This window comes from Methylobacillus caricis (genome assembly GCF_020532705.1).
GTDB lineage: Bacteria > Pseudomonadota > Gammaproteobacteria > Burkholderiales > Methylophilaceae > Methylobacillus > Methylobacillus caricis.
Genome location: NZ_JAJAVD010000003.1, coordinates 172158 through 228770, shown reverse-complemented (window position 1 = coordinate 228770; position 56613 = coordinate 172158). Strand labels below are relative to the sequence as shown.

Annotated in this window: 62 protein-coding genes (2 of these 62 running past the window's edge); 17 read left to right on the top strand and 45 right to left on the bottom strand. The window is 51.6% G+C overall.

Annotated features, from left to right (window positions below):
- Together LG200_RS10395 and LG200_RS10390 are read right to left on the bottom strand one after the other, a co-directional pair.
- A protein-coding gene (locus tag LG200_RS10395) for a glutathione S-transferase N-terminal domain-containing protein (protein ID WP_226757556.1) crosses the window boundary here: on the bottom strand, positions 1-97 show its start. Its footprint begins 503 nt before the window's first position; only the first 97 of its 600 coding nucleotides appear in the window; its start codon is at positions 95-97; the stop codon falls past the left edge of the window.
- Between the two features lie 226 nt (positions 98-323).
- Complete coding sequence (locus LG200_RS10390) at positions 324-1070, bottom strand: Nif3-like dinuclear metal center hexameric protein (RefSeq protein WP_226757555.1); 747 nt, start codon at positions 1068-1070, stop codon at positions 324-326.
- Between the two features lie 41 nt (positions 1071-1111).
- Between LG200_RS10390 and LG200_RS10385 the strand changes: the two genes are divergently transcribed.
- A complete protein-coding gene (locus LG200_RS10385; RefSeq protein ID WP_226757554.1) occupies positions 1112-2275 on the top strand; it encodes a Do family serine endopeptidase in 1164 nt (387 codons plus the stop codon).
- A 23-nt stretch (positions 2276-2298) separates the two neighbouring features.
- On the opposite strand, the gene tatC is transcribed toward LG200_RS10385, so the two are convergent.
- The 25 genes from tatC to LG200_RS10260 form a co-directional block, all read right to left on the bottom strand.
- The gene (gene tatC, locus LG200_RS10380) at positions 2299-3030 is read right to left on the bottom strand and encodes a twin-arginine translocase subunit TatC (RefSeq protein ID WP_226757553.1); all 732 of its coding nucleotides are present in this window, start codon (positions 3028-3030) and stop codon (positions 2299-2301) included.
- Positions 3027-3398: a Sec-independent protein translocase protein TatB gene (gene tatB / locus LG200_RS10375; RefSeq protein ID WP_226757552.1), complete on the bottom strand. Its 372-nt coding sequence runs from the start codon at positions 3396-3398 to the stop codon at positions 3027-3029. Before tatB ends, tatC begins: the two co-directional genes overlap by 4 nt.
- Before the next feature lie 17 nt (positions 3399-3415).
- The gene (tatA, locus tag LG200_RS10370; RefSeq protein WP_226757551.1) at positions 3416-3631 is read right to left on the bottom strand and encodes a Sec-independent protein translocase subunit TatA; all 216 of its coding nucleotides are present in this window, start codon (positions 3629-3631) and stop codon (positions 3416-3418) included.
- Between the two features lie 18 nt (positions 3632-3649).
- On the bottom strand, positions 3650-3988 hold the full coding sequence (locus LG200_RS10365) for a histidine triad nucleotide-binding protein (protein ID WP_226757550.1): 339 nt from the start codon (positions 3986-3988) through the stop codon (positions 3650-3652).
- A gap of 47 nt (positions 3989-4035) precedes the next feature.
- Complete coding sequence (locus LG200_RS10360) at positions 4036-4356, bottom strand: phosphoribosyl-ATP diphosphatase (RefSeq protein WP_226757549.1); 321 nt, start codon at positions 4354-4356, stop codon at positions 4036-4038.
- A complete protein-coding gene (gene hisI, locus LG200_RS10355; RefSeq protein ID WP_226757548.1) occupies positions 4349-4741 on the bottom strand; it encodes a phosphoribosyl-AMP cyclohydrolase in 393 nt (130 codons plus the stop codon). Before hisI ends, LG200_RS10360 begins: the two co-directional genes overlap by 8 nt.
- Positions 4738-5496: an imidazole glycerol phosphate synthase subunit HisF gene (hisF, locus tag LG200_RS10350; RefSeq protein ID WP_226757547.1), complete on the bottom strand. Its 759-nt coding sequence runs from the start codon at positions 5494-5496 to the stop codon at positions 4738-4740. The genes hisI and hisF overlap by 4 nt, the downstream gene beginning before the upstream one ends.
- Positions 5496-6236, bottom strand: a complete 741-nt coding sequence (gene hisA / locus LG200_RS10345) for a 1-(5-phosphoribosyl)-5-[(5-phosphoribosylamino)methylideneamino]imidazole-4-carboxamide isomerase (protein WP_226757546.1) — start codon at positions 6234-6236, stop codon at positions 5496-5498. The genes hisF and hisA overlap by 1 nt, the downstream gene beginning before the upstream one ends.
- A 17-nt stretch (positions 6237-6253) precedes the next feature.
- Entirely contained in the window at positions 6254-6898 is a 645-nt protein-coding gene (gene hisH / locus LG200_RS10340; RefSeq protein ID WP_226757545.1) for an imidazole glycerol phosphate synthase subunit HisH, read from the bottom strand.
- A 27-nt stretch (positions 6899-6925) separates the two neighbouring features.
- Positions 6926-7513: an imidazoleglycerol-phosphate dehydratase HisB gene (gene hisB, locus LG200_RS10335; protein ID WP_226757544.1), complete on the bottom strand. Its 588-nt coding sequence runs from the start codon at positions 7511-7513 to the stop codon at positions 6926-6928.
- Positions 7514-7637: 124 nt separating this feature from the next.
- Positions 7638-8303 (bottom strand): 3-hexulose-6-phosphate synthase, encoded by a 666-nt coding sequence (gene hxlA, locus LG200_RS10330; protein WP_226757569.1) that lies wholly within the window; start codon positions 8301-8303, stop codon positions 7638-7640.
- A gap of 189 nt (positions 8304-8492) precedes the next feature.
- Positions 8493-9554, bottom strand: coding sequence for a histidinol-phosphate transaminase (gene hisC / locus LG200_RS10325; RefSeq protein ID WP_226757543.1), 1062 nt, complete (start codon positions 9552-9554; stop codon positions 8493-8495).
- A gap of 2 nt (positions 9555-9556) precedes the next feature.
- The gene (gene hisD / locus LG200_RS10320) at positions 9557-10855 is read right to left on the bottom strand and encodes a histidinol dehydrogenase (RefSeq protein WP_226757542.1); all 1299 of its coding nucleotides are present in this window, start codon (positions 10853-10855) and stop codon (positions 9557-9559) included.
- Between the two features lie 14 nt (positions 10856-10869).
- Positions 10870-11514, bottom strand: a complete 645-nt coding sequence (hisG, locus tag LG200_RS10315) for an ATP phosphoribosyltransferase (protein ID WP_226757541.1) — start codon at positions 11512-11514, stop codon at positions 10870-10872.
- Between the two features lie 40 nt (positions 11515-11554).
- The gene (gene murA / locus LG200_RS10310; protein ID WP_226757540.1) at positions 11555-12826 is read right to left on the bottom strand and encodes a UDP-N-acetylglucosamine 1-carboxyvinyltransferase; all 1272 of its coding nucleotides are present in this window, start codon (positions 12824-12826) and stop codon (positions 11555-11557) included.
- A 3-nt stretch (positions 12827-12829) separates the two neighbouring features.
- Positions 12830-13147, bottom strand: coding sequence for a Grx4 family monothiol glutaredoxin (grxD, locus tag LG200_RS10305; protein WP_226757539.1), 318 nt, complete (start codon positions 13145-13147; stop codon positions 12830-12832).
- A gap of 44 nt (positions 13148-13191) precedes the next feature.
- A complete protein-coding gene (locus LG200_RS10300) occupies positions 13192-13443 on the bottom strand; it encodes a BolA family protein (RefSeq protein ID WP_226757538.1) in 252 nt (83 codons plus the stop codon).
- A gap of 2 nt (positions 13444-13445) precedes the next feature.
- Entirely contained in the window at positions 13446-14201 is a 756-nt protein-coding gene (locus LG200_RS10295; protein WP_226757568.1) for an ABC transporter permease, read from the bottom strand.
- Positions 14202-14227: 26 nt separating this feature from the next.
- Entirely contained in the window at positions 14228-15121 is an 894-nt protein-coding gene (locus LG200_RS10290; protein ID WP_226757537.1) for an ABC transporter ATP-binding protein, read from the bottom strand.
- A gap of 31 nt (positions 15122-15152) precedes the next feature.
- Positions 15153-15446, bottom strand: coding sequence for an STAS domain-containing protein (locus LG200_RS10285; protein WP_226757536.1), 294 nt, complete (start codon positions 15444-15446; stop codon positions 15153-15155).
- Positions 15447-15463: 17 nt separating this feature from the next.
- On the bottom strand, positions 15464-16072 hold the full coding sequence (locus tag LG200_RS10280; protein ID WP_226757535.1) for an MlaC/ttg2D family ABC transporter substrate-binding protein: 609 nt from the start codon (positions 16070-16072) through the stop codon (positions 15464-15466).
- A 2-nt stretch (positions 16073-16074) separates the two neighbouring features.
- Positions 16075-16554 (bottom strand): outer membrane lipid asymmetry maintenance protein MlaD, encoded by a 480-nt coding sequence (gene mlaD / locus LG200_RS10275; RefSeq protein WP_226757534.1) that lies wholly within the window; start codon positions 16552-16554, stop codon positions 16075-16077.
- A 21-nt stretch (positions 16555-16575) separates the two neighbouring features.
- The gene (mlaE, locus tag LG200_RS10270; protein WP_226757533.1) at positions 16576-17367 is read right to left on the bottom strand and encodes a lipid asymmetry maintenance ABC transporter permease subunit MlaE; all 792 of its coding nucleotides are present in this window, start codon (positions 17365-17367) and stop codon (positions 16576-16578) included.
- A complete protein-coding gene (locus tag LG200_RS10265) occupies positions 17360-18166 on the bottom strand; it encodes an ABC transporter ATP-binding protein (protein WP_226757532.1) in 807 nt (268 codons plus the stop codon). The genes mlaE and LG200_RS10265 overlap by 8 nt, the downstream gene beginning before the upstream one ends.
- A gap of 109 nt (positions 18167-18275) precedes the next feature.
- Positions 18276-18953 carry a prepilin-type N-terminal cleavage/methylation domain-containing protein gene (locus LG200_RS10260; protein WP_226757531.1) on the bottom strand — a complete coding sequence of 226 codons (678 nt, stop codon included), beginning with the start codon at positions 18951-18953 and terminating at the stop codon, positions 18276-18278.
- A 236-nt stretch (positions 18954-19189) separates the two neighbouring features.
- Here LG200_RS10260 and LG200_RS10255 point away from each other — a divergent pair, with 236 nt between their 5' ends.
- Positions 19190-20896 (top strand): sensor histidine kinase, encoded by a 1707-nt coding sequence (locus tag LG200_RS10255; protein WP_226757530.1) that lies wholly within the window; start codon positions 19190-19192, stop codon positions 20894-20896.
- A 68-nt stretch (positions 20897-20964) separates the two neighbouring features.
- Here the strand turns inward: LG200_RS10255 and ccsB are convergent, their stop codons facing one another.
- The 3 genes from ccsB to LG200_RS10240 form a co-directional block, all read right to left on the bottom strand.
- Positions 20965-22095 (bottom strand): c-type cytochrome biogenesis protein CcsB, encoded by a 1131-nt coding sequence (gene ccsB, locus LG200_RS10250; RefSeq protein ID WP_404809807.1) that lies wholly within the window; start codon positions 22093-22095, stop codon positions 20965-20967.
- A 50-nt stretch (positions 22096-22145) separates the two neighbouring features.
- Positions 22146-24077 carry a cytochrome c biogenesis protein ResB gene (locus LG200_RS10245; RefSeq protein ID WP_226757529.1) on the bottom strand — a complete coding sequence of 644 codons (1932 nt, stop codon included), beginning with the start codon at positions 24075-24077 and terminating at the stop codon, positions 22146-22148.
- A 194-nt stretch (positions 24078-24271) separates the two neighbouring features.
- Entirely contained in the window at positions 24272-24904 is a 633-nt protein-coding gene (locus tag LG200_RS10240; RefSeq protein ID WP_226757528.1) for a c-type cytochrome, read from the bottom strand.
- Positions 24905-25014: 110 nt separating this feature from the next.
- Between LG200_RS10240 and yihA the strand changes: the two genes are divergently transcribed.
- Positions 25015-25638, top strand: coding sequence for a ribosome biogenesis GTP-binding protein YihA/YsxC (gene yihA, locus LG200_RS10235; protein ID WP_226757527.1), 624 nt, complete (start codon positions 25015-25017; stop codon positions 25636-25638).
- On the opposite strand, the gene trmB is transcribed toward yihA, so the two are convergent.
- Together trmB and LG200_RS10225 are read right to left on the bottom strand one after the other, a co-directional pair.
- Positions 25597-26289, bottom strand: a complete 693-nt coding sequence (gene trmB, locus LG200_RS10230) for a tRNA (guanosine(46)-N7)-methyltransferase TrmB (RefSeq protein WP_404809806.1) — start codon at positions 26287-26289, stop codon at positions 25597-25599. The genes yihA and trmB overlap by 42 nt on opposite strands.
- A 77-nt stretch (positions 26290-26366) precedes the next feature.
- Positions 26367-27539: a class I SAM-dependent methyltransferase gene (locus tag LG200_RS10225; protein ID WP_404809805.1), complete on the bottom strand. Its 1173-nt coding sequence runs from the start codon at positions 27537-27539 to the stop codon at positions 26367-26369.
- A gap of 4 nt (positions 27540-27543) precedes the next feature.
- On the opposite strand from LG200_RS10225, the gene LG200_RS10220 reads away from it, so the two are divergent.
- From LG200_RS10220 to topA, 3 genes are all read left to right on the top strand, one after another.
- Positions 27544-28338 (top strand): pteridine reductase, encoded by a 795-nt coding sequence (locus LG200_RS10220; protein WP_264193880.1) that lies wholly within the window; start codon positions 27544-27546, stop codon positions 28336-28338.
- Between the two features lie 13 nt (positions 28339-28351).
- Complete coding sequence (ttcA, locus tag LG200_RS10215) at positions 28352-29263, top strand: tRNA 2-thiocytidine(32) synthetase TtcA (RefSeq protein WP_226757524.1); 912 nt, start codon at positions 28352-28354, stop codon at positions 29261-29263.
- A 191-nt stretch (positions 29264-29454) separates the two neighbouring features.
- On the top strand, positions 29455-32037 hold the full coding sequence (topA, locus tag LG200_RS10210; protein ID WP_226757523.1) for a type I DNA topoisomerase: 2583 nt from the start codon (positions 29455-29457) through the stop codon (positions 32035-32037).
- A gap of 87 nt (positions 32038-32124) precedes the next feature.
- Here topA and pbpG read toward each other — a convergent pair whose 3' ends face one another.
- Positions 32125-33147, bottom strand: coding sequence for a D-alanyl-D-alanine endopeptidase (gene pbpG / locus LG200_RS10205; RefSeq protein WP_226757522.1), 1023 nt, complete (start codon positions 33145-33147; stop codon positions 32125-32127).
- 182 nt (positions 33148-33329) lie between these two features.
- On the opposite strand from pbpG, the gene gcvH reads away from it, so the two are divergent.
- Positions 33330-33701: a glycine cleavage system protein GcvH gene (gcvH, locus tag LG200_RS10200; RefSeq protein WP_226757521.1), complete on the top strand. Its 372-nt coding sequence runs from the start codon at positions 33330-33332 to the stop codon at positions 33699-33701.
- On the opposite strand, the gene LG200_RS10195 is transcribed toward gcvH, so the two are convergent.
- The 3 genes from LG200_RS10195 to LG200_RS10185 are packed head-to-tail and all read right to left on the bottom strand — an operon-like array spanning position 33693 to position 36220.
- A complete protein-coding gene (locus tag LG200_RS10195; protein WP_226757520.1) occupies positions 33693-34277 on the bottom strand; it encodes a hypothetical protein in 585 nt (194 codons plus the stop codon). The genes gcvH and LG200_RS10195 overlap by 9 nt on opposite strands.
- Before the next feature lie 13 nt (positions 34278-34290).
- Positions 34291-34722 carry a DNA polymerase III subunit chi gene (locus tag LG200_RS10190; protein WP_226757519.1) on the bottom strand — a complete coding sequence of 144 codons (432 nt, stop codon included), beginning with the start codon at positions 34720-34722 and terminating at the stop codon, positions 34291-34293.
- A 7-nt stretch (positions 34723-34729) separates the two neighbouring features.
- A complete protein-coding gene (locus tag LG200_RS10185) occupies positions 34730-36220 on the bottom strand; it encodes a leucyl aminopeptidase (RefSeq protein ID WP_226757518.1) in 1491 nt (496 codons plus the stop codon).
- Between the two features lie 106 nt (positions 36221-36326).
- Here LG200_RS10185 and lptF point away from each other — a divergent pair, with 106 nt between their 5' ends.
- The gene (gene lptF, locus LG200_RS10180; protein WP_226757517.1) at positions 36327-37421 is read left to right on the top strand and encodes an LPS export ABC transporter permease LptF; all 1095 of its coding nucleotides are present in this window, start codon (positions 36327-36329) and stop codon (positions 37419-37421) included.
- Entirely contained in the window at positions 37418-38488 is a 1071-nt protein-coding gene (lptG, locus tag LG200_RS10175) for an LPS export ABC transporter permease LptG (protein ID WP_226757516.1), read from the top strand. Before lptF ends, lptG begins: the two co-directional genes overlap by 4 nt.
- Positions 38489-38546: 58 nt before the next feature.
- Here the strand turns inward: lptG and LG200_RS10170 are convergent, their stop codons facing one another.
- The 3 genes from LG200_RS10170 to LG200_RS10160 are packed head-to-tail and all read right to left on the bottom strand — an operon-like array spanning position 38547 to position 39924.
- Complete coding sequence (locus LG200_RS10170; protein WP_226757515.1) at positions 38547-38981, bottom strand: DUF3106 domain-containing protein; 435 nt, start codon at positions 38979-38981, stop codon at positions 38547-38549.
- Positions 38963-39337 (bottom strand): DUF3619 family protein, encoded by a 375-nt coding sequence (locus LG200_RS10165; protein ID WP_226757514.1) that lies wholly within the window; start codon positions 39335-39337, stop codon positions 38963-38965. Before LG200_RS10165 ends, LG200_RS10170 begins: the two co-directional genes overlap by 19 nt.
- Positions 39334-39924: an RNA polymerase sigma factor gene (locus LG200_RS10160; RefSeq protein WP_226757513.1), complete on the bottom strand. Its 591-nt coding sequence runs from the start codon at positions 39922-39924 to the stop codon at positions 39334-39336. The genes LG200_RS10165 and LG200_RS10160 overlap by 4 nt, the downstream gene beginning before the upstream one ends.
- Before the next feature lie 170 nt (positions 39925-40094).
- On the opposite strand from LG200_RS10160, the gene LG200_RS10155 reads away from it, so the two are divergent.
- The 7 genes from LG200_RS10155 to LG200_RS10125 all read left to right on the top strand — a co-directional run bounded on the left by LG200_RS10155 (position 40095) and on the right by LG200_RS10125 (position 49803).
- Positions 40095-40322, top strand: coding sequence for a PP0621 family protein (locus tag LG200_RS10155; protein WP_226757512.1), 228 nt, complete (start codon positions 40095-40097; stop codon positions 40320-40322).
- The gene (locus LG200_RS10150) at positions 40309-41919 is read left to right on the top strand and encodes a sensor histidine kinase (RefSeq protein ID WP_226757511.1); all 1611 of its coding nucleotides are present in this window, start codon (positions 40309-40311) and stop codon (positions 41917-41919) included. Before LG200_RS10155 ends, LG200_RS10150 begins: the two co-directional genes overlap by 14 nt.
- The gene (locus tag LG200_RS10145) at positions 41916-43277 is read left to right on the top strand and encodes a sigma-54-dependent transcriptional regulator (RefSeq protein ID WP_226757510.1); all 1362 of its coding nucleotides are present in this window, start codon (positions 41916-41918) and stop codon (positions 43275-43277) included. Before LG200_RS10150 ends, LG200_RS10145 begins: the two co-directional genes overlap by 4 nt.
- Complete coding sequence (ampD, locus tag LG200_RS10140; protein WP_404809804.1) at positions 43264-43881, top strand: 1,6-anhydro-N-acetylmuramyl-L-alanine amidase AmpD; 618 nt, start codon at positions 43264-43266, stop codon at positions 43879-43881. The genes LG200_RS10145 and ampD overlap by 14 nt, the downstream gene beginning before the upstream one ends.
- Before the next feature lie 102 nt (positions 43882-43983).
- Positions 43984-45075 (top strand): efflux RND transporter periplasmic adaptor subunit, encoded by a 1092-nt coding sequence (locus LG200_RS10135; RefSeq protein WP_226757509.1) that lies wholly within the window; start codon positions 43984-43986, stop codon positions 45073-45075.
- On the top strand, positions 45072-48140 hold the full coding sequence (locus LG200_RS10130; protein ID WP_226757508.1) for an efflux RND transporter permease subunit: 3069 nt from the start codon (positions 45072-45074) through the stop codon (positions 48138-48140). The genes LG200_RS10135 and LG200_RS10130 overlap by 4 nt, the downstream gene beginning before the upstream one ends.
- Before the next feature lie 244 nt (positions 48141-48384).
- Positions 48385-49803, top strand: coding sequence for an OprO/OprP family phosphate-selective porin (locus LG200_RS10125; RefSeq protein WP_226757507.1), 1419 nt, complete (start codon positions 48385-48387; stop codon positions 49801-49803).
- Between the two features lie 89 nt (positions 49804-49892).
- Here the strand turns inward: LG200_RS10125 and azu are convergent, their stop codons facing one another.
- From azu to purM, 6 genes are all read right to left on the bottom strand, one after another.
- The gene (gene azu, locus LG200_RS10120) at positions 49893-50342 is read right to left on the bottom strand and encodes an azurin (protein ID WP_226757506.1); all 450 of its coding nucleotides are present in this window, start codon (positions 50340-50342) and stop codon (positions 49893-49895) included.
- A 256-nt stretch (positions 50343-50598) separates the two neighbouring features.
- Complete coding sequence (locus tag LG200_RS10115; RefSeq protein WP_226757505.1) at positions 50599-51858, bottom strand: dicarboxylate/amino acid:cation symporter; 1260 nt, start codon at positions 51856-51858, stop codon at positions 50599-50601.
- A gap of 11 nt (positions 51859-51869) precedes the next feature.
- A complete protein-coding gene (locus tag LG200_RS10110) occupies positions 51870-53120 on the bottom strand; it encodes an RsmB/NOP family class I SAM-dependent RNA methyltransferase (protein ID WP_226757504.1) in 1251 nt (416 codons plus the stop codon).
- 4 nt (positions 53121-53124) lie between these two features.
- A complete protein-coding gene (locus LG200_RS10105) occupies positions 53125-54174 on the bottom strand; it encodes a DUF3108 domain-containing protein (protein ID WP_226757503.1) in 1050 nt (349 codons plus the stop codon).
- 36 nt (positions 54175-54210) lie between these two features.
- Positions 54211-54912: a DUF3108 domain-containing protein gene (locus LG200_RS10100; RefSeq protein WP_226757502.1), complete on the bottom strand. Its 702-nt coding sequence runs from the start codon at positions 54910-54912 to the stop codon at positions 54211-54213.
- Positions 54913-54992: 80 nt separating this feature from the next.
- Positions 54993-56033 (bottom strand): phosphoribosylformylglycinamidine cyclo-ligase, encoded by a 1041-nt coding sequence (purM, locus tag LG200_RS10095; protein WP_226757501.1) that lies wholly within the window; start codon positions 56031-56033, stop codon positions 54993-54995.
- A 164-nt stretch (positions 56034-56197) separates the two neighbouring features.
- Between purM and LG200_RS10090 the strand changes: the two genes are divergently transcribed.
- On the top strand, positions 56198-56613 hold the 5' portion of the coding sequence (locus tag LG200_RS10090) for an HdaA/DnaA family protein (RefSeq protein WP_226757500.1). 205 nt of this gene lie beyond the right edge of the window; the window shows 416 of its 621 coding nt (coding positions 1-416); its start codon is at positions 56198-56200; its stop codon lies off the right edge, out of view.

The window sequence follows — 56613 nt, the reverse complement described above, 5'->3', positions numbered from 1 at the left end:
CAACATCAATCACCTGAAAGTCCATTCCCTTTTCAAATAGCACGATACGGCAACGGTGGCTATATGGGCAGGTAGTACCCGAATACAAAGTCATCATAATAATTTCAATCCCGGCTGATGAAAAAATTCAGACGAAAATTCCATGCCGGAATTTTCGTCCATATATAAAACTATCAATCCAGATTCGCCAAAAAAATTCTGGCTTACTGCATATCCAGGAAAATTTTCAGGCAAATTCGCAATCTGGCGGGTATTTTACAGACTTTAGATACAGAATAAAAGAAATACCTTAATTTCTACTTTTAAATCATAAAGTTAAATGACTATATTGGATTTTCTATTTCAATAAACTGGTGCTCCAGTTGAAAGCGTTGCGCAAGGTGCCGTCCCAGGGCTTGTATGCCATATCGCTCAGTCGCATGATGACCTGCGGCAATATAGGCAACACCGGTTTCAGCGGCCAGATGATAAACCTGTTCTGAAACCTCGCCGCTAATAAACACATCCACACCCAAAGCAATCGCTTCCTCGAAATAACCCTGAGCACCTCCAGTACACCAGGCCACTCTGCGAACTTTCCTTCTCGGTTCGCCAAAAACTTGGGGCTTCCTGCGCAGGATTGCCCCCATTTCTTGAGCAAATGCGTCCAGACTGCCTGGCTTCACCAAGCTGCCATACGCAATCAGTTTTTGCTCACCCGCCCAGCCTTCTACCTCAAGCCCTAGGATACGACCAAGCTCGGCGTTGTTTCCAAATTCAATATGCGCATCAAGCGGCAAATGATAAGCAAGCAGATTGATATCCTCTTGCAACAGGAATTTCAGGCGCTGTTGCTTGATGCCCGTCACACTTGGATTCTCATTCCGCCAGAAATAGCCATGATGCACCAGTACTGCGTCCGCCCCTGCCTCCTGTGCAGCATGCAAAAAAGCCAGGCTAGCCGTGACACCAGTCACTATCTTCTCAACGTTCTGCCTGCCCTCGACCTGCAAGCCGTTCGGACAATAATCACGGTAACGCTCTACCTGCAAGATTTGTCCGGTATAATCAACCAGCTGTTTCAGCTCCATTGCCAATCTCCATATTTAGATCTACGCAAAATCGAAAAAACATGCGCAAACTCTGGCTTATTTTTGCACAGACAGTCACCATCAGTCTTGCTGCACTTTTCGTAGTACAGCTGTTTTACCCACAACTACTCCCTAGCCACAATAAATCTCTGGTCGTGAAGGAAGCACCCACCAACACGACAGAAAACAGTGCCCAGCCAGGCTCTTACAGTGTAGCCGCAAAAGCCGCGATGCCGAGCGTAGTGAATATTTTCACCTCGAAAAAAGCTGCTCAATCCGCAGAAAACCCATTCATGGATGACCCATTGTTCCGGCATTTTTTTGGTGAGCAACAGGACGAACAGCAGAGCCAGCGCGAAAACAGTCTTGGCTCTGGCGTCATCGTCAACAGCCAGGGGCTGATACTGACCAATCATCATGTGATTGAAGCTGCCGATGAAATTGAAATTGCCCTGGCAGACGGACGAACTGTCCCTGCTCGCGTGGTCGGTACAGACCCGGAGACAGACCTCGCGCTACTCAAGGTTAATGTCCGCAACCTGCCTGCAATCACATTTGCCCAGCAGGAAAACATCAGCGTTGGAGATGTAGTGCTCGCTATCGGGAATCCGTTCGGTGTTGGCCAAACAGTGACTCAAGGCATCATCAGTGCCTTGGGGCGCAATCATTTGGGGATCAATACTTTTGAAAACTTCATCCAAACCGATGCCCCGATCAATCCCGGCAATTCAGGTGGCGCGTTGATTGATACTAATGGCAACTTGGTAGGCATCAATAGTGCCATTTACTCGCGCAGCGGCGGATCAATGGGCATAGGCTTTGCAATCCCCGTCAGCTTGGTAAAACAGGTCATGGAACAAATCATTCGCCAAGGCAGCGTCACGCGCGGATGGATAGGAATAGAAGCACAGGACATTACACCTGAACTGGCAGAATCATTTCACATGAAGCAAATCCGTGGTTCACTGATTGCGGGGGTACTTCGCGGCGGACCTGCAGACAAGGCCGGTTTACGCCCGGGTGACATCCTGCTGGAAATCGACAGCAGAGAAGTCATTGACAGCTCTACCATGCTTAACGTGATTTCCAGCCTGAAACCCGAGAAGAAGGTTACGGTCAAGATCGCGCGCAACCAGAAAGAAATGACAATCCCGATTGTGATCGGAAAACGGCCAAAACCAGAGCTAGCCCGCAATGAAGAATAACTGCCGAAAGCAATACAGCTTGATCAACGCAGTTGAGGGGCTTTCTTTTTCTGCATCAGGCTTGCCACCAATATCCCTGCCTCATATAGCAACCACAAGGGGACAGCCAACATGATTTGCGAAATGACATCAGGCGGCGTGAAGATAGCCCCCAAAACGAAGGCTCCGACTATCACATAAGATCTGGCTTGACGCAGTGCCTGTACATTGACCACGCCAGCACTCACCAGCAATACAACCGCCACTGGCACTTCAAATGCCAAACCAAACGCCATGAATAACGTGATGGCAAAATCCAGGTACTTTCCTATATCCGTCATAACCGCAACACCTGTGGGCGCAGTCGCTGTGATAAATCCAAACACGACAGGAAACACCAGGAAATATGCAAATGCCATACCGCACAGAAATAAAAGCGTGCTAGCAAAGACCAATGGGCCAATCAAGCGACGTTCATGGGTATATAAACCTGGCGCAACAAACGCCCAGATCTGGTAAAGGGTATGCGGCAGTGAAACAATGAAGGCGGTGAGCATCACTACCTTCATAGGGACAAAGAAAGGAGTAGTGACATCGGTGGCAATCATTTGACCACCGGCCGGCAGGCTTTTCAATAAGGGCTGGGCCAGAAAAGTATAAATATCATTAGCAAAAGGAAACAATGCAATAATAATCAGAAGCAGGCCCACAACAATACGCAACAACCGATCACGCAGCTCTACCAGATGCGATATAAAAGTGTCAGAAGGATTCAATCCAGTTTACCAGCTTTATTTTCTTGAATATCTTCGGCCGGAGGCAGGCTTTCTGGAGTTGCATTCACATCCAGAGATTGGTTCAGGCCATGCTCAACCTCCCTGCCTAACTCTCCGATTCGGTCAACTTCCCGGGTCACAGCAGATTCTGCCTGATTGATTCCTTGCCGTACTTCATTTTGCAAGCGTTGCAGCTCTTCGAAATGAAGCTCACGACTGATATCTGACTTTACACCATTTACATAACGCTGAACGCGCCCCAGCAGCAAGCCGACGGTGCGGGCAACCTTTGGTAGCTTTTCCGGGCCGATCACAATCAGGGCCACAACGCCAATTACTACCAGTTCAGAGAAAGCAATATCAAACAATGAAGAATCTCTCTGAGCTACTGCTTCTCTTTGTATCTAACTTCATTCTCTATAGGATTATTTTGTCCCTCGTCACCAAGAGCGGGGGCCGACTTGCCATCATTGACGGCTTCCTTGAAACTCTTAACGGCTCCACCCACATCACTACCAATATTCCGCAACTTCTTGGTGCCAAAAATCAACACGACGATAGCCAGTACAATCAACCAATGCCAGATACTAAATGAACCCATTGCCAGTTCTCCTGATATTTAGGTCTTTGGCAGCGTTTCGCCGCCGCCAAATACATGTATGTGTATATGAAAAACTTCCTGTCCACCTTCACGCCCAGTATTGATCATGGTGCGAAACCCCTTCAGACCTAGCTGGGTAGCAAGTTTGGGCGCTAATAAAAGCATTTTCCCCAGCAGGTTCTGATGCGTTTCATCACAATCCGCCAGGCTCTCGACATGCAACTTGGGCACTATTAAGAAGTGTACCGGTGCAATAGGACGAATGTCATGAAAGACTATGACCTCATCATCCTCGTAAAACTTGTTGGAGGGAATATCATTCGTCACTATCTTACAAAAAATGCAGTCAGTACTCATCAGATATTCCTGTTCACCTCATAAAAACCGATATGCGTTCCCATTGGTCAATCAGCCGGACGGGACGCTTTTTCCTCTATGCCAGACAAGCCTTCACGCCTGGCCAGCTCATTCAGGACATGCTCTGGTCCGAGACCAGCATTAGCCAACATCACCATGCAATGAAACCAGAGGTCTGCAGTCTCATAAACAATTTTGTCAGTATCCCCATCCTTGGCGGCAATAATTGTCTCCGCTGCTTCCTCGCCTATCTTTTTGAGTATAGTGTCCGTCCCTTTGGCATAAAGCTTGGCCACATAGGAAGTTTGAGGATCTGCCTGCTTCCGCTGCTCAAGCAACTCGGCCAGCCTGTTCAACACATCACTCATGATGGTAGATTTCCTCGGGACTTTTCACGACAGGCTGGTCTACTATCCAATCATTGTTTTCCAGCTTCTGGAAAAAACAGTGGTGCCTCCCTGTATGGCAGGCAATGCCACCAACCTGTTCAACCAGAATTAGAACCACATCCTCGTCACAATCGAGCCTGATTTCATGCACTTTCTGCACATGCCCTGACTCTTCACCCTTGTGCCAAAGACGATCACGCGAACGGGACCAATAAACAGCCTGCCCGGTTTCTGCAGTCAGGCGCAATGCTTCACGATTCATCCAGGCAAACATTAATACCTTGTTGGTGCCATACTCCTGGGCAATCACGGGCACCAGGCCGTCTGCAGTCCAACTGACTTTATCCAGCCATTGCGTACTCACAACCGCACCTCTATCCCATGGTCGCGCATATATTCCTTGGCTTGCCGTACAGTGTACTCACCATAATGGAAAATACTGGCAGCCAATACGGCATCTGCACCACCTTCTTTCACTCCCTCGACCAAGTGGACAAGATTGCCCACCCCACCAGATGCAATAATAGGAACATCCACTGCATCACTGATCGCACGATTCAATGGAAGATTGAAGCCTATCTTGGTGCCATCCCTGTCCATGCTGGTCACGAGTAACTCACCGGCACCCAGCTCCACCATCTTGCGAGCCCATTCTACCGCATCAATACCAGTTGCCTGACGACCACCATGGGTGAACACCTCCCAGTGATCCCCAACCTGTTTAGCATCAATCGCCACCACAATACATTGTGAACCAAAACGGGAAGAAGCATCAGCCACCAATTGTGGATTAGTCACGGCAGAAGTGTTGATGCTCACTTTATCAGCGCCCGCATTAAGCAAGCGCCGCACGTCCTCAACCGCTCTTACACCACCACCGACTGTTAGCGGGATGAAAACTTGCGAGGCAACCTCTTCAATGATATGGAGGATAAGGCCGCGGTTATCTGAACTGGCGGTGATATCCAGGAAAGTCAGCTCATCCGCACCCTGCTCGTCGTAACGGCGAGCAATCTCCACTGGATCGCCGGCATCGCGCAATTCAAGGAAATTGACGCCCTTGACCACCCGGCCGTCAGTCACGTCCAAACAGGGAATGATACGTTTTGCTAAGCCCATTAACCCGCCAACTCATCAGCCAGGGCCTGGGCCTGGGAAAAATTCAGGGTACCTTCATAAATAGCACGACCGGTGATTGCACCGATCACGCCCTCGCTCTCCACCTCTGCCAGGCGGCGCACATCGTCCAGATTGGTTACACCCCCACTGGCAATCACAGGAATGGTTAACGCTTGTGCCAATGCCACTGTTGCTTCAATGTTGACGCCAGTCAACATGCCATCGCGACCAATATCAGTATAGACAATAGCTTCCACACCGTAATCTTCAAATTTCTTGGCTAGGTCAATCACGTCATGGCCAGTCAACTTGGACCATCCATCTACCGCTACCTTGCCATCCTTGGCATCAAGACCAACCATGATCTGGCCAGGAAACGCATAACAAGCCTCATGCAGAAAGCCCGGGCTTTTAACGGCAGCAGTGCCAATAATCACGTAGCCGATCCCGTTATCCAGATAACGCTCTATGGTCTCCAGATCACGGATGCCGCCACCAAGCTGGATAGGAATGTCATTACCTACAGCACTGACAATTGCCTTGATAGCCTCCTCATTGACCGGTTTTCCAGCAAATGCACCATTCAAGTCGACCAGATGCAGGCGCTTGCCGCCCTGATCCACCCAATGTTGCGCCATGGCGCCCGGATCTTCGGAAAATACCGTAGCATCTTCCATCAGACCTTGTTTCAAACGTACACAATGACCATCTTTTAGGTCGATAGCAGGAATAATGAGCATGATGTTTAGGTTAAGTTTTAATTACCCCCGTCCCACTGGACGAAGTTTGAAAGGAGCTTAAGCCCAGCATTGTGGCTTTTCTCCGGATGAAATTGCGCTGCAAATATGTTATTGCGTGCGACACAACTGGTAAATCTGGCAGGATATTCACTAAAACCTGCATCCAGGCTCTGATCCTCAGGCGCAACATAGTAACTATGCACATAATAAAAACGCTCGCCATCCTCTATGCCACGCCACAAAGGATGGGATTGGCTCTGATATACCTGGTTCCAACCCATATGAGGTACCTTGAGCTTGGCACCTTCTACATCATGCATGTCAGCAGCAGCGAAGCGCTTTACTTTGCCTGCAAAGACTCCAAGACCAGCGGCATTGCCCTCTTCGCTGTGCTCAAACAGCAATTGCAAACCTATGCAAATGCCTAAAAAAGGTTTTTCAGCTGCCGCTGCAATCACAGCATCACGCAAGCCACGTGCATCAAGCTCGCGCACGCAATCCGGCATCGCTCCCTGACCAGGAAACACCACGCGACTGGCAGCAGCAATTTGTGCTGGATCACTGGTGACAAGCACCTTATGACCTGGGGCAACATGCTCCAAGGCTTTGGACACGGAGCGTAAATTGCCCATGCCATAATCAACAACAGCTATATGTGTCATGGTTGCGTTAAGAAGACTGAGGAAAGTCTATAAACTGCCTTTAGTTGAAGGCATTATACCCACCATCCGGGGGTCGAGTTCAACCGCTGCACGCAAAGCACGGCCAAATGCCTTGAAAATGGTTTCAGCCTGATGGTGCGCATTTTTCCCACGCAAGTTATCAATATGCAGAGTGATGCCTGCATGATTCACGAAACCCTGGAAAAATTCACGTACAAGATCAACATCAAACTCGCCAATGCGGGCACGTGTAAATTCAACATTGAAATCTAGCCCGGGACGACCAGAAATATCCAGTACGACGCGAGAGAGCGCCTCGTCCAAAGGCACATAGGCATGTGCATAGCGGCGTATGCCCTTCTTGTCTCCCAGCGCCTGGCTAAAAGCCTGGCCGAGTGCAATCCCCACATCTTCAACGGTATGGTGCGCATCAATATGCAGGTCGCCCTGGCACTCAACCATGATATCCATCATGCCATGACGTACGATCTGGTCCAGCATATGGTCGAAAAACCCGACTCCGCTGTTTAACCTGGATATGCTGGTACCATCCAGATTGATGGAAACAGCTATCTTGGTTTCCAAGGTATTACGACTTACTTCGGCGTTACGCATGGCAATATTTTAAATCTTCTAGATTAAGAAAATCAAAACCGCTGCAAAACTTTTAACAGGTCTTGCAGCGGTTTGCGAGGTAGATCACGACATCACCGTGTGATGTCGTCAGTGTACAGCCTGTTTAGCTGAACAGTTTTTTCAGCCAGCCGAACACACCACCACTGCTTTGGGTACCCTTGGCTGCGTTGCTGATTTCAGCAGCAGCAGCAGCTGGATCAGCAGCACCGTAGATAGCGGCACCAGCCACAACGATTGTAGCGCCAGCATCAACGACTTGCTTGGCTGTAGTCGCTTTAACACCGCCAGCAACAGAGATATCCACACCCAGGTTCAGACCGGATACCAGACCCAGGTCAGCGAAAGGAGTTTGACCAGCAGCTTGCTGATCCAAACCAGTATGAACACCAATGATGTGCGCGCCCAACTTGGCAACTTCTTGCGTACGCTTAGCCTTGTCAGCTACGTTGATCAGGTCGACTTGAGCTTTCTTGCCATATTTGTTGGCAACGTCAATCACACCCTTGATAGTGCCGATATCAGCAGTACCCAGCACGGTAACGATGTCGGCACCGGCCTTGTAGAATGGTTCAGCTTCATAGAAGCCAGCATCCATGGTCTTCAGATCTACCAGGATTTTGTTGTTCGGGAACTTTGCACGCAGGGTTTCCAGCAGTTTGATACCGTTGTACTTGATGCATGGTGTACCAATCTCAAGAATATCAACGTGTGGTGCAACAGTCGTAGCAAGTGCTACTGTTTGATCGAAATCCAATGAATCTAATGCCATTTGAACTAATGGTTTTGCCACGATGCTTCCTCCGCTTAATTACAGAATTATGATGTACTGACCGCGCTATAATACATTTTTTCCAAGCTTTAAGGGAAGTCATCGCGGACTATTCTCTTAATTTTCTGAAAAATCAATACAGTAGATAGCAGAAATTACCGTCAGATAATCAGTTTTACAGCCTTAAACTTATTTTAGAATCTCTGTCAGGGCCTGAATCAAGGCCATGCTCTGGTCGTCAGTGCCAATGGTGATACGCAGGAACCGTGAAATCCGCTCCGGTTTGCTGAAATGCCTGACAATGATATTGCGCTCGCGCAAACGACTGGACAATTTTGCACCATCGCAAGTAGCGTGGCGTGCAAATATGAAGTTGGCTGCTGAAGGCAACACTTCAAAATTCAATGCCTCCAATGCAAGCACCAACTTTTCGCGCGTGACAATGACCTTGCGGCAGCTTTCCTCAAAATAGGCTTTATCTTCAATCGCCGCTACCGCACCACTGATTGCGAACCTATCGAGTGGATAAGAGTTGAAACTGTCTTTCACCCTATTTAGGGCCTCAATCAAGGCACTATGTCCAATAGCATAACCCACTCGCAATCCAGCCAAGGATCTGGCTTTGGATAAAGTGTGGGTGACCAGCAGATTAGGATACCGCCCTACCAGACCAACCGCAGACTCACCACCAAAATCCACATAGGCTTCATCAACCACCACAACGGATTCAGTATTCGCCTGTAGCAAACGTTCAATTTCACTCAGCGGCAACAGGCGGCCAGTAGGTGCATTGGGATTGGGGAAAATAATACCGCCGTTTGGACGCAGGTAATCATCCACATGGATTTCAAACCCTGCACTCAAAGGAATAGCCTGATAGGCAATTTCATATAGCCTGCAATAAACCGGATAGAAACTATAGGTGATATCAGGGAACAAAATAGGTTGATCATGCTTGAGCAGCGCATTGAACGCATGTGCCAGCACTTCGTCAGAGCCGTTCCCAACAAATACCTGTGCGGTGTCCACGCCATAAAACTCAGCCACTGCATGGCGTAAACGATCAGAACTCGGATCAGGATACAACCGTAAAGTATCCGCTGCCTCTGCCTGCAATGCCTGTAGCACCTTGGGGCTGGGGCCATAAGGGTTTTCGTTGGTATTGAGCTTGATCAGATTGCTGATCTTGGGTTGCTCGCCCGGCACATAGGGTGTCAACTCGTGAACAATAGGACTCCAGAATTTGCTCAAGATCAGCCTTTCAAGCGGAACTCAGCCGAACGGGCGTGAGCTTGCAAGCCCTCGCCATAAGCCAGGGTAGAAGCAATGCGGCCTAATTTCTGCGCACCCTCTGCTGATACCATGATCAGACTGGAACGCTTCTGGAAATCATAGACACCCAAGGGCGAGGAGAAGCGTGCAGTGCGTGAAGTCGGCAGCACATGATTTGGGCCTGCACAGTAATCACCCAAGGCTTCACAAGTATCCCTGCCCATGAAAATGGCACCCGCATGACGGATTTTCTTGCTGAATGCCAATGGGTCTTCCACCGATAATTCCAAATGCTCAGGGGCGATGTAATTGGCAATCTCGGCAGCCTGTTCCAGATCGTTGACCTTGATCAGGGCACCACGGTTTTGCAGCGAAGTTGTGATAATGTCCTTGCGCGGCATTTCTTCCACCAGGCGGTCTATGCTTTCCTTGACTGCGTCCAGGAAAGCGGCATCCGGCGACAATAGAATGGCCTGCGCCAATTCATCATGTTCTGCCTGGGAGAACAGATCCATCGCTACCCAGTCAGGGTTGGTCTTGCCGTCACAAATCACCAGAATCTCGGAAGGGCCAGCCACCATGTCTATACCCACCACGCCAAAGACGCGGCGCTTGGCAGCTGCCACATAGGCATTACCCGGCCCGACTATCTTGTCAACCTGCGGTACGGTCTGTGTACCATATGCAAGTGCGCCAACTGCCTGTGCACCGCCAATGCAAAACACGCGATCAACGCCGCAGACAGCCGCCGCAGCCAATACCAGCTGGTTTTTCTCGCCGCCCGGGGTAGGTACCACCATGATCAGCTCTGCCACACCTGCCACTTTGGCTGGAATTGCATTCATGAGTACTGATGAAGGATAGGCTGCCTTACCGCCAGGTACATACAAACCCACGCGATCCAATGCGGTCACCTGCTGGCCAAGCAATGTCCCATCAGCTTCGGTATAGGTCCATGACGACATCAGTTGCTTTTCGTGATAATCCCGTACGCGCTGCGCAGCCTGCTGTAGTGCCTCACGCTGAACTGCAGGCAGCCCATCAAGTGCTGCCTTGAGTTCGGTATGGCTGATCTCCAACTCAGACAAATCACCAGCTTCAAGGCGGTCAAAGCGCTTCGTATACTCTAATACTGCTTCGTCGCCACGCTGTTTTACATTGCGCAGTATGTCAGCAACGACAGTGTCGATCTTGTCGTCCTGTGCAGTTTCGAATGCCAGCAACCCTTTCAAGTCACTATCGAAACTTGCATCACTTGTAGAAAAACGTCTGATATTCATCATTTCAACCTGGATTAATTATTGGCAGCGACCACTTGTGCAAATGCATCCATGATCGGCTGCAAGCTTTCGCGTTTGAGTTTGAGAGACGCCTGGTTCACCACCAGTCGCGAGCTGATGTCGGTAACTTCTTCCACGGCCTTGAGATTATTGGCCCGCAGGGTTCCGCCAGTACTGACCAAGTCGACAATCGCGTCAGCCAGGCCCACCAAGGGTCCCAGCTCCATGGAGCCGTACAGTTTGATCAGATCCACATGCATTCCCTTGGCAGCAAAGTGCTCACGCGCGGTCTTGACATACTTGGTCACGACCTTGAGGCGCGCACCACGACGGATCGAGCCAAAATAGTCAAAGTCCTCCCGCACAGCCACCATCATGCGGCATCGTGCAATCTTGAGGTCCAGGGGCTGGTACAGGCCTTCGCCACCATGCTCGTCCAATACATCCTTGCCAGCAATGCCAAGATCGGCAGCGCCATATTGCACATAAGTCGGCACGTCAGTAGCCCGAACAATGATCAAGCGCACATCCGGGCGATTGGTCGACAATATCAGTTTACGGGATGCTTCTGGATCTTCAAGTGCAGTAATGCCTGCAGCCGCCAACAGCGGCGTGGTTTCTTCAAAGATGCGACCCTTGGAGAGGGCGATTGTAATCATTGCTGTCTTTCTTGCGATTTAGGGCAGCCTTTGCTGCACATTATTTCACGCGCTGAATGCGCGCGCCCAGCTGGCTCAATTTATCTTCTATGCGCTCATAGCCGCGGTCCAGGTGATAGATTCGCTCAATCACGGTCTCGCCCCTTGCCACCAACGCTGCCAACACCAAGCTTGCCGAAGCCCGCAGGTCCGTCGCCATGACGGTAGCCCCTTCCAGAAATTCAACACCGCGCACAATCGCCGTATTGCCTTCCACTTCGATATTGGCACCCAGACGTTGCATTTCCTGCACATGCATAAAACGATTTTCAAAAATGGTTTCAGTCACCGTAGCCACTGCATCCGCCACGGTATTGAGCGCCATGAACTGTGCCTGCATATCGGTAGGAAAGGCAGGATGAGGTGCAGTCCGCACACTGACGGATTTCAAGTTGCCCTTTCCCTGAAGGACACCAATGCTGTTGAGGGAAATACTTGTGTCATCATGGGCAACTGTTGCACCCGTTTCTCGCAACTTATCAATCACGGCGTCAAGCAGTTCAGCACGTACATGCTGCAACCGTATATTGCCACCTGTCATGGCTGCAGCCACCAAGTAAGTACCCGCTTCTATGCGATCACAGACTACATCATGATACGCTCCGCTGAGGCTAGGAACTCCTTTGATTGTAATGACATCCGACCCAGCCCCTTCAATCTGGGCGCCCATCTTGATTAGGCATTCAGCCAGATCAACCACTTCCGGTTCCTTGGCAGCATTTTCAAGGGTGGTAGTGCCCTCGGCCAGCGCAGCAGCCATCATGAGGTTTTCTGTACCCGTCACGGTCACCATGTCCATGAAGATGCGGGCCCCCTTGAGCTTGTCTACCCTGGCTTCAATATAGCCATGCTCTATGTGAATCTCCGCGCCCATCGCCTGCAAGCCCTTGATATGCAGATCAACTGGGCGAGAACCGATGGCACAGCCACCAGGCAAGGAAACACGCGCATGCCCAAAACGTGCCAGCAAAGGCCCCAATACCAGTATGGAAGCACGCATGGTCTTCACCATGTCATAAGGCGCCTCATGGGTATGGATATCACTGGCATCCAGTGTCAACTGATTCTGCCCCTCACGATTTACCCTGATCCCCATATGCTCAAGCAGCTTGAGCATGGTAGCAATATCGTGCAAATCGGGAACATTACCCAGTTTCAACGGTGCTTCGGTCAAAAGGCCGGCACAAAGTATAGGCAATGCTGCATTCTTTGCCCCGGAAATGCGCACTTCACCATTTAAAGGGATGCCGCCCTGAATGACTAGTGTATCCACGTATCAGGCCACGGCTTCCTGCAGCAGCTTCTGCAATTCGCCCTGCTGGTACAGATCACGCATAATGTCGGCGCCGCCGATAAACTCACCCTTGATATAGAGCTGTGGGATAGTGGGCCAATTGGCATAGATTTTGATGCCATCACGAATGGCTGGATCGGCCAGCACATCAATCGCGGTAAAGTCATTGACGCCGCTAGCCTGCAGAATCTGCACGGCCAGGCCGGAAAAACCGCACTGCGGAAATTTTGGGCTGCCCTTCATATATAAGACAACCGGGTTACTTGTCACTTGGCTCTTGATAAGTTCTTGGGTATCCATAGTTCTATCCTTTGCTATCTGTTAATTCTTTGATTCAGTCTGTACTAAAGCGTGTTATTGAGCTTGCCCCATGCTTCCGGCGTGAAGGTCCGCATGGACAAGGCATGAATCTCCTCGCGCATGCGATCTCCCAGCGCCTGGTAAACCAACTGATGCTGTTGCACCATGTTTTTACCGACAAACAACGGGCTCACCACAATTGCTTCAAAATGCTGGCCATCATCTCCCAGCACCTGCACGTGCTCACAGGCCAAGCCTTGCGTTATATAATTTTTTAAGTCCTGAGCGCTTACCAAGATTAGCCTCGCAATTTATAGCCGAATTTCAGCATTCGTAAAGTCACCAATGATAGGGCAAAAAAGCATGCCAAAACAACGCCAAGGCTGATGAATGGAGAAATATCCCCGGCACCAAAAAAACCGTAGCGGAACCCGTCTATCATGTAAAAAAACGGATTGAGATGTGACACTTGCTGCCAAAAAGGCGGCAGCGAATGTATAGAGTAAAACACGCCAGAAAGGAATGACAGCGGCATAATGACAAAATTCTGGAATGCCGCCATCTGGTCAAACTTCTCCGCCCATATCCCGGCAATAATGCCAAAAGTGCCCATCAAGGCACTCCCCAGCAGTGCAAAGACAAGAATCCAGCCCGGGTGCGCAAGCGGCAAATCAACAAAGAATATCGCCACTAGATAAATACATGCTCCCACCACCATACCGCGAATAATTGATGCAGCAAGGAAAGCCAGGAAAAACTGCAGGTAGGAAATGGGAGTCAACATCACAAAAATAATATTGCCCATCACCTTGGACTGGATCAGGCTGGAGGAGCTATTTGCAAATGAATTCTGCAATAGCGACATCATGATCAACCCGGGAATCAGGAAGGCGGTATAACCCACACCAGGATATACCTGTACCTTATCCTGCAGCACATGCGAGAAGATCAGCAAATAAAGCAGCGCTGTCATCACAGGCGCCGCTACGGTTTGAAATCCCACACGCCAGAAACGGAGCAACTCTTTCTTGAACAGAGTCCAGGGGCCACGCATACGGCTGTTGATCAAATCCACCACCCCTATCCCACCAGATCCACAAAAACATCCTCAAGATCGGCTTCTACTAATTGCAAATCTTCAATAGCCACGCTTGCCAGCCTAAGTTCAGCCAGAATGTACTCAAGCTGGGCAACCTCACTCAATGCCAGGATATAGAAATGGTCATGCTGGTCACGCACCAGGGGTTGCAAGCTGAGAGGCAAAGCATTATCCAGTTTCAACTGCAGCTTTTTGCCTGGAAGACGGTTAAGCAGGTTTCTAGTACTGTCCAATGCCACAATCTGCCCCAGCTTCATCATGGCGATGCGACTGCATAATGTTTCGGCTTCCTCGAGATAATGTGTAGTGAGGATGATCGTGTGGCCTTCACGGTTCAACCTGCGGATAAAGTCCCACATGGTCTGGCGCAACTCGACATCAACACCGGCAGTCGGTTCATCCAGCACGATTACTGGTGGCTTGTGCGCCAGCGCCTGGGCAATCAGCGCACGCCGCTTCATGCCGCCAGATAGCCGACGCATATTGGTATGCGCTTTATCAGTGAGCCCCAGGGATTCAATTACCTCATCCACCCAGGCATCATTCTCCCGGCCACGACCAAAATATCCGGCCTGGAAACGCAGCATTTCCCTGACATTAAAGAAAGGATCGAACACCAACTCTTGTGGCACCACGCCCAAGGCGTGCCGCGCTTGCAAATATTGAGTATTCACGTCAAACCCCATCACTTGCAGATGCCCACTGGTTGGTCGCAACAACCCTGCCAGGAGATTGATCAAGGTAGACTTTCCAGCGCCATTAGGCCCCAGCAATGCAAAGAACTCTCCCTGCTCTATGCGCAGGTCTATTCCTTTCAGCGCATGTAAATCGCCAAAATGCTTGTGGACCTGTTGAATGTCGATTGCGGGGATCATAGAGTGAAGGTTGGGGAAAATCCCCGGAAATTCAATGACTGGCCTGGGGGATCAGGTCAAGCACACCATACATTGTTGCCAGGCTGGCAAGATTGGCAGGCAGATTGACGATGGACAAGGTTGCCTGCCCAGTTTGCGCATGCCTCAACCATTCAAAAATCAGGCTTAGGGCCACGGTATCCACTTCCTGCACATTCGCAAGATCAATTTCCAGCGCGCCAGACATGTTCAATGCCCTGCTTTCTGCAAGCAAGGCATCAACCTGGGCAATTGTCATGTCTCCACTGACTAGCCAGCGGTCACCTTGTTGTTGAATTTGAGCCAAGTTAATCTTCGCTTTACTTATTTGTTGGCATCACGGTTCTTGGCAGCCAACTTCTGGATCAGGCCATCCAAGCCACCCTGGCGGATTTCGTTATTGAACTGGCCACGATAGTTGGTTACCAGGCTGACACCTTCAATCGTAATGTCATAAACTTTCCAGCTATCACCACTCTTTTCAAGGCTGTAGTCAACCGCCACTGGCTGGCCGCCTGGTTGCAGGATCTGCGTCTTCACCTTGACATCCGTTTCATCAGACTGGGCCCTGAACGGCTTGTATTCAATCGTCTGGTTGCGGTATTTGGATAATGCAGTCGCGTAGGTACGAAGCAACAGGCTACGGAATTCTTGCTGGAATGCTTCCTTCTGTTCAGGGCTGGCTTTGGACCAGGCCTTGCCCAACACCAACCGCGAGACGCGGTCAAAATTGAAGTTCGGCAGGATCTTTTCTTCAGCAAGCGCAAAAATTTTGCTCTGGTTACCGGCCTGAATATCCTTATCCTTTTTCACCACTGCCAATACATCTTCTGCAGTACTTTTCACCAGCGCATCCGGTGCAACTTCTGCTGCAGCCACACCAGCAAAAGCCACCAGGGCAAGGGCCAAGAACCATTTACATATTTTGTTCATGCTTATTCTGCCTCTTTAGTATCGTTAGTTTCAGATGCCTTGCTATAGAGGAACTGGCTAATCATTTTCTCCAGAACCACGGCATCCTGTGTCTTGCTGAACTTATCGCCGTCCTGCAACATCTTGTCGTCGCCACCAGCCTCAAGGCCAATGTATTGCTCGCCAAGCAAACCGGCGGTATAGATATTGGCAAACGTATCCTTGGGAAAAGGATAACGCTTATCCACCTTGACAGTCACCAGTGCTTCATAAGTGTTGGTATCGAACTTGATGTTATCTACACGTCCCACAACAACACCCGCACTTTTAACAGGCGCACGTGGCTTCAGACTGCCAATATTCTCAAAAGCTCCCGTCACACTATAAGTTTCACCCAAAGTGGCACTGTTGAAATTCCCGACTTTCAAGGCCAGGCCAAACAATGCAGCCGCACCTGCCGCTGCAAACACGCCTACCCAAAGATCAATTGTTGTGCGTTCCATCTTTTCTCCAGTGTGTTGCGTTTACGCAACAATCATGAACGAAGTCATTACAAAATCCAGGCCCAACACCGCCAGTGAAGAATTCACTACTGTCCGCGTTGTGGCACGACTGACACCCTCCGCAGTTGGCGGGGCATCAAAACCTTCAAACAGGGCAATCAAGGTGCAAGCCACACCAAATACAACACTCTTGATTACCCCATTGAGAATATCTTCCCTGAAATCAACACTAGCCTGCATCTGTGACCAGAAAGCACCAGAATCAACCCCGATCAAGGGCACCGCTACCATATAGCCGCCCAGCACCCCTACCATTGAAAACAAGGCCGCCAGCAGAGGCATGGACAGCACACCAGCCCAGAACCGCGGTGCCACCACGCGGGCAATGGGGCTCACGGCCATCATTTCCATGGCCGACAACTGCTCGGTCGCTTTCATCAAGCCAATTTCGGCAGTAATTGCCGTGCCAGCACGCCCGGCAAAAAGCAAGGCCGTCACGACAGGCCCTAGCTCACGCACCAGGGACAAAGCCACCAGCACGCCAATCGCTTCTGAAGAACCATAACGTTGCAAGGTGTTATAGCCCTGCAATGCCAATACCATCCCCACAAAGAATGCAGAAACCAAAATAATGATCAATGACAATACACCGGTAAAATAAATCTCGCGTATGGTCAAATGCAAACGGCGAAAACTCTCACCGGAGTAAATCAGGATGTAAGCAAAAAAACGGAGGCCGGAGCCAAAACGCCACAAGCGGTCAATAATGCGATGGCCTATCCCACCCAACATCCCAGCCAGCGCACTAAACATTGCCACTCCTCAAGATATCCTGCCTGTAATCAGGGGCTGCATAATGGAATGGCACCGGACCATCTACTTCCCCATGCACAAACTGGTGCACAAACGGCAATTCAGACTTGCGCAAATCATCCGGCGTGCCTTCGGCAGCTACCACGCCATTGGCTACAAAATAAACGTAATCGGCAAACGCAAACACTTCCTCGACATCGTGCGTAACGATGATGGAGGTCGCACCCAGCGCATCATTGAGATTACGGATCAGGTTACAGATCACCGCCATGGAAATCGGATCAAGCCCGGCAAATGGCTCGTCATACATGATAATGGCAGGATCTAATGCCACTGCGCGTGCCAGGGCAACGCGCCGTGCCATCCCGCCGGAAAGCTCCGTGGCCTTCAAGTTGCGCGCACCGCGCAAACCCACTGCATTCAGCTTCATCATCACCAGGTCGCGAATCATGGACTCAGGCAGGTCGGTGTGCTCCCGCATGGGAAAAGCGACATTTTCATATACCGAAAGATCAGTAAACAGTGCACCCTGCTGGAACAGCATGCCCATTTTCCGCCGCAATGCATGCAAGCCTGCACGGTCCTGCTCATGCACTACCTGCCCGGCAACGCGCACTTTGCCCGAGACGGGCTTGAGCTGCCCGCCAATCAGGCGCAACAGCGTGGTCTTGCCACTACCGCTACCGCCCATGATGGCCACCACCTTGCCACGAGGGAACACCATATTGATGCCCTTGTGCAACAGCCGGTTTTTATAGCCAAAGGATAGATTGTCAATTTCGACGATGTTGTCGCTCATAATCACCGCTTTCTGATCAGCGGGCTATTTTAAAGCAAAAGCGCACGAAGGCATAACCTGAAAAGTAAAAGCCCGCAAAGAGCGGGCTTTTAAGCAACACCATTAACACCTAAAATGCCATACAAACATTATATGCATCCGCATCCACAATTACTCCATTGCCAGTGCCAGTACTTGGAACCCATGTGGTATTAGTTGAATATGCGCGTACAGATCCAGTACTTGTATCACCATCATCAAGGGTAAGATCTATTTGCTTGGCAAATCTGCCGAGAATCCCTGCTGAACATATCACATAACCACCATTCATCCGTGTTGGAGTAGTAGGTAAATTTGTAGCACCTGTAACACTTTGTATGCCTATTCTTCCACCGTCTGCATTTTTAGGAACAAACGCTATTACCTCGTCCGCCGTATTGCCTAGGGTAGTAGGACCTGGCGCAAATCCAGCCAGCCTAACATGCTGCCAAAATAATATGGACTCATCAGATGCTGTCGATGAATCCCAATTGCCATTAATTATCCCATTCCCTGCATTCGTCCCAGATGGATTGGTAGCCGTTTCTCCAATGTGATTCCTTGCAGCGGCATCATCCCCTGGCAGAGCACGGAATTTATCCTGATATCCATAGACATACACCTGAACATTTTTAAAATCTGCTGCAAGACTTTTTGCTTTAGCACTATTAATCAGCTCCTGCCCTTTCAGCACACCACCCAACAGCAAGCCGATAATCACTAGGACTATCGCAAGCTCGATCAGCGTAAAGCCGGATTGTTTTTTCATTATGTTATCCTTGCGCGGAAAGACGCTTTATCGCATCTTCACAAAATAGGTTGGTACAAGATATGCAACTCTCATGCCAAGTCAGATCAGCCTGAAATTGTCAGCATAACCAGCAGTAGCGCAGCTTTGTGGCATATTTTCAGCAGTTAAGGCAATTGCCGAGACTTCCTCCCGGTGTTGAGATTTCATCTAAAATGACAAGATTACGACATATCCCTTTGGATTTTTGAGCTTACATGGCCAACCTCAGCAGTCAACTTTTCCATTACCGACCCAGCCAGTCCACTTTGCAGCAATGGATGCTGGGGCTGATGTTGTTGCTATTTCATGGTGTGCTGCTCTGGGGGTTTGACGATCCACTGCAAAAAGCCCTGTTGCTCAGCCATTACGGCGTGTTCCTGATCTGGCAGCCTATTTGGCAGACCAAGGAAAAGCTCTCACCCCAGGCCATCATCCTTTTTGTAGCAGGCGGGCTGCTCCTGACGCTATTCGTCAATTGGTGGCTGATTGCTTTCTGGCTGTCTGCCATGTTTGGGCTGCTGGGAGGACGCATTTTCTCGACTACGGCACGCGCGTCACGCATGAGCTATCTGCTTGCTGCCACCTACTTGCTTTCCGTACTGTTGCTGTGGGTGATCCCGCGCCTGCTCGACGCTTCTGCCGACCTGGTAGTAGCAGAGTTCTTCATGCAATACTTGTTGCCAATATTGCCTTTGTCAATCTTGTTTCTAAGGGTGAAACAAGAAACACACCAGCATGCGCCCATCCTGGATTTTTTCTATACGCTGCTGCTGTTCCTGCTCTCCGTCACCTTGATCCTGGGCATCTTCACCATTGAGCGATCCAGCGAGGTGGAGTATGCAGAAGTGGTTGTCAGGGTCGTGTTCGGCCTGGCCGCTACATTGCTCATTGCCAGCTGGCTGTGGAATCCACGCGCGGGCTTCAGCGGCATAGGCCAGCTATTATCCCGGTATCTACTGAGTGTTGGCCTGCCCTTTGAACGCTGGATCAAGAATATTGCCGAGCTGGCAGAGCGGGAAACCAGCCCCAGGGAATTTATGCAAGCCGCCATGACCGAGGTGGAAACCTTGCCCTGGGTTGCCGGTGGAAAATGGGAAACCGAAGAAGACCAGGGCGAATTCGGCATCCAAGCCGCCTATAAGGCGGATCTGGACTTTCATGACTTTCACCTGACACTGTACAGCCGCTGGCCCTTGACGCCAGCACTGACCATCCATATCAAGCTGCTGACCCAGATACTTGGCGAGTTTCACGAAGCCAAACGACGTGAAGAAGCCTTGCTTCAAAATACATACATGCAAGCCATTTATGAAACTGGCGCACGTCTGACGCATGATATGAAAAATATCGTGCAGTCCATGAGCGCATTGTGCAGCGCGGCAGAGCAAACAAGCGATGAGGATAATGAAAGGCTGGTAGCACTGATACGCCGCCAGCTTCCTCTGCTCAACCAGCGCCTGGCGCTGACACTGGACAAGCTGGGGGCTCCGCGTAATGAAAAAACCCGTATGCTGCCGTTGGCCGAGTGGTGGGAGAATTTACAACAACGCTACGCAGAGACCCGGGTTTCATTCTCATCCAACCCTGATATTGCCGACATTGAGATTGATAGTGAGGTTTGGGATAGTGTAGTGGATAACCTGCTGCAAAACGCCATCGCCAAAGCCCAGCATGAACCAGAGATCATTATCCATGCCCACCTGAAAAACGATCATTTGGCTTGGGTAGAAATATCCGATAACGGCAGCCCAATGCCACAAGAAATTGCGGACAACCTGTTCAGGAAACGCATCAGGTCGGAAGGTGGGCTGGGAATAGGCCTCTACCAGGCAGGACGCCAGGCTCAACAGGCAGGATACCAACTCGGACTAGTGCATAACACCCAGGGCAATGTAAGTTTTCGGCTTGAATGTAAAGAGTAGCTATACTAAAAAACATAAAGGGCGGTGATCAACCGCCCTTTTCTACTTAAGCTTAGCTTCCGCAGCTGTTATAGCTCACCGTAAGAATGTAGGCCCGACAGGAACATATTCACCCCCAGGAAGGCGAAGGTCGTGACAATCAGTCCAATCAAGGCCCACCATGCCAGAACCGGACCTCGCAGGCCTTTCACCAACCTTAAATGCAGCCACGCCGCATAGTTGAGCCAGACAATCAGGGCCCAGGTTTCCTTCGGGTCCCATGACCAGTAGCCGCCCCAAGCCTCAGCCGCCCACATTGCGCCCAGTATGGTGGCAATGGTAAAAAAGGCAAACCCGACAGAAATTGCCTTGTACATCAGGTCATCCAGCACATCCAGGCTGGGCAGGCGGGAAGCCAGGATGCCACGATCAGCCAGCAGGTAGGCTGCCCCTACCATCGCAGCCAGCGAGAATGTGCCATAGCCGATAAAGTTGGCCGGCACATGTATCTTCATCCAGTAGGATTGCAATGCGGGGACCAATGGCTGGATTTCATAGGCCTGACGATCAAAGGTATACCAGAGGATAAACCCAACAGCAGCATTGATCACCAGCAGCACAAACCCGCCAAGCTGCCTGGTTGCATATTTTCCTTCATAGTAAAGGTACGCCAGCGCGGTAATCAGGCAAAACAGGATGAAGACTTCATAAAGATTACTGATAGGAATGTGGCCCACATCGGGCGCAATCAGGTATGACTCATACCAACGTACCATCAGGCCTACAAAGCCCATCACCACGGCAGACCAGACAAAGCTGGAGGCAACCTTGCCTGCGAATATAGAACGCGAAAACAAGGCAAGCCAATAAGTCAGCATGGCCAGTACAAACAATACGTTCATCCACATGACAGCGGACTGGCTGGAAATGAGGTATTTTAGGAGAAACACCTGGTTAACACTGGCCTGATCCCCGCTGTAGAGATTAATGGAAAACAGGCTGATGGCCGCAATCACCAGCAATAAGGCCCGCATAGGCTTCCATTGCCAGCCCAGCCAACTGAACAAGGCGACAGCGCCAAACAGGAAGCCAACCTCATATGCATCCATGAAGCTGCCATATTGCTGGAATGCAAATACAGCTCCAGCAAGCAATACCAACGCATACAACCAGTCCGGCAGGCTCAGGCGCTTTAACAATGGTTCTGGAACATCATCCATATAGGCAATCTTCATCATCGACCTCGATTACTTTGATTAATTACAGTATTTCAAAGATGCTGGTTTTCCAGCAAACGCGCCAGCTTTTCACGATAGCTTGCAAATTCCATCTCGAAATCGCGATTCTTGCGGTTTGCCGACATGGCAAACAACACACGGTGCGTATCAGGCTTGACCAGCAACCAGATACGACGTTCACGGATATAGATCATGGCAAAGATGCCCAGCACCAGTAATACCGAACCTGAGTAAACAAGCGTTTTACCAGGAGAGCGCGTCAATTGCAGCCCGCTGGACTGCCTGTGGTCAAAACCGACAGGCTGCAGGTAGAGCGGGGCACCGTAATAAAAAGTATCGCTCATGGCATGCAGGCTATCCTCAATAAATGGTTGCAGTGCGTCGCTCATGGTCGCTGGCGGCAGCCTGGCACGCTCACGGCTGATGGCATATGCCTCCATGGCTGCGGAAGTCACCACCTTGAGGTAAGCCTGTGCAGCACCGGCTCTCTGGGCTTCTGGCACGGCAGCATCAATCATCTCTGCCACCTTGCCAAAACCGCCCTGGCCAAATGCCCGCAGCAAATGCATGACGCTGTCCGCAAATTTATTGTGCATATCAGCATCCACCTCCCCATGGCCAGACAGGGCAACCTTGGAAACACGGCGCACAATCTCCGGATACAACGACTGGTCAAACATCGCGGCCCTGAAATTCATGTACCCATCAATACTGTCATCTTCATCCGCAGGGATGCGCAGATAACGATAAGTATCCTGCTGCATGGCACGCACGCCAGACATGAAATAACGGCGCCCATCCAGCAACATCGGATTCATGTAATTCACATATTCATGTGCCTGCCCTTGGGCATCCCTCACCTTGAAGGTCACGTTGGGGCCTACATTGCGCGGCTTGCCCTTGCCGTCCGTCGAAAGATTCAGGATATTGAACATCCTGAAATCCATGAGCTCGACACTCAAGGGGCTATCGCCACCGCTGACGGTGTATTTGTTGAAGACATTGCCATTGAAAGGCATGGCATCAGCATGGCTGCCAAGGATATTCCATACCTTGAAATCCAGCCTGGAACCACCATCGCCAAAATCAGACTGGTAAATGGCAACACCCTTGTAAATCAAGGGATGATTCACCTTGATCGTGGCCATGATCGGATCTTTGACATCAGGATCAATGATCATGATGTCGCTTTCAAAAGACTTGGGCTGACCCGTCTCGTAATGCTGGATGCGGAAAGCTTTCAGCGCAACACTGAACGGCAGCTCCTGCACCAGATAACCATCCTTCACCCGCATAAACGCAGCATTGGCCCCTGCGCCTTCCGGCAAGGTCATGTTGGCACGGAATGAAAGGTTGGAAGGCGACAGGCGACTCTCGGCCGGCACGTCCTTTTCTGCAATGTCCCTGGTCTCGATTTTGGTGTATCCGAATAGCTCTTGCAGCTTCAAGGGGACATTGCCGTCAATAAGGCCGCCGATGCATATCATGACAATCGCAGCATGGGTCAGGATATACCCCAGCCGCTGATAGCTACCAGCCTTGGCGGCAAACAAACAGCCACCATCTTCCTGCTCCACTGTCTTGAAGCGGAAACCTTGAACTTTAAGGAACTCCACCAAGCGGGACTGCGTCTCCTCAGTAGAATAAGGCGCATGGTATTCATGTTGATGACTGAAACTACGCAAGGAGTTTTCCTTGGCATTTTCACGGAATGCGCGCAACTCCCGCAGCATAATGGGCGAATTACGATAGATACAAAGAGAGGTAGACAGCACCAGGAAAACCAGGATTATCAGAAACCACACACTGTGGTATACGTCGTAAAGTCCAAGGAATTCAAAGAACTCGAACCAGAACTGGCCAAACTGCACAATGTAGTTGGTATAAGGCTCATTTTGCTTGAGCACTGTGCCAATGATGGAGGCAATACCCAAAACAACAAGCACGCTTACTGCAAAGCGCATTGAGCTTAGAAGCTCATAAAGCCGTTGACTGCTGGACTGGACGGGTTTCAAAACTGGGCCATTCAAAAATTTGTGATAGGACAATTTCGCCTGAGTTTGGTTGCAAAACGCCCTGCATACAAAAAGTTAAGGGCGGCATTAGTGCCACCCTTAACGCTTCATCTCGGAGTTTGGTTGTCAGGCCTGGCTATTTTTTACTTCAGACCCTGAATATAAGCCGCTACTGCAGCAATATCATCGTCAGTCATCTTGGCAGATACCATGCGCATCATTTTTGCGGCATCATTCTTACGTTGGCCGTCACGGAATGCTTTGACCTGGGTATCTGTATAAGTGGCATGCTGGCCGGCAAGCCGTGGAAAGCCTGGAGCAAGGCCCTGTCCATTAGTGCCATGACATGAAGCACAGGCAGGCACACCTGAACCGGGGATACCACCCTGATAAATCTTCTCACCCACCGATCCTGCGGCGTTACCGGCCGCAGCCCCCACTTTGGGAGCCTGTTGTGAGAAATATTGCGACACCGCGGCCATGTCTTCATCGCTCAGTGTAGCCACAATTCCCATCATCACGGGACTCATGCGTACATTGGCCTTGATATTCTTCAACTGCTTTTCCAGATATTCAGGATGCTGCCCGGCAATCTTGGGGAACATGGGTACCATGCTGTTGCCATCGGCACCGTGACAGCTGCCGCAGATCTGCGCCGACGCAGGGGCCTTGTTGACTGCTTCTGCGGCGTCAGCCTCATCTTCCGCGTGGGAAGCTGCACCTATTACCATTATCATGATGCTAACGACCAGCACCGCAAATTTACGCAAACCCATAAAGACTCCTAGTTCATGCATACTACGTCAAAACGTAGGGTCGCATTTTATATAAAAACCCTACTTCGTGGTAGTATTTTTCCCTTTTCCAATTATGGTCGTATAACTCCATGCCCTTGTTTCAAAATGCCACTTTTTACATTTCGGCGCACAACCTCAGCGACCTGCCCCCGCCAGCCGGGGTTGAAGTAGCATTCGCCGGGCGCTCCAATGCCGGAAAATCCAGCGCACTGAACACATTGGCAAACCATAATCGGCTAGCCTATGTAAGTAAGCAACCTGGCCGCACGCAGCTGATCAACTTCTTCAGCCTGGGTAATGACCGCTTTCTGGTCGACCTGCCAGGCTATGGATATGCCAAAGTCCCGGAAGCCATGCGCAAGCATTGGCAAATGACCTTGGCTAACTATCTGAGTCATCGCTCCACCATTGCCGGTTTGGTGTTGGTGATGGATTGCCGCCATCCACTGACACCTCTGGACCGGCAAATGCTGGACTGGTTCGGCCCAAGCGGCCGGCCTATCCACATATTGCTGACAAAATCGGACAAGCTTTCCCGTCAGGCAGCCAACCAGACATTGCAGAAAGTCAGGAAAGAACTGAATGAAACCTGGGGCAACTGCACTATCCAGCTATTCTCCAGCCTGAAGAAACAGGGTGTGGAGGAGGCCGAAGGCATTATTGGACAATGGCTATTTACGCCTGAAGAGAATATCCCAGACACCATGGCCTAGCTTGATGCCCCGGTTTTCAAACTTGGTCAGCGGGCGATAATCCGGCTTGGGTGCATAGTCATTTGCTGTATTTTCCAGCAAGGGCTCATTTTGCAATACCTCTAGCACCCATTCCGCGTACTCCTGCCAGTCGGTGGCCACATGGATGTAAGCGCCTGCTTTCAGCTTGCTGCACAATAGCTTTACAAATCCTGCCTGGACCAGGCGACGCTTGTGATGGCGCTTTTTATGCCAGGGATCGGGGAAGAAGATATGCACGCCATCCAGGCTGCCGTCCGCAATCATATGGTTGAGCACCTCTACAGCATCATGCTGGATAATGCGCAAATTCTTGAGATCCAACTCACCGATCTGTTTCAGCAAACTCCCGACACCAGGAGCATGCACTTCCACCCCAAGAAAATCACGCTCTGGCTGGCCCTGGGCAATTTTTGCCGTACTCTCCCCCATGCCAAAGCCAATTTCAAGAATTTTCAGGCTATCCACACGGCCAAAAGCGGCATTGATATCGAGCACTTCAGGGCGGTACTCTATCCCGAATGCAGGCTTAAGGGTTTCAAGGGCACGTTGCTGGCCGTCCGTCAAACGACCTTGTCTTAGCACATAGCTTCTGATCGGCCGCTTTGACAGTTCGGTTTTATCACTGTCCATTTGCACACTTTGCTCGTCCATACTCTGCATTCAATGACTAAAAAAACGGGATTATAGACTATTGCATTCAGGCAAATTCATAAGGTATGCACGCGATTCCCACAGACAAATCCAAGCAAATCCCCTGGGATGCCCTTACCCAGCGCAATCACCTTGAACAACTCTCCCATTTCAGCAGGAGACAGCAGCTTTTGTGCCTGGCCAGCCAAGGGGGCGTAACTGACAATGTTTTCTGGCGAGACGCGCATCAATATCTGCGTGATACCACAATTGATCAGGAATTGGGCCTGCCCGCAATACCCATGCACACTCAAGCCGCTGGCAACGCCAGCTTCGGCTATTGCCGTAAAGTCCACATGGGCGGTAATGTCCTGCAATCCGGGATATAGAAAAGGATTCTGGTGGGCATAATGCCGGTAATGGCACATCAGGGTGCCTTGGCTACGTTGGGGGTGGTAATACTCTGCACGGGAAAAACCATAGTCTATGAACAACAATACGCCCCGCTCCAGCATCCTGCCAAGACTGCCTATCAATCCCTGTGCGGCCAGGCAAATTTCAGTCTGGTATCCATCAGCCAGCGCCAGGCTTGCAACAGCGTCATGAAGCTCCCCCGCGGCCAGGGGCTTGGATGAAAAATCCAGCCCTCCCCCTTCTTTCATCACCACACCCAGCTCCTGCAGTCCACCGTTGCTATGTTGCACCAGACTGACAGGCAGGGCATCGAGCACTTCATTGCCCAATACAATACCCGTGAAACTTTCAGGCAATTGATCCAGCCATTGCAAACACTGGAAGACTGCAGCCGGCAACACCATGCCCAAATACTGTTGCTGGACCTGCCGCAAATGCGCACTAACCTCCAATATCAGGTACTGCTCTGGCAACCGCCTTGAATCCGCCAACTCCTGTAATAGCGCAGCAGCAAGCCTGCCACTGCCAGCCCCCAGCTCCAGTATGGAACCCTTGGTTTCCTGTAATACTTGTGCAACCTGTTGCGCCAGGGTCTGGGCAAACAAAGGAGAAATTTCCGGCGCCGTGACAAAATCGCCCGCCGCCCCGAATTTCTTCGCCCCGCCACTGTAATAGCCCAGGCCGGGACTATAGAGTGCAAGATTCATGTAACTGACAAAATCCAGCCAGCCACCTGCGGCATGTATTTGATGATGAATATGTTGTGTGAGTTGTCGGCTATGCGCCAAAGCGTCCTGATCTGGCACAGGTAATGAAGTGATGTCCATGGATTGCATTATAATGCTTCGTTATTCTGCAAGCTTCAGACTCTTTGGGACAAACGTGGATTCCACTCTGGAAAACAAGGTCATACTGATCACCGGTGGCGCCAAGCGCGTGGGCGCGGCCATCTGCCGCCTGCTGCATGCTAGCGGTGCCAACCTGATGATTCACTATCGCAGCTCCAAGGGTGAGGCACGCACCTTGCAATCAGAACTCAACCTGAAGCGCCCCAACTCGGTGGCCATTATCCAGGGCGACCTGCTGAAGCTGAGCGTGTTACCGACACTGATACAGGAAACCGTCTCTCATTTCGGCCGGCTGGATGCCCTGATCAACAATGCGTCCAGTTATTACCCCACAGAACTCGGCTCCATTGGAGCCGATGAATGGGAAGACCTGATAGGCCCCAACCTGAAGGCACCGTTGTTTCTTTCCCAGGCAGCGGCACCAGAATTGAAGAAAAACCGCGGCAGCATCATCAATATCACCGACATGCACGTGGAACGCCCCAAGAAAAGTTACATCGTTTACAGCGTAGCCAAGGCTGGCCTGGTGACCCTGACCAAATCACTGGCCCACGAGCTTGCCCCAGATGTGCGCGTCAATGCGGTTGCCCCTGGACCAGTACTCTGGCCCGAGGACAACCCGCAGTTCGATGAAGTTTATCGACAACGCGTGATTTCACAAACATTGCTCAAGCGCATAGGCGAAGGTGACGATGTTGCCAAGGCTGTACGCTTCCTGCTTCAGGATGCCCCCTTCATTACCGGCCATGTCATTGCCGTTGACGGCGGGCGTTCACTCAATCTTTAAGAACTACCCAATCATGATCAAACATTACCCAGATACCGCATCAAACAGCTTCCTGAAGCTGCGCAACAGCCTCATCAGCGCCACCGGCAAAGCCATTGGCGACTACAACATGATAGAAGAAGGGGATACCGTACTCGTCTGCATGAGTGGCGGCAAAGACTCCTATACCATGCTCATGGTCCTGCTCGCCCTGCAAGAGCGCGCACCCATCAACTTCAAGCTGATCGCGATGAACCTGGACCAGAAACAACCAGGATTTCCCGAGCACATCCTCCCTGCCTACCTGAAGCAGCTGGGGGTGGAACACCGCATTGTGGAAGCTGATACCTATTCCATCGTCAAGGAAAAGATACCTGAAGGCAAAACCACCTGCTCACTCTGTTCGCGCCTGCGTCGTGGCATCATCTACCGCACGGCCCAGGAGCTGGGTGCGAACAAGATCGCACTTGGTCACCATCGGGACGACATCGTGGAAACGCTGTTCCTCAATATGTTCTTTGGCGCAAAAATGAAGGCCATGCCGCCCAAGCTCGCCACCAACAAGGGAGAGTTCCAGGTAATACGCCCACTGGCATATTGTTCCGAAAGGGACATTGCCAGCTATGCGCGCAGCATGGAGTTCCCTATCATTCCTTGCGATCTGTGCGGTTCTCAGGAGAATCTGCAACGGCAGAAGGTCAAGGACATGCTGCAGGCCTGGGAGCGCGAGCAGCCTGGCCGCGTCAACAATATTTTCCGGGCGATCACCAATGTGGAACCTTCCCACCTTGCCGATACTGATCTATATGACTTCAAGAACATGACCCAAACCAAGCTGGAAGACGAAGACCCCTTGTTTGGCGATATAGACAAAGAGAACAACCCGGCACTGACGCTTGCCACCAGCGAAGGTACCCGGATAGAGTTCAAGCGCAATATCGCCTGAAATACGGGACTACCGCCCAATTGGCCTGATTGGCAATGCCAGAGCCGGAATTCAGGCGATATGGATTGGGTTTTGCCTGAAGAGTTTCCGAAAAAATTGCGCGGCAAGCACCTAAATTTACAGAGCTTTCTTGTGTAGCGCGCAATTTACTCTTATCATCTGCCGCTCCGCATCCCACAAATCGTGTGTCCATGTCAAAACTGCTGATCGTTGAATCGCCATCCAAAGCCAAGACCCTGAAGAAATATCTGGGCAAGGATTTTGAGGTTCTAGCCTCATATGGACACGTACGCGACCTCATCCCCAAAACAGGTGCTGTTGATACCGAGAATGACTTTGCAATGAAATATGAAGTCATCGACCGCAACTCCAAGCATGTGGATGCAATTGCCAAGGCAGTCAAAACAGCAGATGCCATTTATCTCGCAACCGACCCGGACCGCGAAGGTGAAGCGATTTCATGGCATATTGCCGAAATCCTGAAAAGCAAGAAGCTGATCAAGGATAAGCTGCTGAAGCGCGTAGTGTTCCATGAGATCACCAAGAATGCGGTACAGAATGCGATAGACGATCCGCGCGACATTTCCATGCCGCTGGTCAATGCCCAGCAGGCGCGTCGTGCGCTGGACTACCTGGTAGGTTTCAACCTGTCGCCATTGCTCTGGAAGAAAATCCGCCGCGGCCTCTCCGCGGGACGCGTGCAAAGCCCGGCCCTGCGCCTGATTGTAGAGCGCGAGCTGGAAATCGAGGCTTTCAAGAGCCAGGAATACTGGACCATCCACCTTGAGTCACTGAAGCACCAGCATGCATTTGACGCACGCCTGGTGCAGCTTGACGGCCAGAAGGTGGAGCAATTCACCATCACAAACCATGACCAGCAACAGGAAATCGTCGGCAAGCTGCTGCTTGCCAGCGCCGGCAAGACCACGGTCACCCGTGTTGAGAAAAAGCAACGCAGCCGCAGCCCAGCCGCGCCCTTCACCACATCGACCCTGCAGCAGGAATCTGTGCGAAAACTGGGCTTCACCACCAGCCGCACCATGCGCGTGGCACAACAGTTGTATGAAGGGATCGATATCGGCAGCGGCACCACCGGCCTGATTACCTATATGCGTACCGACAGCTTCAGCTTGGCGGCCGAGGCCGTGATGCAGATCCGCGACTATATCAAGAAGAATTTTGCAGCTGACTACCTGCCCAAGTCGCCCATCATGTACAAGACCAAGGCCAAGAACGCGCAAGAAGCCCACGAAGCAATCCGCCCTACCGATATCTCGCGCACACCAGCCAGCCTGCATGCATTCCTCACGCCAGAGCAGTTCAATCTTTACGAAATGATATGGAAGCGCGCACTGGCATGCCAGATGACACAGGCCAAATTTGACGCGGTCAGCGTTGATCTCGCTATCGGCACCGAAGCCAACCTGTTCCGCGCAACAGGCCAGACACTGGTGTTTCCCGGCTTCATTGCTGTGTATATGGAAGGTGTGGACGACGAGGAGGAGGAAGGCGAAAGCAAGTTGCCCCACCTGGAAACCGGCGAAGTCTTGGCCGTACAGAAAATATTTGGCGACCAGCATTTTACCGAGCCACCGCCGCGCTACTCCGAAGCCAGCCTTGTAAAGGCGCTGGAAGAATACGGTATAGGCCGGCCCTCGACATATGCCAGCATTATTTCCACATTGCAGGACCGCGAGTATGTGCTGCTGGACAAGAAGCGTTTCACACCGACCGACGTAGGCCGCGTAGTAAACAAGTTCCTGACCGAACACTTCACCCGTTATGTCGACTACGGTTTTACTGCCAACCTCGAGAATGAGTTGGACGATATCGCTGAAGGCGAACGCGAATGGATACCCGTACTGAATGAGTTCTGGCAGGGATTCAACAATCAGATTATAGAAAAAAGCAATGTAGAGCGCCCTGGTGTTGAAGTGCTGGACGAAGCCTGCCCCAAGTGCGGCAAGCCACTTCATTCCCGTCTTGGCCGCTTTGGCAAATTCATCGGCTGTTCAGGCTATCCGGAATGCGATTACATCCGTAACACATCAAGTACTGCCGCACCCAGCTCGGAGCCGGTGGTGATTGGACAGGATACCGAAAGCGGCAAGGATATCCTCTTGCTCAGCGGCCCTTACGGCCCTTACCTGCAAATCGGCTTGCCCGAGGAAGACAGCAAGAAGAAGCCCAAGCGTGTCAGCATTCCCAAGGAGATCGCGCCAGCCAATCTGGATCTAGAAATTGCGCGCAAGCTTATCGCCCTGCCACGCGACTTGGGCCAGCACCCTGAAACCGGGAAAAAGGTCGTTGCCAACATCGGGCGCTTCGGCCCTTACGTCAACCATGACGGCAAATTCAAGTCCATTCCGAAGAGCGACAGCGTATTTGATATCGATATGAACCGCGCCGTTGAGCTGCTGGCGCAGGCCAACTCTGGCCCCGCACCTATCCGCGAGCTGGGTGCGCATCCGACTTCGGAAGGCACGATAGCCATCTACTCCGGGCGCTACGGACCTTATGTACAGCATGGGGAAATCCGTGCAACCTTGTCCAAGAGCCAGGAACCCGAGAGCGTGACCATGGAGGAGGCGCTGGAACTCCTTGCCGCCAAGGCGGCGAAGGAAGCCCCGGCAAAAGGGAAGAAAACCCCTGCAAAGAAACCTGCTGCTGCCAAAAAAACGACTGCAAGCAAGACAGCAACAACTGCGAAGAAAGCACCGACAAAAAAACCGGCGGCCAGGAAAACTGCAGGCAAGAAATCCAGCAGCGAATAAAGGTCTTGGGATATTTCACCGAAATAATCAAACCAATAAAAAAGCGGCCTAGGCCGCTTTTTATTGGAGGTAACACCCAGAAACCGATCAACTCATGTGATGCAGGTTATTGCTACTTTCTATCCATTTGCGTATACGCTGGGCATCCCCTATGCGTGAACTCTTGCTGAAAGAATCCAGCAATACAATGATCAGTGGCTGACCGGCAATTTCGGCCTGCATGACCAGGCAACGGCCAGCCTCATTGATATAACCGGTTTTGGATAAACCAATGACCCAGTCACTGTTGCGCACCAATACATTGCTGTTGACGTAATTTAGCGGATTACGCATGCCATGAACTGGCACGGAATAGGCAGTGGAAGTTGAGACATGGCGAATTTCCGGGTACTGATAAGCTGCTCGTACCATTTTCACCAGATCCTCTGCAGTGGAAACATTCGAGCTGTTAAGGCCAGTGGGATCAGCAAAGCGGGTATGGAGCATGCCAAGCTGCAAAGCCTTTACATTCATTGCAGCAACAAAAGCATTCAAGCCGCCCGGATAGTTGCGCCCCAATGCCGAGGCAGCACGATTCTCGGATGCCATCAGCGCCAACTGCAACAATTCGGCACGGGAAAGGGAAGTACCTATGGTCATGCGTGAACTGGTGCCCTTCAGGGTATCCACATCATCGCGGGTAATCAGCAGCTTTTCATCCATATCCAGCCCGGCATCCAGCATTACCATCGCGGTCATGAGCTTTGTCACGGAAGCAATTGGCGTGGCCATGTCCGTGCTTTTGGCATAGAGCACTTCACCACTGTTCTGGTTAACAATCAAGGCCTTGGTCGAAGCGAGCTGGAGATTGCCATTTTCGTCCTTGAACACACCAGAACTGGGAGCAGATTTGGCAACTGCACTGTTGGAACGTATGGTACTGATGATACGGCCGCTTGCTTCGTTCTTCTTGGCAACGGCCGCCTTGGATTGTTTCTTGGCAACTACTTTTTTAGTCGCCTTGGCTTTATTGGAGGCGGATTTCTGCGGTTTTTTATCAGCCGCGTAAGCCAGCATAGGCGGCATGCATAAAGCCAGCACAGTCAATAGCAGTGTAATTTTACGAATCATGGCGCCCACCTCGCACAACAGTCGGAAAGAATAGTATATAAAAAAGTTTGATTTGTCATTAACATAGCATCGGATCTTTACAAACTTTCTTAATAGTTATAACAAAATATTCTTTCCCCCAACACCCAAGCCAGTTTATGAGAAAATAACCTCAACCTGATCATCATTAAGATTTTAAGCATATGAAAATTCCCGAGAACCTGCACTACACCGCCGAGCATTTGTGGATACGCCAGCAGGATGATGGCAGCTGGCTGGCTGGTATCACTGATTATGCACAGGACCTTCTGGGCGATATCGTTTATGTCGAGGCGCCTGTTGCCGGAACCAGCATCATTGCAGGCACGCCATGCGGACTGGTGGAGTCCGTCAAAACCGGTTCAGACCTGCATGCGCCGGCAAACGGCACCGTGGTGGCCATCAACGAGGTACTGCAAAGCACTCCCGAAGATATCAATGAAAAACCCTACGATGCCTGGATTTTCTCATTTACCGCAAACGATACTCCCAGCAACCTGCTCAATGCTGAACAGTACCGTGCCTTGCTAGGTTAAAGAGTCGCCAAGCTCCTGTTGCACCCTGGCACGCAAGCTGGCATTCAACTCCTGCTCCAGCCGTGCTTCCAGCTCCAGTGCAATATGCTGCAACTCTTGTTGTACCGCCTGCTTTACAGCATGTTGAACAAGCGGCTTCATGTCAGCCATGATCGCCTCCACCAGCTCGCTATTCGTCTGCAATAATTCCGGGCTGACCGCCACGAGAGTCTGATCATCCGGTAGAGGCTGGTCAGACTCGCCGCTATCCTGCTGACTGTCTTCCACCGGCAGGAATTTAATCTGGTGAGCCTGAATATCCTCATCCATGTTCATTTCAGTTTCTGAAATCAACCCTGGGTCACCATCCACCACCGACTGGAGTTCTTCGTCCTGATAAAAAGGAGCAAATAATTGCTCTATCTCCACCGGGCTAAAGGCCTCCTGGCCATCATAAATTTCGGTCAGTAAGGGGATATCATCTGCTGCCAGGGGTTCGGTTGGGGGATTCTCGTCCCTTGTTTCCACCTTGGGCCGGGTAAGCGCATTAATCCGGCTCAATACCAATGCCAGTTCGTCATTAGCCTGTTCACTCATGGGTGGACTCCTTTCACGGCAAGGCCGCTCCATTGGCGTCAAATGTCCTCAGTTCATACCCTCGATCCCGATAGAAGCGGAAACGTTCCCTTGCTGCTGCCTTGTCCGCTTCATCCAGGCCGACAATCTCGATTAAACGTCTGAAGCGGCTGAAAAATGGAGGATGCTGGCTATGCAGGTTAATCAGGATGTCATCGTGTGGCAGGGCCTCACTACGCCAGTCAATGATCAACGGTGTTTCTGCGGCCCGTGGATGCGTAGCGTGACAATGGGGCAAAAAGCCTATGGGCGGATTGCTCCAGAGAAAATTCCCCAATTGCTCCGCCGCTTGCTGCGAGGCAGTGTAAACCATCAGTCGCCGGCCCTTGCCAACCGCACGGCTACCAAGAGCGGCCACTTGAAGCGACTTGTTCTCCACATTGAAAAAAAATTCTACTCTGGTCATGAGCCTATTATTTCCCGGCGCGCTGCTTGAGGAATGCGGTCAACAAAGGTACCGGGCGTCCGGTTGAGCCTTTTTCCTTGCCGGACTTCCAGGCAGTGCCGGCGATGTCCAGGTGCGCCCAGTCATACTTCTTGGCAAAGCGAGACAGGAAGCAGGCGGCAGTAATACTGCCACCAGCACGACCTCCGATATTTCCCATGTCTGCAAAGTTGCTGTCCAACTGGCCTTGGTAATCGTCCCACAATGGCAATTGCCAGGCACGGTCTTGGGCCTCATTGCCTGCCTGCAGCAGTTCCTGCGCCAAACTGTCCTTGTTACTGAACAAACCACTAGCATGATGGCCCAGCGCAATCACGCAAGCGCCGGTCAAGGTCGCAATATCGACGACTGCCTGCGGTTCAAAGCGCTCTGCATAGGTCAATGCATCACACAAGATCAACCGGCCTTCAGCATCTGTATTGAGCACCTCTATTGTCTGGCCGGACATACTGGTCAATACATCGCCAGGGCGTGTGGCATTGCCGTCCGGCATGTTTTCGCAGGTGGGGATAATACCAACTACATTCAATGGAAGACCAAGTTCAGCAATGGTCTTGAAGGTGCCCAACACACTGGCTGCACCACACATGTCATACTTCATCTCATCCATATCGGCACCAGGCTTGAGTGAAATCCCACCGGTATCGAAAGTAATGCCCTTGCCTACCAGCACCACCGGTTTCTGGTTTTTCTTGCCTTTATTGTGCTGCAGCACGATCAGCTTGGGCGGTTGCACACTGCCTTTGGTCACCCCCAGGAAAGAGCCCATGCCGAGCTTTTCGATATCAGCCTGCTCCAGCACTTCCACCTGCAGCCCATGGCTCTTGCCCAATGCCTTGGCTTGTTCAGCCAGATAAGTTGGGGTGCAATAGTTAGGCGCAAGATTGCCCAAGTCCTTGCTGAAACTAACGCCTGAAGCCAAAGCCAGGCCTTGCTTGAGACCTGCTTCACCTGCTGCTACATCAGTGCGCTGAGCCACATGCACCTGCAATTTGGCAATGCCTTTCTTGCTATCAGCCGGCTTGCTCTTGAACCGGTCAAAACGGTAGACACTATCCTCGGCCACTTCCACCAATTGACACACGCGCCAGCTGACATCGTGCTTTTTCACCGCCACCTCGGCAAGGAATGTAGCGACATCACCGGATGCCAGGACACCCAGTGCCTTGATCGAGGCACGCACTGCCTGGCGGTAACTGCGCTCATTCAATTCGCGTTCTTTGCCCAGGCCCACCAACAGCACACGTTCAGCTGCAACGCCAGGAATGCTATGCAACAACAGTGTAGAGCCAGCCTTGCCATCTATGTCGCCACTACGCAGAATCGCACTCACATAACCATCGGATATACGGTCCAGAGATGCTGCCGCCTCGCTCAATTTGCGCGACTCGAAGATACCGACAACCACACAATCTTTGCGCTGTTTTTCCGGATTGCCGCTTTTTATGCTAAATTCCATTCCTGAATATCCTTCATGATTAAATGACTAAGCTGCTTGAATTATCCTGCGTTTTCGCTCTAAATCAACCTCAATTGCGGAATACAAACATCTCCAGCCCTCTAATATGCTCTTCAAACGCTCATTACTGCAAGAGCTAGTCAGCACAGCCATAGGCGGCTTTCTAGTGCTGTTCGGCATCGTGATTGCCCAACGCGTTGCCTACTACATTGGCGTAGCGGCAAAAGGCAGCCTGGCCAGTGATGCCATCAATACCTTGCTGGGCTTCAGCATGCTGAAGTTTTTACCCATGATGCTGTCGCTCACCCTTTTTCTTGCCGTGTTGCTGACATTATCCCGCTGGCACCGTGACAGCGAGATGGTAGTCTGGTTCAGCTCAGGCCAAGGCCTATCAAGCTGGATACGGCCTGTCCTCACATTCGGCCTGCCTGTCATACTGGTCATCGCCTTCCTCAGCCTGTTCGTCACCCCATGGGCCACCAACAAGGGCGCTGAATTCCGCGATCAATTGAAAAGCCGCGACGAGCTTGCTTCAATCAGCCCTGGCGTTTTCAAGGAATCGCGCCAGGCAGACCGCGTTTTTTTCGTTGAAAGCTTTGATGAGCTGGGCAACATCGTCAAGAATATCTTTGTGCAGTCCATGCAGCACCAGAAGCTGGGGATTATTGTCGCCGCACGGGGTCATAGGGAAACCGCTGAAAATAACGATAACTTTCTGGTCATGCAGAATGGCCGTCGTTATGAAGGTACGCCCAACACCGCTGAATATTCCATTACTGAATTCGAGCGTTATGCCATCCGCATCGAGCCTGCCGAGGTACAACAACAACCCCCGAATACCCAATCGAAAGCCAGCGTGGAACTATTAGCTGAAAACAGCCCGGACAACAATGCCGAACTGCAATGGCGCCTGGCCATCCCTATTTCAGCCTTTGTCCTCATCCTGCTGGCCATCCCGCTGAGCTTTGTCGATCCACGCTCGGGCCGATCTGCCAACCTCATGTTGGCGCTGTTGATCTATATTGTTTACAACAACCTGCTCAGCATCATGCAGGCATGGCTGGCACAAGGCAAGATTTCTCCCCTGGTGGGCCTCTGGCCTGTGCATGCATTTTTCCTGCTGCTTACTTTTTACATGTTTTACCGCAGATTGTTCCTGTTGCCCTTCATTCCCAGGTTGTGGCATAGGAATAAACCATGAAACTGCTCAATCGCTACCTCTCGCAGGAAATCATCTCCAGCATTATGCTGATCATGCTGGCTTTGCTGGGGATGTTCTCGTTCTTCGACCTGATTCAGGAGCTTGAAAGCATAGGCAAGGGCAGCTATGGAATCAGCAAGGTATTGCTGTTTGTGCTGCTGAGTGCACCGGGGCATGTCTACGAAGTAGTACCAGTCGCAGTGCTGGTAGGGACCATGTACGCCCTGGGGCAATTCTCGCGCTATTCGGAACTGATCATTTTGCGCGTTAGCGGGGTTTCCATCCGGAAAATTGCCGTTTCATTGCTCAAGGTCGGCCTGATCTTTGCCCTGCTGACATTTCTGGTAGGCGAACTGATCGCCCCGCTCAGCGAAAAGGCCGCCCAGCGGATCCGCATCCAGGCAACGGATTCTGTAGTCGCCCAGGATTTCCGCTCCGGCCTGTGGGTCAAGGATGGCAACAGCTTCGTGAACGTACAGGATGTAATGCCGGACAGCGGGCTCATGAACATCCATATTTATGAGTTTGACAATGAGTTCCGCCTGCGCACCATCAGCAATGCCAAGGACGGCCGCTTCGACGGCAAGAACTGGAATCTGGGCAATGTGACGCAGACTCATTTTGAAGACAAGAAGATACGTACCAGCTTCTTCCCCGATGCTACCTGGCAATCACTGATCCGCCCCGAACTGCTCAATGTCCTGCTCGTCGTTCCGGAAAAAATGTCGGCATGGAACCTGTATTTCTATATCAACCACCTGGCCAGCAATAAGCAGAAAACCTCACGCCATCAAATTGCTCTGTGGTCCAAGATGATCTATCCGCTGGCCTGCCTGGTGATGGTGATACTGGCGTTACCTTTCGGTTTCCTGCAACAACGTTCCGGCACCGCCAGCACCAAGATATTCGCAGGCATCATGCTGGGGATTGTCTATCAGGTATTGAATCGAGTGTTTGTGCACCTGGGCCTGCTGAACGACTGGTCACCGTTATTCAGTGCCGTCGTACCGACCTTGCTGTTTATGATGGCGGGGATATTCATGCTCTACTGGGTAGAGCGCCGCTAAACTGTAAGACGGAGATCCAATACAGTAATATCGGCTGCTTGATTGATCCCGCTCCCGCTCAATTATCCAAGTCATCAAACCCATCAATATCAGGGTTTTCGCGTCGCAAAGCTTCTCTTTTGGATTCCGGCAGGCTTTGGTATTGCTGCCATTTCTTGTGAATTTCAGCTTTCTTTTCCGGTGACAGCACGTTGAATTCCTGGTATTTCTTGCGCGCATTCTCACGTTCGTACGGCGTCATGCGGCTCCAATGATTCAACCGTCTCTGCACACGGCCCTGCTGATCGGGGGTCATCTTGGGATAATCACGTGCAATATCCAGCATCTTCTCGCGCTGCCAGGGACGCAATATATCCCATTCTGCTGCCAAGGGGGCCAGCACCTTGCGCTGGCTATCCGTTAATTGTGCCCAATCCGGCTCTTTGGATGTTGTTTCAGCTTGAGCATTGATGGCAAGCAAGAGCAGACCGACAACTATTGCTGCTCTAACCATGAGTAAAAACCTCTATCAAGATATGCCTCGGGGGGAAGTTCGGACGCCAGCAAAAAAGCATCTCCATGCTCTGCCATGCCATGTCCGGTTAATTGCTGAGTCAGCAGAAAAGCAAAGAATACGGCACTGCCAAGTGCTGCCAGGGACAACAGGCGCTGGTGATGACGCATGTATCCTCCCAAAGAGGCCACCAGGCTATGACCATCAGGAGTGGTCGTGCGTGCGTTTTCAAGCATCACCTGGACCGCCGCATGGCGTGCCTCGGCAAGCCTGGATGCCACTGTCGGCTCAAGTTCGTCAATGCCTGCATTGAGCAGCTCGACAATTTCTTTGGCTATCTTTTGTTCGTGATTCATCGCTCGACCCCCGCTTTCTCGAGCATCTGTTTACTAAATCCATATTTTTCGAGTGATGCCGCTAACGCATGAACAGCACGCGAACAATGTGTCTTGACGCTCCCCTCGGAGCATCCCATGGCTGCAGCCGTTTCCGCCACATCCATATCCTCCCAGTAACGCATAATAAATGCTTCTCGTTGACGGGTTGGCAAACTTTTTATGGCCTCTTCGATAATGGCAATGGTTTGCTGTCGTTCATATTGTACTTCCGGTTCATCATCCACATGATCCGTGACCATGGTTTCCAGCGGATCATGCTCTTCGTCATCACCATTTCCAACACCGAGTGATGACAGCAAGGTAGTCCATGCACCACGGATTTTCTGGCGACGCCAGTAATCCTTCATTGTATTTTGCAAAATGCGCTGGAACAACATTGGATACTCAGTGACAGGGCGCTGGCTATATTTTTCCGCCAGCTTCAGCATCGAATCCTGCACGATATCCATAGCTGCATGATCGTCACGCACGGCATAAGCCGTCTGCTTGAATGCACGACGCTCTACCTGCTTGAGAAAATCTGAAAGTTCCTGGATGCTTGCCATGTCGAAGTTCGACGCCGATGTTGATATTTAGTGCAGTACGAAAATGATAAAATTGACGTTTTTTTTGAGTATAGCAGGTTTGTTTTTTGTTCCGCCTGTAGCTTTTAGCTACAATCAGCAGTAATTCAAGGTTCCATCCCCTCTTAACAATATTTAGCTGACAAGGCATCATGGCAAAAATCCTGTTACTTGCAATTGCCTTCTGGTTATTGCTGACCATACTGAAACGCTACCGTAGCAACATGGACAAACCATCAGGCAAGCCTGCTGCAGACGCAGAGGACATGGTGCAATGTGCCTATTGCCATGTCCATTTGCCGAGAAGCGAAAGCATCAGCAGCGGCCACAATCAACAATATTGTTGTGAAGCCCATCGCAAACAGCATGAAAATACATAGCCTGATTGATACCGCCGGCCAACCGGAAAAGCAATTCTGGCGGCCAATGGCATTGTTTGGCGGGTACCGGATCATACTGTGCTGTATTTTCATCGCTTCCTATTTTCTGTTACAGGAAAGCAGGGTGTGGGCCAATTACAACGACACCTTATATTTAAGCGCCACGATTGCCTATCTGGTATTCAGTCTGCTTGCCATCGGCCTGATTATCCTGCGTACCCCGGGTTTCCAGGTACAACTTTCATTTCAAACACTGGCGGATATCGGTTTCATTATTGTCCTCATGTACGCCAGCGGCGGCATCAAGAGCGGACTGGGCTTGCTGTTAATCGTGACCATTGCGGCAGCAAGCTTGATCAGCCAGGGCAGACTGGCACTCTTTTATGCGGCCATCGCCAGTATCGGATTGTTGCTCGAGCAGTCCTACCAGATGTTGATGTGGAATGAGGATTTCGGTGATTATTCCCATGCAGTCATGCTCAGCCTCAGCTGCTTTGCAACTGCATGGCTGGCTTACAGTTTCAGCAAGCGCATCAGCCAGAATGAAATCCTGGCTTCACAACGCGGTATCGACCTGGAAAACCTGGCACAGGTCAACCAATTGATCACAGAGGAAATGGGCGACGGGGTACTGGTTGTTGACCCGGAGCTGGTATTACGCCACCGCAATCGCCAGGCAGATTTTCTGCTGGGTGCGCAAGGCGGTTCCCGCAACAACCAGCCGCTGGCCGAATATGCTCCCGAACTTGCTTCCCTGTTGCGCCATTGGCTGGAAAATCGACGCGGAACCAATTCCGCGGCGATCAAACTGAGTATAGAACAACGTGCCTTGCGCTTGAAATTGATGCCGGTGGGTGAAGACCATCGCCAGGGCACTGTCATCTTTATCGAAGACTGGAGCCAGCTCCAGACCCAGGCCCAGCAGCTCAAACTGGCAGCGCTTGGGCGCCTGACAGCCAATATTGCGCACGAAATCCGCAATCCGCTCAGCGCCATCAGCCATGCCACCCAATTGCTGCAGGAAGACGAATCCCATGACCCTGCGTCGGAGCGCATGCTGCAGATCATCAGCGATAACGTGCAGCGTATGGACCAGATGATCAAGGATGTACTGGAATTGAACCGGCGCGACAGAACGCGGCAACAGGATATCCCGCTGGCCGATTTTCTTCGCGAATTCCATGACCAGTTTTATCAGGTTGAGAAAATCCCCGCTCAAGGCTTTGTGCTTGATACTGCCGAGAGCGAGCCCACCATCCGCTTCGACCATCGACACCTGCATCAAATCCTGTGGAACCTGTGCCGCAATGGTTGGCGCCACAGCCGCCAAGACCATGGCAGCCTGACATTGGCACTACGTAGCGATACGGCAAACCGTCATCTGCAAATTGAAATCCAGGATGATGGCAACGGCATTTCACCCGCTGCCTTGCCTCACTTGTTTGAACCATTTTTCACGACGGAAAGTACCGGCACCGGGCTTGGGCTTTATATTGCCAGGGAACTGTGCGAAGCTAATGGGGCCACCATTGAGCATGTCCCGGCTGAGCACGGTTGCCTGTTTATCATTCACTTGAAGAGTACTGACGCTGCATGAGCAACACACCCACCTGTCTGGTTGTCGACGACGAAACCGATATCAGAGAATTAGTCGTGCTAACCCTGGAGCGTATGGAGATCCAGGCTGACAGCGCAGGCAGCCTGGCTGAAGCGAAACAGTTGCTGGAGCAACGAACATACTCTCTCTGCCTGACAGACATGCGCCTGCCAGATGGCAGCGGGCTGGACCTGGTCAAGTGTATCGCGCAATCCTATGCTGGCCTGCCGGTAGCCGTGATTACCGCTTACGGTAGTGCAGAGAATGCTGTATCCGCACTCAAGGCTGGTGCCTTCGACTATCTGACCAAGCCGATTTCACTAAAACAGCTGCGGCCATTGGTGCAATCAGCACTCAAACTGTCTGCATCAGACACCCCAGACAGCGACACCCTGACCATGATAGGCAATAGCGCACCCATCCAGCAGGTACGCACCATGATAGAAAAACTATCACGCAGTCAGGCACCGGTATATATCAGCGGTGAATCCGGCAGCGGCAAAGAGCTTGCTGCAAGACTGATCCACCGCAATAGCTCGCGCCGGGATGAACCTTTTATCGCGGTAAACTGTGGCGCCATCCCGGAAAATCTCATGGAAAGCGAGTTTTTTGGCCACAAGAAAGGCGCTTTCACTGGCGCTGTGCAGGATAAGGATGGCATGTTCCATGCTGCCAAGGGTGGCACATTATTCCTTGATGAAGTCGCGGACCTGCCATTGGCAATGCAAGTGAAGCTGCTGCGCGCCATCCAGGAGAAAAAAGTCCGCATGGTCGGCAGCACCCAGGAGGAAAGCGTGGATGTCCGCATCATCAGTGCCACCCACAAGAATCTGGGCGTGATGATGGAACGCGGTGAATTCCGCCAGGATCTCTACTATCGCTTAAATGTCATTGAGCTGAAAATGCCCTCCCTGCGTGACATGCAGCAAGATATTCCGCTGATGGTGGATGCGCTGCTGCAGAAGCACTGCCGCGAGCAAGGCTCTGCTGTGCCCGAGCTCTCGGCACAGGCCCAGCAGATATTACTCAAGCACAGCTTTCCAGGCAATATACGGGAACTGGAGAATGTGCTGGAACGTGCGCTCGCACTTTGCGACGGCAAAGTGATCACGCCTGAGGACTTACTACTGGATGGCAATGAAAAAACAATGACGACGCCAGAACACGATGAAGGCTTGCCATTGCCCGACTACCTGGAAACCATAGAGAAAAAAGCCATACTCAATGCATTGGAGAAATCCAACCAGAACAAAACGGCAGCCGCCAAGCTACTGGGGGTCAGTTTCAGAACTTTCCGCTATCGCCTGTCCAAACTGGGCCTCAGCAAAGACCCTTCCGACAAGGATGAAATGGATTAGGCCGGTCACCAACAGCCCGGAACAAACCATGCCGCAATACTCAATCGATCAGGATGGCGTCATCACAGGCGCAGACTTCACCAGTTCGCCAAACCATGATGCACGCCCTGAAGGCGCTACAATCTCAATGATCGTCATTCATAATATCAGCCTGCCACCAGGAGAATACGGCGGGCCCGGAATTACTGAGCTTTTCACCAACAAGCTTGACCCCGCCGCACACCCTTATTACGCCACCATTCACGAGCTGCGTGTTTCCGCACACTTCCTTATCCGCCGGGATGGTGCACTGCAACAATTCGTCCCTTGCGAAGCCCGGGCATGGCATGCGGGTGTCTCAACCTGGCAAGGCCAAGAACGCTGCAATGACTTTTCCATTGGCATTGAGCTTGAAGGTAGCGATTCTGAAGCTTTCACCCCGGCTCAATATATAGTGCTCACTGCACTGGCGGAAAGCTTGTGCAAACATTACCCCATCCGCGATATCGTTGGGCACTCAGACATTGCCCCGGGGAGAAAAACCGATCCTGGCCCTCATTTCGATTGGCAACGGCTGGCCCAGCTGAAAGCCTCAAGCGCACAAAATCCAACAAAATCAGTATAGACTCTTGAACTTTATTGAATACAGCATCATGCCTGCTTGTCCCAGGCCAGTCAGCGGAGGAGGCTGGCTGATGCTTCATCATGATTGGGAAAACTAGAATAAATGTCAGGTTATCGTCCATGGGCTCATGCCCTCATGCTCTTGCTGGCCCTGCTTGCCAGTGCATGCAGCAAGCAGGAAGACACTACCAAGAAAGCCCCTTTGCCATTGGTAAGTGTCACCACTGCAGCCACTACACGCCTTGAAATCCGTGAACAATCCATAGGGACTCTGGAGGGCATCATGGATCCGACAGTGGCGGCCGAAGTACCGGCTCGCGTACTGAAAATCCTGGCCAGGCCTGGCCAGGTCGTCAAAAAAGGTGAAGTGGTGGCATTGCTGGATCCGCAAGACTATACCTTGCAGCAAAATGAAGCAGAAAGCGAAGTCGCCCGCCTGGAAGCGTTGTTGCTCAATCAACAACGCAACGTGGAACGCAACCAGAAACTGGTAGAAAAGAACTTCATTTCGCAAAATGCACTGGATGACCTTGAAACACAGAGGTTGGCACTGAAGCGCCAACTGGAAGGCGCTCGCTCGCGCCTTGCCAGCATCACGCATAATGGCGGCAAGACACGTTTGCTTTCCCCTATTGACGGCAAGGTAGAGAAACAAATCGTTTCCCCCGGTGATTACGTCAAGGTAGGCGACCCCATACTTCAAATCATTAGTAATCAACGCTTGCGTGCCCACTTGCCATTCCCAGAAAACCTTGCTGCCAAAATCAGGCCAGGGCTGAAAGTCCGGCTGAGTACGCCAACATCTGACGAAGAAGCTGAAGGCATACTGCGCGAATTCAAGCCTGTGATAGGCAGCACCAATCGTGCAATTGACATCCTGGTCGATATCGTGGACCAACCAGGCTGGCAATCTGGTGCCAGCGTGACAGGCAATATCATCCTGGGCCAATATGACAACGCGGTCGTCGTCCCTGAGCAAAGCGTCGTGCTACGGCCCGCGGGGGAAGTGGTATACGTGATTGCCGATGACATAGCAGAGCAGCGTATCGTCAAGACTGGCATCTATCAGGATGGCAATATCCAGATACTGGAAGGGCTGAAAGGAGGGGAAACAGTGGCAGTTGACGGGGCCGCCTTCCTGACTGACAAAATACGGGTACAGGTCCAGAACCAGCCTGAGCAGGCTCAGCCATGACCCTGTCTGAAATATCAATCAAGCGCCATGTATTGGCATGGATGGTGTCTGGCCTGCTGGTGTTGCTTGGCATCATCAGCTACCAGCGCATCGGGGTGGATCGCCTGCCCTACATTGAATTCCCGATCATATCCATCACCACGACATTGCAGGGTGCAAACCCGGATATCATTGATGCAAGCATAACCAGCATTATCGAATCCTCGGTCAATACTACTCCCGGGATTGAGCATATCCAGTCAGCATCTTCTCCAGGCGTATCGGTCATCACCATTACTTTCAGCCTGGAAAAAAACATTGATGTTGCCTATAACGAGGTGCAATCCAAAGTTAACCAGGTATTGCGCCGACTGCCTGATGATGCCGATCCTCCGCAAGTACAGAAAGTAGAAACCAATGCCCAGCCAATCATGTGGCTCGCATTGCGCGGAGACCGTACAACGCAACAAATTAATCTTTATGGCTTCAATGTCCTAAAGAAGAAACTTGAAACGATCAACGGCATTGGCGAGGTACGCCTGGGTGGACGCCGTGACCGCACTATTCGGGTCAATGTCCTGCCGGAACGTATGGCCGCCTATGGTCTCGCTGCAACCGACCTGCTCGATGCCTTCAACCGCGAACATGTACAACTCCCAGGCGGCTTCCTGGTAGGTAACCATTCCGAATACCTCATGAAGCTTGACCTTGAGTTTCATAATCTGCGCGACCTGGCAGAGATGGTAGTGAGTTACCGGGACGGTGCCGCCATCAAACTTAAAGATGTAGCCGAGCTTGAAGACGGAGTCGCCGATTACCGCCAGCTTGCACGCTACAAGAGTGAGTCTGCTGTTGGACTCGGTATTGTCAAGGTTGCCAATGCCAATACCGTGGCCATTATTGACGAAGTCATACGTAGGCTGGATAGCGATATCCGTCCCAACCTCCCTCCGGGCATGACTCTGGATATCTCGACCAATGACGCCCTGTACATTCAGGAAATCGTGCATGCCCTGCAAGAGCACTTGGTTGAAGGCACATTGCTGGCAGCGTTGATCGTCTGGCTATTTCTGCGTTCGGTGAGGTCTACCCTGATTATTGCCACAGCAATCCCGGTATCCCTGCTGGGGGCAATTGCGGTAATGTACTTTTCAGGCTTCACCTTCAACACCATGACCCTGTTGGCCCTGCTATTGCTGATTGGTGTGGTGGTGGATGATGCCATCGTAGTGCTGGAGAACATCCACCGCCATTTAAGCATGCGGCAGAATGAGGGCCAACCACCTGGCGTCATTGCGCGGGCTGCCGCAATTTCCGGCAGCCGAGAAGTGGCGTTTGCCGTCATTGCAGCCACTTTCTCTCTGGTATGTATTTTTGCACCTGTCATTTTTATGGACGGAGTCATCGGCAAGTTCTTCAAATCATTCGCCGTTGTCGTCACCTTTGGCGTCCTCGTCTCCTTGATGGTGTCACTGACCCTCACTCCCATGCTGTGTTCGCGCTACCTCAGGGCCGAAGAAGCACAAGGTCGTTTCTACCTATGGCTAGATCGCCTATTCAAAGCCATGGACAAGCGCTATGGCCGATTATTGGTCTGGACCCTGAGCCACCGCTGGAAAGTCATGTTGTTTACCCTGCTCATTGTGGTGACAAGCGGGTTTTTCTTTGGCAAGGTACAGAAGGAGTTCCTGCCTGATGCAGATGAAGGCCGCTTCATGATCTCGTTCCGCACGCCCCTGGGTTCGAGCCTGGAATATACCAACAGCCGCCTGGAGTTGATGGAAACCGTGATGCGCCGTTACGACTCCGAGATTGCCAGCTACTTCAGTACAATTGGCGTGGGCGCACAAGGCCAGGTGAACAAGGGGACTGTCAGCCTCCGTCTGCATGATAGGCGTGACAGGCGCATGAGCCAGCAGGAACTGATCCGGGTATTACGCGCCGAAATCGACCAGATCCCAGGCCTGCGTGCCTTCCCTGTGCCGATAGCGATTGTAGGGGGGCAACGTTCAGAAAAACTGCAATTCAATATCACGGGTCAAAACCTTGAACAGGTAAGCCAGCTTGGCAAGACCATGCAACGCAAGCTGAGTGACACACCTGGCATCGGCAAGGTAGACCTCGACCTTGACCTCGACCTGCCACAGCTGACCATGAAAATTGATCGCGTGCGGGCCGCCAGCCTCGGACTCTCCGCCACCGACCTCGCAACTGCGCTCAATTTATATACTGGGGGTATTGATGTTGCCGATTTCAACGACGAGCCCGGCGACGGTCAACGCTACGATATCCGCCTCAAGGCCAAGGAAGGCAGCCTGGAGAATCCTGAAGACCTGAAGAAAATCTACCTGCGCAGTGCCACTGGTGAGCTCATACGACTGGATAGTGTTGCCGAGTTCAAGCAAACCCTGGGAGCAGCAGTGATTGGCCGGTTTGACTTGCAATATGCAGCAAGCCTCTATTCCAATCCCGCCATGCCGCTAGGCGACGCCATCAATCTTGTGTACCAATATGCCACCGATATCCTGCCGCCAGGTTATACCTTGAACCTGACCGGACAAGCGGAAGAAATGCAGAAAACTGTCAAGAGCATGGTGTTCGCGTTCGGCCTGGCGCTTGTCCTGCTTTATATGGTGCTGGCAAGTCAGTTCAACTCATTCCTGCAACCCCTGATCATCATGCTTGCCCAACCGCTGGCGATTATCGGTGGCGTCTTCGCATTATGGCTGACCGGCCATTCGCTCAATATCTTTTCAATGATTGGCCTGATACTGTTGATAGGCTTGGTTGCCAAGAATTCCATCCTGCTAATCGACCTCACCAATCAATTACGTGAGCAGGGTAAAGAAGTTGATGAAGCGCTACGTGAAGCCTGCCCGATCCGGTTGCGTCCCGTGCTGATGACTTCGCTCACGATTATCCTGGCATTGCTGCCGGCTGCATTTGGACTGGGGGCTGGTACCGAGACCAATGGACCTTTATCAGTGGCGGTGATTGGAGGGATGATTTCCTCCACTTTGCTCACGCTGGTGGTCGTACCGGCGGCATATTCCTTGATCATGCGCACAGTGGACCAGCGCACCTGATTGAAACGAACCTCGGACCAAGGCGCTAACACATGCTAGCGCCTTTTTTATCGCCAATGTTTCATCAATGCTATCTAAATGATTAATTACAATGAAATTTACTCTTTTGTAAATCACTGTAAAAGTAGGCTTTTCTTAGTCCCATCACCCAGGTTCTGACACGTAACTGTCATATTCGCCACCAATAATGACTTTATTGCAACGCGCCCCATCGCTGCAATATTCAATATCTGGAGAGAAAAGAATGAAGTTGTTCCGTGTGTTACCAATCGCATTGATGTTAGCCAGTACGGCTGCAATGGCAGACTCAACTGATGACATTCTGGAAATGCTCATCAACAAAGGAGTGCTGACCAAAGAAGAAGTCAGCAAAATTGCAGAACGCCGCAAAAGCGAGAAACTGGCGGATGAAGAAAGCCACAAATCCGATATTCGCCCGGTCTTCAAGGATGGCATTCGCCTGGAATCTGCGGACAAATTCCAATCGATTGGCTTCAACGGCCGCATTCAGGCTGACTATCGCCATTTCGACAAAAATGCCGCTGAAAGCGCCGATACCTTCGATGTCCGTCGAGCTTTCATGACCATGCAAGGCCGTTACTACAAATATTACGATTTCAACATCACGGCCGATTTTGCCAATGTCTCTAACAGCAGTCACCTCGACGAGGCCTATTTCGGTATCAACTGGTGGGATAGTGCACGTTTTCGTTTCGGCCAGTTCAAGATGCCGTTCGGCATGGAGCAGGATACCAGCGATATCTTCACCGAATTCCAGGAACGCGCCCTGCTAGATGTCCTGACCCCGGGCAAGGAGCGTGGCGCCATGGTATTCGGCAACCCGACCAAAGGCGTATTCTATGGCCTCGCCACTTCCACCGGCCGTGGCAAGAACATCAACAACACGGACAACCATGTGGATGGCCTGGATATCATTGGCCGCGCTACTGTCAACTTCGCACAACTCATGGGCAACAAGGATGCTGTATATCACCTGGGAGCGGGGTTCTCCCGTGGAGACCTCTCACCTAACCAGGTCGCTGCGCCGACTGCTCGCACCGAGGCTCGTGGCGTTTCCTTCTTTAATCCAACTACCTTCACACATGACAATAGCGATGACCTGACCCGCACCCGTTATGGCATTGAGGTGGCAGTAGCCCAAGGCCCAGTCAAGATCCAGTCTGAATGGATGAAACACAACTACGAAGGCAAGACCAGCCTGCATCAGGACTTCGACAAGGACATCAAAGCCTGGTACGCCGCCGTGAGCTGGCTGGTCACTGGCGAACATTTTGCTGACAGCTACGGCAACATGGGCTTGTTTGGTCGCATCAACCCCAAGCAGAATTTTGATATGGCAACAGGCCATGGTACCGGTGCCGTGCTTTTGAGTCTGCGCTACTCTGACTTTGACGGCAGCGACTTCGCTCCTGGTTCCGGCCCGGCAGGTTCTGGCGACGTAGCGGCAGGCACTGCTACTGGCGCGCATGCCTGGACCGCGGGCGTGCAATGGATATTGAACCCGAACACCCGCTTCGTGCTGGACTATGTGACTACCCGCTTCACTGGTGGCCTGGCAAGCTACACAAGCTCCAATACAGGCGCCGCCGGCACTGCAGATTCGGAAAAAGCGCTGACTGCACGCGCCCAGTTCGATTTCTAAACTGTTCGGAAGTATGAACCAACAAAAAGGGCAGCGTTTGCTGCCCTTTTTTATATCAACATGCAGCCAAGCCGGCTGCATAGACATCGTTACTTAACGGTAACGGTACCGCGCATCATGGTTGCATGACCAGGGAAGGAACAGAAGAATGTGTACTTCTCACCTGCAGCCAGCTTGCTAACGTCAACCTTGGCGCTGTCTTTCTCACCGCCGCCAACCAGTTTGGTGTGAGCAATAACGCGAGCATCACCAGCCTTAACGAAGTTGCCCGCTTCACCAGCAGCAACACCGTCATTCATGACTGCCTTGAAATCTGCAGTCTTGGTGATCACTAGGTTGTGGCCCATGACGTTCTTAGGCAAGGAGCCTGTGTGCTTCAAGTTGACTGTGAAGTCTTTACAGCTTTTCTCAATATCAATGTTCTTGGTGTTGAACTGCATAGCATCATTGGCCTCAACATCAACAGAACAGCCAGCTGCCAGTACAGAACCTGAGAATAATGAAGCAAACAACAGAGCTACGATTTTGCTGGATTTCATAATTACTTCCCTCATCTAATTAGGCAATATTGCCTGTGTTATAGAACTTCTCTTTTCATTACTACTACACAAACTACCGCTTTTGGTCTTTTATGCCCCCACGTTTTGCTGCGGCATGGGAGCATTTGCTTATTATCCCAAATTTCAATTGAGAAAGATTATCAATTAAATTTCTCTTTCTTTCCAGTGTCACTTGCACTTTAATTAACGCATGGTTAAACAAGCGGATGACAGCAGGCGCTAATTTTATACAAAATCATCGGCTTGAAACAGCTCCCGGTTCAGAAGTTTTTACAATCTCCTGCACAATCAGGCTGCCCACCATATCGCCTTCGACATTGACTGCAGTCCTCAACGTATCAAGCAAGCGGTCTATGGGCAATAAAATGGCAATCGCCTCTGCCGGCAAACCAACCGACTGCAACACCATCACCATGGTCACCATCCCAGCGCTGGGAATACCGGGCGCGCCCACCGAAGCAATCATCGCCATGAAAAAAACTATGAGTTGCTGTGCCAGATTAAGTTCAACCCCGACCAGGTTGGCAATGAAGAGCGCCGCCGACGCCTCATACAATGCGGTTCCATCCATATTGACTGTGGCGCCAAGGGGGACGACAAACCCGGCAATCTCGCGCCGTACATGCAGATGCTTTTCGGTACAGCGCAGGGTGACTGGCAGGGTGGCTGAACTGGAACTGGTGGCAAATGCGGTAACCAGCGCCTCTCTCGCGCCTTTCCAGAACTGCCAGGGGGTCACCCTCGTGATCACATATAAAATTGAAGGCAGGATAATCACGCCATGCACCAGCGTGATACCGATGACTACGGCCATGAACTTGCCCATGCTGGCGAACAAGGTCACGTCCTGCGTGGCCACCAGCTTGACCAGCAAGGCCATGATGCCGAATGGCGCCAGGCGCATGATCCATCCGACAATCATCATCACAAGATCAAATGCTTCCTGCATGAGCACGAGGAAATTGCGATAGCGGCTGCCGCCGATCACCAGCGCAATACCGACAAACAGGGCAAAAATGACCACGGCTAACACATTGCTTTGCGCTAGCGAAGTAAAAGGATTCTGGAACAGGCCAAGAATGAAATGCGAGAAAAACTCCCCCACGGTAAGCTTCTCGGCATGAAAATCTTTCATGGCTTCTGCAAACATGCCGAGATGCATGCCGGCACCCGGGCTGAAAATATTGGTGGCCACCAGCGCCAGCAATACGGCAATTGCCATGGAGATGCTGAAGAACACCAGGGTAGAGACCCAGACCCTGTGCATCTGCTTGTGCTCTTGCAGATTGGCGACGCCCACCACGATGGAGGTGAACAGCAAAGGTACTAGTACCATTTTCAACAGGCCGACGAATATGCCTCCGGCAATCGTGCTTGCATAGAAGCCGGCTTCGCGGACGCTGGAATCTGCATCCAGCCCGCCAAGCAGTAACCCCAGCAATACCCCAAACAAGGCTCCTAGCAATATTTGTGTATTCAGGCTGGGGAATTTCATTCTACTTTTCCTTAAGCGACATGTTCAAAAACGGCCGCAAAAAAACCATCGGTCTGATGCAGATGTGGCAGCAGTTTCAGATATTTTCCAGTATTGAGCTCAATCTGCTGCTGGGCGAGAATCTCGCTGGCATCCAGCAACTTGAATTGCGGATGCGCAGCCAGGAAAGCCTCGGCCAGTTGCTCATTCTCTTCCTGCAACAAGCTGCATGTAGCATAAATCAGCTTGCCGCCAGCTTTCACCAGCTTGGCCGCACGCGCCAGTATCGCCGCCTGCTTGGCCGTCAGCTCCTCCACATCCTGCCCGGTTTGCTTCCATTTCAGGTCCGGATTGCGGCGCAAAGTGCCAAGGCCGCTACACGGCGCATCCACCAGCACCCGGTCAAACTTGCCATTGAGGCGCTTGAGCTTGGGGTCCTGCTCGCTGCTGATCAGCTGGCTGTGCAAATTGGACAGGCCAGAGCGCTTGAGGCGCTGTCCCAGGTTATGCAGGCGCTTTTCCGACACGTCAAACGCATAAAGCCTGCCGGTGTTGCGCATAAGCGCGCCCAGCGCCAGCGTCTTGCCGCCAGCGCCGGCACAGAAATCAGCAACCATTTCACCACGTCTTGGCGCCACCAGCTGTGCCAGCAATTGGCTGCCCTCGTCCTGCACTTCGATCTTGCCGTCAGTAAAGAACGGGTGGCGGTTGATCGACATACGCTGCGGCATGCGGATGCCGGTGGGTGAATATGGCGTCACTGCGACCTCGGTCTTTTCACTGGCAAAACGTGCCAGCACTTCATCGCGGTTGCTCTTGACCAGGTTGACCCGCAAATCCAGGCTGGCTGGCTTGTGCATGCTGCGTGCTATTGCCAGCGCATCCTCCTCGCCATATTGCTGCTGCAGCTTATCCCACAGCCAGTCCGGCATATCCGCCTGTATTGCCAGGGTAATCCCATCCGTCGACTTGGCCTTGATTTCCTGCGCCCATTCCTTCTGCTGCTTGTTCAGTACCTCTTCCAGCTCCCGCAGGCTGGTGCCTTGCACACGCACAATCCATGCCACTAATAGACGGCGGGGATCCTCGCTCTCCGCCACATAGGCCAGAAAAGCCTTGCGGCGCAGCACGCCATAGACAGATTCCGCAATAAAGGCACGGTCCTTGGTGCCAAGGTCACGGTGCTCACGGAAAAAACTGCCCAGCTTGGCATCTGCCGGTCCGCTGCTTCCCAACACATCGGCCAATACTACGCCGGCCATTCTTAACAGGTTTTGATTCATACACTCATTTCAGTAAATCGGTCGATATACGGACGGCCAACTGTTCAATTACGCTGCCATCCTCTTCTGTTTTGCGCATTTTGACCGGCAGATAGTGATAATCCACCGCCAGCCATAATTCTGTCTTCTCGCTACCTTCCTGGCTGGTCTTCACCAAGTGCAAGGTGTTGATCATGCCGGCCTCGGTATTCAGCGTTTCTTCACCCTCGAAACCATAAACATATACACTCAGCTTCTTGCCATTGGTAACGTTCAGCTGCAATTGCTCCAGTGGAGGTACAAACACAAACTGATACATAAAACTCAACAAGTCTTGAGTATCAGGCGGTAGCTCTACTGTTTTCACACTTTTGGAGGTTGTCAGGCTCAGTTTGGCATTTTCCCAATCAAACTTGGCTTCTTGCAGCTTACTGGCGCTCTTGCCAAATTGATAGGAAAAATGGTCTGGTTGCAGGCCTTGCTCTGTCACTCGCCCTTCACTGAGCTGCAGCAGTTTCCCCGACACAACCAGGGATGCAAGACCCTTGGGCTCGGTTGTACTAGTCAATACATAACGGTTGCCATCCAGCAGCTTGTAGCTGATATGGGTTACTCCGACCTTGTTGCCATTAATGCCGCGCAATACCTCAAACTCGGTATCCACATAGCTGAAAGCGGGAACATCATGAACCATGCCGACTTCTTCTGAAGCATTATCCTCTGCCATAGCAACAGGCTCTTCATGCTCTCCCTGCTGATCGTTGGCAGGCACCTCCGCATCATCAGGTTCTGCACCACCAGGCACTGGCACCTCAACCGGCATCACAGGGGCTATTGGTACAGATGCCGACTCCGGCTTGGGCCTTGGTGCTGGCCTGGGCTTATTCACTTGTTTTGTACTGGTGACCGGTTTGGGCGGAGCAAGCGCTTCCAGATGAACCACCTGCTGCCCTGCTTGGTGCCTAGATGAATCCAGACTTGGCAGCTCCCAGTACTCACCACTGAAAAACAGTAGATGGACCAGCAGTGACAACAGCAATGCAAGCGCAAAGCCCCCATAAGACAGGCGGCTCATATTGATTCTGCTCCGGGAAGGCGGCTCAACAACGCGCTACTCAATATTGATGTTGGTGAGCACCTGCTCTATCTTGTAGCCCTTTTCATCCAGCATCATCAGCTTGACTGGCAGGAAATGATGGTCTGCGCTCAACCAGAACTCCTTGCCATCCTCTGCAGCATCCTTGTCGGCATCAACCAAATGTATCACCTTGAACTTGCCAGCCGGTAATTCCAGTACCTCATTCTTGGCCACGATATTGTAATGATATTGGCGCAACTTTTTGCCAGTCGTCACCGGCATGGTCAGCTCAGTGCCAGCAGGGGGGCTGAACATAAACTGGTAGACAAAGCTGCTCAAATCCTGGGCACCTGCTTCCAGCGGCACTGTATTCAGCTTGCCTTTGACTTTCATATTGAGCTGATTGGCGGCCCAGTCAAAATCGGTATAAAGCGAACGCTTTTCGTTGTCGCCCTGATGCAATTCGAAGTGGCCGGGCTTAAGGCCGTTGGCAGTCACTTCCCCTTCGCTCGTCAACCGGCGCTCGCCAAACAGGGCATACACACCTACGCCCTTGGTCACACTCTCAATCCGGTAACGATTGCCCTCTTGCCGATAAGTCTCGTTGACGGTAGCAAATGCCTGACCGTTCCGGGTGGCTTCGTACACCAAAGTCACCTGTTTCGGTGCAGCAGTCGCCAGGCCGCTCAAGAGTAGCATGGCAATACTGATAATACGGACTATTGCTTGTGACATAAGACCTCCTGAAGAATATTGATAGCACATTAACGTGCAAGCGCGTCATCCAGTTGGCAACTGAATGACGCGCAAGTTCTTCAGACAACTATCGTTGGTGCCTCACCAGCCTGCTGTTGACGGATATGGCCAATTTCCCATACCTGCTCGCCTTCTGCGGCCAGCAGTTGCCTGGCAGACTCTGCATCGGCTCTGGACACAATCACCACCATGCCTATGCCGCAATTGAAAGTCCGGTACATTTCCTGGTCTGTCACATTGCCCTGTTCCTGCAACCAGGAGAACAGCGGCGGCATGGTCCAGCTGCCTTGGCGGACTTCAGCGGTCAGGCCCTCCGGCAATACACGGGGTACGTTCTCCGTGATGCCACCGCCAGTGATGTGCGCCATGCCCTTGACCTTGACTGACGCCAGCAGCTTGAGCAGCGGCTTGACATAGATACGGGTTGGCTCCATCACCACATCACGGAACGGCCTGCCATAAAAATCACTATCCAGGTCCACGCCGGACAGGTCGATCAGCTTGCGGATCAGCGAATAGCCATTGGAATGAGCGCCACTGGACGCCAGGCCCAACACCACGTCGCCCTCGGCAATGGTCGTCCCGTCAATCAGCGCTTCCTTGTCCGCAGCGCCTACCACAAAACCTGCCAGGTCGTATTCGCCTGCAGGATACATGCCCGGCATTTCAGCCGTTTCACCGCCGACCAAGGCACAACCTGATTGCTCACATCCAGCAGCAATGCCCTTGATCACCTGCGCAGCAACGCCAACCTCCAGCTTGCCACAGGCAAAGTAATCAAGGAAAAACAACGGTTCTGCACCCTGCACTAAGATATCATTGACGCTCATGGCAACCAGATCGATACCGACGGTATCATGCTTATTCAACTGGAAGGCCAGCTTGAGCTTGGTACCGACACCATCGGTACCGGATACCAGCACTGGATTCTTGAATTTTTTCGGCACCTCGAACAGGGAGCCGAAGCCCCCGATACCGCCCAGGACCTCAGGGCGCATGGTACGTTTTGCGAATGGCTTGATCTGCTCAACCAGGGCGTCCCCGGCCTCAATATCCACACCGGCGTCGCGATAGCTAATCGAGGTTTTTTCAGAATTCAAGTTGAGTTCTCGCTTTCCACAAGATAAATTAGAAAATTAGGGCATAATTTTACCTTAAATGGCCCGGTAATCGACAAAAAGACCGTATCAACATGAAGGAATCAATGCAACGTAAGCCCCGGCGCCTTCATGCAAACTACCAATCAGCCCGCAAGTGATCCACTTTGAAACAATTATTACTCGATATCCAGCCACCCGCCTCTCCGACCCTGGAGAATTTTGTTGTTGGCCGCAATGCAGAAGCATTGTTCCAACTCAAGAGCACCATCCAGCAGGATGGCAATGCCAGGTTCATCTATCTTTGGGGTGCCAGCGGCTGTGGAAAAAGCCACCTGATCACCGCTTGCAATGCATTGGCCGGCCAACACGGCCTCAATATGATCTGCGTGGATGACGTGCATTTGTTGTCGGACGAAGAGCAAATATCCTTATTTGATATCTACAATCAACTGCGCGAGTCTGGTGGCAGCTTGGTTGCTAGTGGCCAGGCTGCGCCGGGGCAAATGGGTCTGCGAGATGATCTTGCCACCCGCCTGGCATGGGGACTCGCTTATCAGTTGCATCCCCTCAGTGATGAAGA

What these genes read in the sequence shown, in the direction of transcription:
- LG200_RS10265 (WP_226757532.1), bottom strand. Translation starts at nt 18,166, where the DNA reads ATGAGCGACAACATCGTCGAAATTGACAATCTATCCTTTGGCTATAAA.
- LG200_RS10160 (WP_226757513.1), bottom strand. Translation starts at nt 39,924, where the DNA reads ATGGCAAGCATCCAGGAACTTTCAGATTTTCTCAAGCAGGTAGAGCGT.
- hisG (WP_226757541.1), bottom strand. Translation starts at nt 11,514, where the DNA reads ATGATTACAATCGCCCTCTCCAAGGGTCGCATCTTTGAAGAAACCACG.
- LG200_RS10390 (WP_226757555.1), bottom strand. Translation starts at nt 1,070, where the DNA reads ATGGAGCTGAAACAGCTGGTTGATTATACCGGACAAATCTTGCAGGTA.
- LG200_RS10385 (WP_226757554.1), top strand. Translation starts at nt 1,112, where the DNA reads ATGCGCAAACTCTGGCTTATTTTTGCACAGACAGTCACCATCAGTCTT.
- yihA (WP_226757527.1), top strand. Translation starts at nt 25,015, where the DNA reads ATGCCCTTGTTTCAAAATGCCACTTTTTACATTTCGGCGCACAACCTC.
- LG200_RS10125 (WP_226757507.1), top strand. Translation starts at nt 48,385, where the DNA reads ATGAAGTTGTTCCGTGTGTTACCAATCGCATTGATGTTAGCCAGTACG.
- topA (WP_226757523.1), top strand. Translation starts at nt 29,455, where the DNA reads ATGTCAAAACTGCTGATCGTTGAATCGCCATCCAAAGCCAAGACCCTG.
- LG200_RS10155 (WP_226757512.1), top strand. Translation starts at nt 40,095, where the DNA reads ATGGCAAAAATCCTGTTACTTGCAATTGCCTTCTGGTTATTGCTGACC.
- LG200_RS10100 (WP_226757502.1), bottom strand. Translation starts at nt 54,912, where the DNA reads ATGTCACAAGCAATAGTCCGTATTATCAGTATTGCCATGCTACTCTTG.
- hisD (WP_226757542.1), bottom strand. Translation starts at nt 10,855, where the DNA reads ATGAATATCAGACGTTTTTCTACAAGTGATGCAAGTTTCGATAGTGAC.
- pbpG (WP_226757522.1), bottom strand. Translation starts at nt 33,147, where the DNA reads ATGATTCGTAAAATTACACTGCTATTGACTGTGCTGGCTTTATGCATG.
- LG200_RS10195 (WP_226757520.1), bottom strand. Translation starts at nt 34,277, where the DNA reads ATGAGTGAACAGGCTAATGACGAACTGGCATTGGTATTGAGCCGGATT.
- tatA (WP_226757551.1), bottom strand. Translation starts at nt 3,631, where the DNA reads ATGGGTTCATTTAGTATCTGGCATTGGTTGATTGTACTGGCTATCGTC.
- LG200_RS10110 (WP_226757504.1), bottom strand. Translation starts at nt 53,120, where the DNA reads ATGAATCAAAACCTGTTAAGAATGGCCGGCGTAGTATTGGCCGATGTG.
- azu (WP_226757506.1), bottom strand. Translation starts at nt 50,342, where the DNA reads ATGAAATCCAGCAAAATCGTAGCTCTGTTGTTTGCTTCATTATTCTCA.
- LG200_RS10295 (WP_226757568.1), bottom strand. Translation starts at nt 14,201, where the DNA reads ATGCGTGGCCCCTGGACTCTGTTCAAGAAAGAGTTGCTCCGTTTCTGG.
- LG200_RS10365 (WP_226757550.1), bottom strand. Translation starts at nt 3,988, where the DNA reads ATGAGTACTGACTGCATTTTTTGTAAGATAGTGACGAATGATATTCCC.
- ttcA (WP_226757524.1), top strand. Translation starts at nt 28,352, where the DNA reads ATGATCAAACATTACCCAGATACCGCATCAAACAGCTTCCTGAAGCTG.
- LG200_RS10190 (WP_226757519.1), bottom strand. Translation starts at nt 34,722, where the DNA reads ATGACCAGAGTAGAATTTTTTTTCAATGTGGAGAACAAGTCGCTTCAA.
- ccsB (WP_404809807.1), bottom strand. Translation starts at nt 22,095, where the DNA reads ATGGATGATGTTCCAGAACCATTGTTAAAGCGCCTGAGCCTGCCGGAC.
- LG200_RS10165 (WP_226757514.1), bottom strand. Translation starts at nt 39,337, where the DNA reads ATGAATCACGAACAAAAGATAGCCAAAGAAATTGTCGAGCTGCTCAAT.
- hisB (WP_226757544.1), bottom strand. Translation starts at nt 7,513, where the DNA reads ATGCGTAACGCCGAAGTAAGTCGTAATACCTTGGAAACCAAGATAGCT.
- LG200_RS10245 (WP_226757529.1), bottom strand. Translation starts at nt 24,077, where the DNA reads ATGCGCTTTGCAGTAAGCGTGCTTGTTGTTTTGGGTATTGCCTCCATC.
- hxlA (WP_226757569.1), bottom strand. Translation starts at nt 8,303, where the DNA reads ATGGCATTAGATTCATTGGATTTCGATCAAACAGTAGCACTTGCTACG.
- grxD (WP_226757539.1), bottom strand. Translation starts at nt 13,147, where the DNA reads ATGGATACCCAAGAACTTATCAAGAGCCAAGTGACAAGTAACCCGGTT.
- LG200_RS10255 (WP_226757530.1), top strand. Translation starts at nt 19,190, where the DNA reads ATGGCCAACCTCAGCAGTCAACTTTTCCATTACCGACCCAGCCAGTCC.
- LG200_RS10185 (WP_226757518.1), bottom strand. Translation starts at nt 36,220, where the DNA reads ATGGAATTTAGCATAAAAAGCGGCAATCCGGAAAAACAGCGCAAAGAT.
- LG200_RS10145 (WP_226757510.1), top strand. Translation starts at nt 41,916, where the DNA reads ATGAGCAACACACCCACCTGTCTGGTTGTCGACGACGAAACCGATATC.
- LG200_RS10290 (WP_226757537.1), bottom strand. Translation starts at nt 15,121, where the DNA reads ATGATCCCCGCAATCGACATTCAACAGGTCCACAAGCATTTTGGCGAT.
- LG200_RS10135 (WP_226757509.1), top strand. Translation starts at nt 43,984, where the DNA reads ATGTCAGGTTATCGTCCATGGGCTCATGCCCTCATGCTCTTGCTGGCC.
- gcvH (WP_226757521.1), top strand. Translation starts at nt 33,330, where the DNA reads ATGAAAATTCCCGAGAACCTGCACTACACCGCCGAGCATTTGTGGATA.
- LG200_RS10360 (WP_226757549.1), bottom strand. Translation starts at nt 4,356, where the DNA reads ATGAGTGATGTGTTGAACAGGCTGGCCGAGTTGCTTGAGCAGCGGAAG.
- LG200_RS10260 (WP_226757531.1), bottom strand. Translation starts at nt 18,953, where the DNA reads ATGAAAAAACAATCCGGCTTTACGCTGATCGAGCTTGCGATAGTCCTA.
- LG200_RS10105 (WP_226757503.1), bottom strand. Translation starts at nt 54,174, where the DNA reads ATGAGCCGCCTGTCTTATGGGGGCTTTGCGCTTGCATTGCTGTTGTCA.
- LG200_RS10150 (WP_226757511.1), top strand. Translation starts at nt 40,309, where the DNA reads ATGAAAATACATAGCCTGATTGATACCGCCGGCCAACCGGAAAAGCAA.
- mlaE (WP_226757533.1), bottom strand. Translation starts at nt 17,367, where the DNA reads ATGTTTAGTGCGCTGGCTGGGATGTTGGGTGGGATAGGCCATCGCATT.
- hisA (WP_226757546.1), bottom strand. Translation starts at nt 6,236, where the DNA reads ATGCTCATTATTCCTGCTATCGACCTAAAAGATGGTCATTGTGTACGT.
- LG200_RS10240 (WP_226757528.1), bottom strand. Translation starts at nt 24,904, where the DNA reads ATGGGTTTGCGTAAATTTGCGGTGCTGGTCGTTAGCATCATGATAATG.
- LG200_RS10115 (WP_226757505.1), bottom strand. Translation starts at nt 51,858, where the DNA reads ATGAAATTCCCCAGCCTGAATACACAAATATTGCTAGGAGCCTTGTTT.
- LG200_RS10220 (WP_264193880.1), top strand. Translation starts at nt 27,544, where the DNA reads ATGCTTCGTTATTCTGCAAGCTTCAGACTCTTTGGGACAAACGTGGAT.
- mlaD (WP_226757534.1), bottom strand. Translation starts at nt 16,554, where the DNA reads ATGGAACGCACAACAATTGATCTTTGGGTAGGCGTGTTTGCAGCGGCA.
- ampD (WP_404809804.1), top strand. Translation starts at nt 43,264, where the DNA reads ATGAAATGGATTAGGCCGGTCACCAACAGCCCGGAACAAACCATGCCG.
- hisH (WP_226757545.1), bottom strand. Translation starts at nt 6,898, where the DNA reads ATGACACATATAGCTGTTGTTGATTATGGCATGGGCAATTTACGCTCC.
- lptG (WP_226757516.1), top strand. Translation starts at nt 37,418, where the DNA reads ATGAAACTGCTCAATCGCTACCTCTCGCAGGAAATCATCTCCAGCATT.
- LG200_RS10280 (WP_226757535.1), bottom strand. Translation starts at nt 16,072, where the DNA reads ATGAACAAAATATGTAAATGGTTCTTGGCCCTTGCCCTGGTGGCTTTT.
- LG200_RS10130 (WP_226757508.1), top strand. Translation starts at nt 45,072, where the DNA reads ATGACCCTGTCTGAAATATCAATCAAGCGCCATGTATTGGCATGGATG.
- LG200_RS10225 (WP_404809805.1), bottom strand. Translation starts at nt 27,539, where the DNA reads ATGCAATCCATGGACATCACTTCATTACCTGTGCCAGATCAGGACGCT.
- trmB (WP_404809806.1), bottom strand. Translation starts at nt 26,289, where the DNA reads ATGGACAGTGATAAAACCGAACTGTCAAAGCGGCCGATCAGAAGCTAT.
- lptF (WP_226757517.1), top strand. Translation starts at nt 36,327, where the DNA reads ATGCTCTTCAAACGCTCATTACTGCAAGAGCTAGTCAGCACAGCCATA.
- LG200_RS10170 (WP_226757515.1), bottom strand. Translation starts at nt 38,981, where the DNA reads ATGGTTAGAGCAGCAATAGTTGTCGGTCTGCTCTTGCTTGCCATCAAT.
- hisF (WP_226757547.1), bottom strand. Translation starts at nt 5,496, where the DNA reads ATGGGCTTAGCAAAACGTATCATTCCCTGTTTGGACGTGACTGACGGC.